The organism is Paraburkholderia ribeironis, assembly GCF_900019265.1.
Taxonomy (GTDB): domain Bacteria; phylum Pseudomonadota; class Gammaproteobacteria; order Burkholderiales; family Burkholderiaceae; genus Paraburkholderia; species Paraburkholderia ribeironis.
Genome location: NZ_CYGX02000005.1, coordinates 170,960 through 227,966 on the forward strand (window position 1 = coordinate 170,960; position 57,007 = coordinate 227,966).

The window sequence follows — 57,007 nt, forward strand, 5'->3', positions numbered from 1 at the left end:
ATTAACCAGGCACTGCCAAGCAGCGTGAACTGCATCAACCAGTAGGCCGGGACTGTCGAGAGTGCCCATGCGTACGGGCCCGGTGCGTGCCAGAGCCAGACGATCACGGCATGCGCGGTGACCACTGGGACGAGCGGCGGATAGCCGGCGCGAGACAGCGGAAAGGCGCACGCGAGCAGCGGCGCGACAGCGGCGATCAGAATGATGTGATGGGTCACGCGCGCTGAAAACAACGCCGACGACAGCGCGCACAATGGGGAGACAAAGACGACGATCATCAGCGCAAGCGCCACCCAGCCCGCTCGCGTGTCGGCTGAGCGACCGCTGGCGACGATGAACGCGAGGGCGGCAAGTACCGCAAGCAGCAGCGGGTCCGTGTTCCAGCGCAGCCACACATCGTCAGGCACGGCGGCAGGACCGCAGTAGGCGATTAGAAAAGTGGGCATGGCGCGAGATTTTCCGATGGTCCGGATTGGAATCCGTAACACATGGCCTGCGCTTTTCCTGCCAATCTGCACTCGACGGTCGTGAGGACAATCAGATCGTCGCGAGTCACTGTTACCGAAAGACTATCTTCATCTACCATTTCCATCACCTCACACGTCGTTGCGTGGAACGCGCTGGTAGAACCTGGGCAATTGTCAGACGGGTCACGATCCGATTGATCGTGAATCTACTGTAGGAAAATTAATTGCCGAGAGCCAGCTATCCGTGCATTGCTGGTGTCGGAGATTGATCTGCGCAAGTCACCGAGCATCTGCGCAAACGGTAACAAGCGGGGTGCGCGTCGCGGCAGACTGCGCGAATGGTGCACCGCAATGCCTTGACTCGGTGGTTTCACGGATGTGCACGCGGCCGATCAGGAATGGTGAATGCGATGGCGCGCCCATTACTGATAGCCGATCGTGAACGTGGCAATCCCGTTCGCGGTTCCTGGCGTGATGGAAGTGGCGGTCTGCACGTAGCGCGCCGTCAGCGGGATGGTGAAGCTGCCATTACCCGTCTGACCCGCGAGCCATTGATTCGTATTGCCAATGGTTTTGGAGTCAGGGCCGTAACTGATGACGTTCGGCCCATTCTGTATTTGGATGCCGACTCCCCTCGCGGTTGAAGCTGAAGTGAGCGACAGCGTGTTGGACACGTTGCCCGGGTTGCTCTGGTCGGTCAAGGTTGTGTATACGCTCGCGGTCACGCCTGACGCTCCTCCCGAACAGTTCAGCCCGATATTGAAGGAGGACTGCGGAGCCGAGGCCAACGAACTTGCCGCGACGCTGCCGAGCGGCACTGTGATCTGCGGATTGGTCACCGCACACGTCGGTATCGTCGGGTTGATGATGATTGGACCAGTGAAGTACACGTACATCATCGGGTACGTGCCGTTCTGCGCCAGGAACTTGACGATATTCCCGCTGATGCTGCCACCAGCCGTGACTGGCCCAGTCTTCACGATCTGAACGTAGAACGGCGCAACCGTACCGCCGGCGAGGTTGGTTAGCGACGCCCACGAGGATATGTTGACCGGAAGCGGAGTTTTGTTGATGTCCTGAAGCCTCACGCCGATGCCGGGAACGTTGGTGGAGAAGGTCTGGTAGGTACTGTTGTACGTGCCCACGCCGGTCTCCACCACCGTGCCGTAGCCGTCGGAGCACGTAACGGCGGTCGAGACCGAGCTGTTGAGCAGCCCGGAGCTCCACAGCACCGTGCCGTCCGCGGCGGCCGGGTCAAAGACGGGCACCTTGGGTTGGATATTGAGGGCATTCTGGGACGCAGTGCCGGTGCACCCGGCCCGTGCCATTGCAGGCAGCATCAGCGCCAGCACGAGGCAAAGCAAACCAGTCAATCTCGACATCATCATCATCTCCCGCTTTTCGGTCCGGACAGCGCGAACCACCCGAATCCAACATTGTCATTTCCACTGGCCGCGTTCACGGCCCTGTTAAGCCAGTCTGGCAAGCCGATTCGACGAACTGGCAAGATCCTCAGCGCCGGGGGCGCCTTCGCTCGACACACGCCTACCGGCATACGGCATCCACCACGCTGTACGACGCGCTCGTCCTCGTGTCGACTTTCGGCAGCGAGTAGTCGACCCAGCAACGCTCGCCGCCGGCTTCGTCCCAGTTGACCAGCAGCCGGCCGGTATCGATCTTCAGACCACGCGCAATCACACGGCCTCCCTGTGCCACCGTGCCGATGCTTTGCCCCTGTGGGTTCGATACGTCGGCGCCGAAGGGCGCCGGCGTGCCGTCGGCTTTCCTGATGTTCAGGATCGCGGCGCGGCCGGTGTTTTCAGTTTCAAACTTCAGCCGTACGACCGCGCCCGCGGTCGGTGCGACTGACTGCTGGGTGGACTTCAGCTCGACGTTGATCGGCAACCCCTTGGGGTCGATCTCAACCTGATTGCTGGCAAACGGACTCAGGTTCGACACCACCGCGTGACCCCACCGGTCGACCCGCAAGCCACTGCCATTGGCAACGCGCGCGCCAGCCGCATCGGAGGCCTCGACGATCGCCGTGGTATCGCCAATCATTGGCGTGAAGGCCACGCCGCCCCGATACGCGACGATGCCACCGCTCACGCCGACGCCCGCCTGCCCATAGTTATTGTTCTTGCTGACGCTGCCCGTCAGCGTGGCGACCGGCGACATGTAAGAAGCGTTGGCGCCTGCCGTGGTGTTGGCGTTCGCGCCGCCACCGCTGCTGTGGCCCACGTTCACGCCGTAGGCGAACGCATTGTCCACACCGAGCGTGCCCGTGACGGATTCCTGCACCGTCGTCGGCGTGCCTGTGCCGCCTTGCAGCGAAGTGCTCGAATAGGGCGCATGCGGACCCGTGCCAAGCGGAATGCCGACGGTCAGCATCGCGCGGTTGTCCCACTTGCCCGTGCTTGTGTCGCGCTGGCGCCCGAACGCAAGGCTGTAGTTCATCCGCCTGTAGGTGTTGGTGTAGCCCGCCTGGAATTGCGTATCGGTGCCATGGCGGTCCCAGTAGTTCTGGGTGGAGCCAGTCAGGTAAAACGAGCCGCGGCCTGGCGGCAGACTCTGGTTCACCGTGACCTGCAGGCGCCCGCGCTGGATACCATTGGCCGCGAAGCCCATGTTGCGCCGATCGAGGTCGCGCGTCGCCATCGCGTCGGCAAGATCGAGGTAGCCACGACTCGAATAGCGGTAAGCCGCCACGGACAGATTGGTGCCGGTCGGCTCGACCAGCTTGCTATAGCTCAGGCGCAGGCTCTGTCCGTTGCGGTTCGGCTGGCGCTCCAGATGCGTGGCAGCCTCGGTGATGTCGAGGCCGAACGCGCCATAGTTCGTATTCAGCGCGGCGCCGATTTGCGCGGCCATGTAGCCCGGGCTCGCCACGAAACCGCCATAGCCGGTGATGAGATTCGTGAAGCCGTGCTGAACCGTGCCCTGGAACAGCATCGGGTGGTTTTGCACGAGCGGACTGCGGTACTGGCCGAGCGTGAAGCCATAGCGCGTGACGCCGGGACGCAGCGCATTGACCGCCGCCGCATAGGGCACCGTGGAGGTACGCACCCTGCCGTCGGCCTCGGTCACGATCACGTCGAGGTTGCCGCCGTAGCCGGTGGGATAGAGATCGTTGATCTCGAACGCGCCTGGCGCCACGGTCGTTTCGTAAATGATGTTGCCGTTCTGGCGGATCTGCACACGCGCGTTGCTTTCGGCGAATCCGCGGACAATCGGCGCGTAACCGCGCTGCGACTCCGGATACATGCGGTCGTCGCTCGCGAGTTGGACGCCGCGAAAACCGACGCTGTCGAACACGGCGCCGTCGGTGAACGCGTCGCCAACCGTCAGCTGGCTTTTGAGCGGCGCAATCGAGCGTTGTATGTTGGTCTGCACACTCTGGTAGTGAGTGCCCGTCTGGTTGCTCGAAGTCAGGTTGCCGTTGTGACGGAATCGCCATGGCCCGAGGTTGATCCCCGCGTTCAACCCCACATAGCCCTGGGTTGAATTCACACCGGCTGAATCGGCATGGTAGAGGTTGGCGTTGTACTGCAGCAGCGCGGCGGGCACGCCGTCGTCCCAATAGCGCGGCTCGACATAGCCGCGTGCGGTCCGTGCGAGTGCGATCTGCGGCACGCTGACGTCGAGCCGCTGCTCGCCGTTGTCGAAGGTCGCGGTAGCGTCGTTGACCAGTGAGGGCAGCGGCATGCAGTCTTCGGCGCTGCTTTCCAGACGCGCGGCCACATCGGCGGGCGATTTCGTCAGGTCCACGCCAACGCGTTGCAGCAGCGCTCGATCGAAGCAGATCTGCGCCTGGCTGGAGTCGGCGCCGCGCTGGCGCAGCTTCACTTCCGTCCGCCCAAGCCATGCGCCGTTCACATACAGATCGGCATGGTAGTCGCCGGGCAGTGCCACGTTGCCCTTGTTGAAGCGGCTGATATCGATGCGCCCGCCGGCCGGCTGCTGAATGAACTGATCGTTGAACTGAACTTCGGCCAGTTGCGTGGACGCGCTCGGATCAGCGGTCGCGCCCCATGCCCCTGCGCTGGCGAATGCCATCAACACTACTGCGCCGATGGGCGACAGCTGTGAAGGGAAAGACTGATGTTGCCTGAATTGCATGAGGGCCAGCTAGAGTCTTCGGACGGACCTTCTCCCTGCCGCGTCGCGCAGCATCGGTTTCTGCAGAGAGAGTCCGGTGAGGGGAGCCGGAACAGGCCGGCTGCGGATTTACTTCTGTTGCGCGGCGTTCAGCGGCGCTTCACCTTCGACGGGGGCGCCATAGTCATTGATCGCGTGATAGCGGACCGTGGCGTTGGCCCCAGCCAACACTTCGCCCGAAAGCGGGAAGACCTGGGTGTCGCCCGGACCCACCATGCCGCCTTCTTCGAACTTCGCGGTCTTGCCGCCGCCCACCAATTCCAGCGTGGAGAACGACACGTGGTAAGGCGTCGGGTTGTGCGCTTCGAGCGCGGCGTGAGTGCCGGTCTGCGCGATGCGCCACGTGATCTGTGCGGGCGCGTCGTCCGCATGGCCCTTCAAACCCACAGGACGGAAGAACATCTTGACGCGCGTACGAAATGCCATTTGCAGCCGGTTGGTGCTGGCTTCGTCGGCGGCCGGTTTGGGTGGGACTTCGAGCACGTTGAGCCAGAATATCGATTCCTTATCCCGCGGTAACGGCTCGCCTGTGTACAGGATGCGCAAGGTCTGCCCTTTGCCCGGGTCGATGCGTGCAAACGGCGGCGTAACGGTGAACGGCACATCGATTGCGGCCGGCGCAGCTTTGGGATCGCCTTTGTCCAGCCAGACCTGCGTCAACGCTGGCGATTTGCCTTCGTTGGTCAGTTTGATGGTCTGTTCGTTATCCTTAGCGTCATAAATAATCCGCGTGCCGGCGATGACAACGGAGGCATGCGCCTGCAGGGCGTTCGCGAGTCCCAGCGCAAGCACGCTGGCGGCGATGAGAGTCTTGATCGTTCGTTTCATGATGGCACGTCGGCAACTAAGGGAAAGGGACAGCGGCCGCGGAGCGAGCGTGGACCCGCTCCGCGGTACTTCGCTACGACAAAGTGGGCGTTACTGGTACGAGATCGTGTACATCACGCTCGAATTGGCCGCGCCGGCAGTTGCGATGCCGGTTGCCTTGTACTCGGCGAAGTAGGGCAGTGTTGCCGCGCCGTTCGAAAGGGCGACCGGGTAGGAGTTCTGCAGCGAGTCGGCAAAGCCGGCCTTGATCTCCGAGCCGTCCAGGCCGTTCAGCAGGGCGATCTCGACGTTTTGCGCGCCACCCGCGTCCAGAATCAGATATCCCGTTGCCGGATCGGTCGTGCCGCCCGATTCGAAGAACGTGTGAACGTTACCTGTACCCGGCGTGCACCCCGTCAGCGCGATGTTGAACGGAGTGCGGCCGGCGGACTGGCCTGCGGTGGCCAGCGAAGACGCCGATACCGTCGGCAGCGCCACGGAGAAGTTGTTCGTGCCGGTGCTGCCGCCGTTGATGGTGCAGGTCTGGGCCGTGATGTTGCCGGTAAAGGTGATGGTGCCGTCCGCGGCGTGCGAGGCCAACGGCAGGGCCGCGATCATCGCAACGGCTGCGGAGATCATCGCGGAACGATTGAGTTTCATCGGTAGTCCTCTATTTCGTGCTTGGTAAATCAACAAAAAAGGGACGCCTGCAGTCGCCCCGAAACGATTTTCTTTTGGAAAATCAACAGCGGGACAATTATTGACTATTTCAGATCGATTTTTTATCAGATAATTCCTAAGTTCCCTGATAGGTTCTTAGGATCGATCGCCTAACTACGCGTGATTGCTCAGAATCCGGCGTGTTGGCGAGTGCGGAAATGCTCACCGTGCTCATCGCTTTTCAAGGGGCCAACAAAGCCTCGTTTGCCAACCCCAACAGCCGTACCGCATTCTCCTTGAGCACGAACGGCCGCACTTCAGGCTTGATGTCCAGCGTGGCGAAGTCCTCGAGCCAGCGATCCGGCCGGATCAGAGGAAAGTCGGAAGCGAACAGCACGCGCTGGCGTAACAGCGTGTTCGCATATTTGACGAGTTCGGCCGAGAAATATTTCGGCGACCAGCCGGACAGGTCGATATAGACGTTGGGCTTGTGCAACGCGATGGAAAGCGCCTGCTCCTGCCATGGCCACGACGGGTGCGCGATCACGATCTTCATGTCGGGGAAGTCAGCGGCCACGTCGTCGAGATGGATCGGCTCCGAATATTTGAGCCGCAGTCCGCCGCCGCCATGCATGCCCGAGCCCATGCCGGAATGGCCGCTGTGAAAGACCGTGGGCAGACCATATTCGGCAATGACTTCGTAGAGCGGATACGCAAGCCGGTCGTTCGCGAAGAACCCTTGCATGGTCGGATGAAACTTGAAGCCACGCACGCCGTGCTCTTCGATCAGACGTCGCGCTTCGCGAGCGCCCAGTTTGCCTTTGTGCGGATCGATGCTCGCAAAGGCGATCATGATGTCGGCGTTCTGCTGCGCGAAGTCGGCGATCTCTTCGTTAGCAATGCGGCGGCGCCCAATGTTCGCCTCGCAATCGACAGTGAACATCACGAAGCCGATGCGGCGTTCGCGATAGTGCTCGATCGTCTCGGGAATCGTCGGCCGGCGGCCTTGTTTGAGCACTGTGCCGAAGTACTTATCCGCCGCGTCGTTGAATTCCTTCGCGAAGAGGTCGGGCGGTTGGCAGCACGACACTTCTGCGTGCACGTGCGTGTCGATGGCCACGAGTTGGTCAAGGTTCAAGCGTGTCTCCGGTGTCGACCAGCGTTAGCGCTTTAGCGCTTACGCTGGTCCCATGCAAAGCTGTCGACCAGAGTTGGCGCTTTAGCGCTTACGCTGGTCCCATGCAACGCGGTCGACCAGAGTTGGCGCTTTAGCGCCTACTTTGGTCCCATGCTTCAGCACTTACGCATGGTCCCATGCAAGATGGTTGCGGTTTTTATCGCGGTTGCGCGGCGTGCGCCGCCCAAGTGGCCCCGAGTGGCCCCGAGTGGCCCCTACGCCGCGCGCAGATTGCGCACGCAGGCGTGCAGCAGCAAGCGCAAGGTGTGCGGCGTATCGGCTTGCTGATCGTCGAGCATCGCGCGTTCCACGTGATCGGCCGCATCGTCACATTCGTCGAGCAAGGTCTTGCCCGCTTCGGTAAGCGAGAGCAGCACGACACGCCGATTCATCGGATCGCTTTCGCGCATCACCCAGCCGTTCGCTTCCATCGTCTTCACGACCTCGTTGGCCGATTGCGGCGTGATGAAGGAGCGCTCGGCAATCTGTGCGTTCGACGAACGGCCGCGTGCGCGCAATACGGATAGCGCCGTGTACTGCGGCAGCGTCAGGCCGTGGCGCGCGAGCGCTTCCGAGAGCCGGCGCGACACGACGCGGTCGAGCTGGCCGATCAGATAGCTCAGGCTCATCGGCGCGACCGCATGCGGGCTGCCTTCGGCAAGCCGCGCACGCGTGGCGCGCGTCGTCGCGGCGCTGGCTGAAGTTTTGCTGGTCATCGCTGGAAAGCCGTTTACGGGTTTGTACCAAAGTGAACATATTCTACTTTACTTATCAGGCAGCCTGATAGTAAATTGAGTTCAAGCCGCGTGTGCGGCATTGTCCACGGAGAACACGAAATGAGTTATGAGGGTCGCTGGAAAACGGTCAAGGTCACGGTGGAAGGTGGCATCGCATGGGTTGCGTTCAATCGTCCCGAGAAGCGCAATGCGATGAGCCCGACGCTGAACAGGGAAATGATCGACGTGCTGGAGGTGATCGAGCTCGACGCCGAAGCGCAGGTCGTGGTATTGACCGGCGAGGGCTCGGCCTGGACGGCCGGCATGGATCTTAAGGAGTACTTCCGTGAAGTCGACGCCGGTCCCGACGTGCTGCAGGAGCGCATTCGCCGCGACGCGAGCCGCTGGCAATGGCAGCTGCTGCGCATGTACTCGAAGCCGACCATCGCGATGGTCAACGGCTGGTGCTTCGGCGGCGCATTCTCGCCGCTCGTCGCATGCGATCTGGCGATTGCCGCCGACGAAGCCGTGTTCGGCCTGTCGGAGATCAACTGGGGCATTCCGCCGGGCAACCTCGTGAGCAAGGCGATGGCAGATACCGTGGGCCACCGCGAGGCGCTTTACTACATCATGACGGGCGACACGTTTACCGGCCAGCAGGCTGCGAAGATGGGGCTCGTCAACCGGAGCGTGCCGCGTGCACAACTGCGTGAGGAGACGCTCGCGCTGGCCGCGAAGCTGCTCGACAAGAACCCGGTCGTGCTGCGCAACGCGAAGCACGGCTTCAAGCGTAGCCGCGAGCTGACGTGGGAACAGAACGAAGACTATCTATACGCGAAGCTCGACCAGGCGAACTATCGCGATCCAGAGGGTGGCCGCGAGCAGGGCCTCAAGCAGTTCCTCGACGACAAGAGCATCAAGCCGGGCCTGCAGACGTACAAGCGCTGAGCGGCGGCGCGATACAGAACGGACAGAGGAGACGAAAAACATGCATGAAACTCCGCTGCTGATCGACGGCGTGGCACGCCCGGCGTCGAACGGCAAGACCTTCGAGCGCATCAATCCGGCGACCGGCCAAGCCGCCACGCGCGCCGCTGCGGCGACCCCCGAGGACGCCGATGCGGCGGTTTCCGCCGCGGCGCGTGCGTTCCCCGCGTGGGCTGCGCTCACGCCCACCGAGCGGCGCAGGCGCCTGCTCGCCGCGGCCGACCGGATGGACGCGCGCACCCCGGAGTTCATTGTCGTGGGCGCCGCCGAAACGGGCGCGATGGCGAACTGGTATGGCTTTAACGTGATGCTCGCGGCCAACATGCTGCGCGAAGCGGCCGCGATGACCACGCAGATCGACGGCGCGGTGATTCCGTCGGATGTGCCCGGCAGTCTCGCGATGGCCGTGCGTCAGCCGTGCGGTGTGGTGCTCGGTATGGCGCCCTGGAATGCGCCCGTGATTCTCGCGACGCGTGCGCTCGCGATGCCGCTTGCGTGTGGCAATACGGTGGTGCTGAAGGCTTCCGAGGGCTGCCCTGGCGTTCACGCGCTGATTGGGGAAGTACTGAACGAGGCGGGGCTCGGTGAGGGCGTCATCAATGTGCTCACGCATGCGCCCGAGGACGCGCCCGCGATCGTCGAGCGTCTGATCGCGAATCCCGCCGTCAAGCGGGTGAACTTCACCGGCTCGACGCGCGTGGGCCGCATCGTCGCGCAACTGTCGGCACAGCATCTGAAACCGGCGCTGCTCGAACTGGGCGGCAAGGCACCCGTGCTCGTACTCGACGATGCCGATCTCGACGCGGCCGTCGAAAGTATCGCCTTCGGCGCGTTCTTCAATCAAGGGCAGATCTGCATGTCGACGGAGCGCGTGATCGTCGAGCGCAAGGTCGCCGACGCGTTCGTCGACAAGCTGGTGGCCAAGGCGCGCACGCTGAAGGCCGGCGACCCGACACAGCCGGGCTCGATCCTCGGCACGCTGGAGAGCGAGGCGTCCGCGCGGCGCATCCGGGCGCTGGTGGACGACGCACGCGAGAAAGGCGCGCGCCTGCCGCTCGGCTGTGAGGTGAGCGGCGCGATCATGCAGCCGACCATCGTCGAGAACGTCACGCGCGACATGAAGCTGTATGCCGACGAATCGTTCGGGCCGGTCGTGACGGTGCAGCGCGTGGATGGCGACGAAGAGGCTCTGCGCGTGGCGAACGACAGCGAGTACGGATTGTCGGCGGCGGTGTTCAGCCGCGATATCGGACGCGCGATGAACGTGGCGAAGCGCATCGAATCGGGCATCTGCCATATCAACGGGCCGACCGTGCACGACGAAGCGCAGATGCCGTTCGGCGGCGTGAAGGCGAGCGGGTATGGGCGCTTCGGCAGCAAGGCGTCGATTGCCGAGTTCACTGATCTGCGATGGATCACGGTGCAGACCGGGCCGCGGCACTATCCGATCTGAGATCGGCGAGCCGAATTCGGTGATTCGAATTCGGTGAGCCGAACCGGCGGTCTGCGTGAGCCGCAGAACACGGCCGCGCCCAGCATACAAGAGACAATGCCGCTCGTCCGTGCATGGTGGACGACGCGGGGACCAGAGTAAGCGCTTTGCATGGGACCAGAGTAAGCGCTGAAGCGCCAACTCCGATCGACCGCTGAGGGCCTGGAGTAAGTGCTTTGCATGGGACCAGAGTAAGCGCTAAAGCGCCAACTCTGGCCGACAGCTGAAGCGCTAACTCCAGTCAAACCTCAGCATGGGACCAGAGTAAGCGCTGAAGCGCTAACTCTGGTCGACACAGGAGACAGGTTTTGGAATCGGACCAATGCCACGCAAACGGTGGCGCGCCAAGGTACCGGCGCGTCGCCCTCGGTTCTGTATCGCCACGCATCGAGCGGCGCGGCGAGTGCTGGTACATGCAATCGCACGAGCCACTCGGCGCCTATCCCGAGCGCTTTACCGACCGCCTCTCGAGCGGCGCACGCGCCCATCCCGAGCGGTTGCTCGTCGCGCGGCGCGATGCGAGCGGCGCGTGGCAAGGTATCACTTACGCACAAATGGTCGAGCACGCACGCGCGATCGCCCAGGCGTTGCTCGACCGCGGCCTGAACGCCGAGCGGCCGGTGGCGATTCTCTCGGGCAACAGCCTCGAGCATATGCAGATGGCGCTCGGCGCGATGTGGGCGGGCATCCCTTACGCGCCGATATCGCCTACCTATTCGCTGATGTCGGGCGACTACGGAAAATTGCGTCACGTGCTGGGCTTGCTCACGCCGGGCCTCGTGTTCGCCGATAACATCGACGCCTACGCCGCTGCACTCGACGCGGTGCTGCCCGAGGGCATCGAGCGTGTGAGCGCCGCGCCGTCCGCACGCAACGTCACCGTCACCGTCACGCGCTTTGCCGCGCTGCTCGATACGCCGCTGCGCGACGAGCAAGCCGCGCATGCTGCCACGAGCGGAGACACCATCGCCAAGTTTCTCTTCACGTCCGGCTCGACGCGCATGCCGAAGGCCGTGCCCACGACGCACCGCATGCTGTGCGCGAACCAGCAGATGCTGCTCGAAACGTTCCCGCAGTTCGGTATCGAGCCGCCGGTGCTGGTCGACTGGCTGCCGTGGAATCACACGTTCGGCGGCAGTCATAACGTCGGCATCGCGCTCTACAACGGTGGCACACTCTACATCGACGACGGCAGGCCAGTCACAGGCCAGTTCGATGAAACCTTGCGCAACCTGCACGAGATCGCGCCGACGATCTACTTCAACGTGCCCAGAGGCTGGGAAGAGTTGACCGTCGCATTGGAGACCGATGCGGCGTTGCGCGAGCGCTTCTTTTCGCGCGTGAAAATGTATTTCTTCGCGGGTGCGGGTTTGTCGCAAGCAGCCTGGGAGCGACTGGAACGCGTGACGCTCGCGCATTGCGGCGAGCGCATCCGCATCATGTCGGGACTTGGCATGACGGAGACGGCGCCATCGTGCCTGTTCACGACTGGCCCCGTCTCCGGCGCGGGTTATCTGGGTCTGCCCGCACCGGGTTGCGAGACCAAGGTGGCGCCCGTCGACGGCAAGCTGGAGGTGCGCTTTCGCGGTCCAAACGTGATGCATGGCTACTGGCGCAGCGCGCCGGACGCCGCGCACGAAGTGTTCGACGACGAAGGCTACTACCGCACCGGCGACGCGGTACGCTTCGTCGATCCGTCTCGCCCCGAACTCGGTCTCGCCTTCGACGGACGGATCGCCGAGGACTTCAAGCTCAGCTCGGGCACCTTCGTGAGCGTCGGGCCGATGCGTGCGCGCATCGTTACAGAGGGCGCGCCATACGTGCAGGATGCCGTCATCACCGGGATGAACCGCAACGAAGTGGGCGCGATGATCTTTGCGCGGCTCGACCCGTGCCGCCAGCTCGCGGGCCTCGGTAGCGGCGCGAGCGCTCAGGACGTGCTGGGCGCGCCGTCCGTGCGTGCGTTCTTTGCCGAACTTGTCGCGCGCCTGAACGGCGGTGCAACGGGCAGTGCGACGTTTATCGCGCGGGTGCGATTGCTGGCGACGCCACCGTCGCTCGATCTGGGCGAGATCACCGACAAGGGCTCCATCAATCAGCGTGCGGTATTGCAGAATCGCGCAGAGCTGGTCGACGCGATGCATGCGGCCGGTACGGACGACCCGGATGTGATCTACGCACGCGAGCCTGTCCGTTCCAACGGCAAGTAGTCATGACGTGGGGTGCTGCCAGGCAAACGCGAAGCAAGGCACCACCTCACTACTTTTACCTCGTGCCCGACTGCACCGCAGCCGGGCATCACCGAACTGGGACTTCGAGTGCAATGACATAGTCATGCACCGTTCGGCGCCAGCCTTTCTCGAAGCTCCCTTCTTGCCCCGTCGTGCCGCACGTATCGACACCTGCACTGAGTCCCGGCGCTGAGTCTTTTATCTCCGCTGTCTGCCTGCCCACTTTTCGCGCCTATTCCTTTCATTGAATTAACCTGATAATTTAGTTCACTCGGGCGTACCGCCGTTTGAACCCACCAACTGTCAAATGCGCAGGTCATGGCTTTCAGCGAACCAAGGTCTCCATTTTTCAAGTGGGTCGTGTCGTCCGCTCAAGACCTGAGTCCGGACAACCGGCAGATCCTGCTCGCCAATTTGTTCACACGAACGGCATCGATCGCATTCGCGTCGATTTGCGAAATCAGCGTTTGCGCAACCGCTTTCTACCTCTATCCGATTCCCCTTTACGCAGCATGGGGTATCGCTGTCGTCGCACTGCTGATGGTCCGCCTGGGGTTAATCTGGCTATGCAGCCGACTTGGCGCGCAGAACCGGCCAACGCCCACTTCAGCGTTCCTGTTCGCGAGCCTGCTGTGGAGCGTGCTGTTCGGATTCGGCACATTACTGTGCAATATCAGCGGAAATCCGACCCTTTTCCTGCTCGGCAACGTTTGTGCGGTCGGTGTGATCGGCGGCTTGGCCGGACGCAATGCGGGCACTCCGCGGCTTGCGATGTTGCAGACTTCCTTCATTCTGGGTTTGCTGGGAGTTGGCGCGGCGCTCTCGCCAGGCAATGGCAAACTCGTGTTGCTGTTTCAGGCGCCGTTCTGTGCCGCCGGCTTCTTCACCGTTGCGCTGCGCAGCAATCGCGATACCGTCGCGTTGCTGCTGGCGCGCGAAAACAGTCATCGTCTCGCCCGTCAGGACAGTCTCACCGGCTTGCCCAATCGTGCGCGCATTAGCGAGTTGCTGCTGGAGCGCACAGGCACGAACGGGGTGTACCACGATCGGAAGTTTGCAGTTCTGCTGATCGATCTGGACGGTTTCAAGGCGATCAATGACAGCCTGGGCCACGCCGCCGGCGATCAGATCCTGCAGGAAGCGGCGAACCGGTTGCGCGAAATACTGCCGGGCGGCGATCTGGTGGGACGCCTCGCCGGCGATGAATTCGTCGCCATCGCCGACGGCATGGAGCAGGCTCGCGACCTGCGCATCCTGGCCGACCGCATCGTCAAGACGCTCGCTCGCCCGTTCGCATTGAGCGAAGCGCTGGTGCATATCGGCGCGAGCGTCGGTGTTTCGCTGTATCCCCAGCATGCGAAAGCGGGACCGCAATTGCTGATCTGCGCCGACCGGGCGTTGTATGCGGTCAAACGCAGCGGCAAAAGCGCATTCGCCATTTTCGATGCCGACAGGCACGTCTCGGACGAAAGCCTGAGCCTTCTGCGTAGCGACCTGGAAGGGGCGCTGAAGTCATTCAGCGGTTTGCGCATGGAGTATCAGCCGATCATCGATCTCGGCGATGGCACCGTGTCCGGTCGCGAGGCGCTGATGCGCTGGACCCATCCGACCCGCGGCGAGCTTTCGCCTTCCGCGTTCATTCCGACCGCCGAGCGGACTGGCCTCATTCTGGCGTTGGGCGAATGGGCGCTGCTGCAGTCGTGCTCGGACGCGGCGACGTGGCGAGACGAGGTGGCCGTCGCGGTCAATGTATCGCCGGTGCAATTGCGCGAAGAATCGTTTGCCTCGACGGTCGCGGCAATACTTCGGAAAACGAAACTTCCGCCGGGGCGCCTGAATATCGAGGTCACGGAAACGGTGCTATTGAAGGACGATGCAGTCACCCAGCGCAACGTCGCGAGATTGCGCGCATTGGGCATTGGCCTTGCACTCGACGATTTCGGCACCGGCTTTTCGACCATGTCGACCCTGGTGCGCTTTTCGTTCGACAAGCTGAAGATCGACAGCTCGTTCGTCAAGGAAGCTGTGCATGGACGGGAATCCGCCGCGGTGGTGCGCGGCATCGTCGCGCTGGCCCGGGAAATCGGCATGCCAACCACGGCGGAAGGCATCGAAACGCAGGAACAGCTCGATTTTGTGCGCCTCTGCGGATGCACGCATGCACAGGGCTTTCTGCTGGGCAGGCCGGTGCGCAACGACGAGATCGTCCAGATCGGCACGAGTTTTACCGTGAATCCGGTGAATAAGGCCGCGAATGCGGGTCGTTGAAGTTCAATAGCGGGGCAGACATGGAACCCACACTGCAATTCCAGCTCAGGATCACCGTCGCGCCCGGACTGGCCGATGCTCTGCGCGCCGACCCCTCGTGTAGCGCGCATGCCGCGCTGCGCGAGATTCTGCTTAGGCATGACGCCACGCTGAAGTGTCAGTTCGATGCGTTCGCGGACTATGTGAGCGAGGCCGAAAGACTGGGGACGGAAAACTATCCGCTCTATCAATGGACCCGGGATACGATCGGCAATCCGGAGAAGAAAGCCAAATATCTGCAATCGTTCACGATCTACGTCAGTGGCAACGAGGTCTACGGCAAAGATATCGCAGATGTTATGGAAACCGAACTATTACAGCTGGTCGACGAGAATGGAATAAGCCGCGTATTCCGGTTCGATACCAATCCCGCGAATAGTCCACAGCCGCCCAGTGGTTAGTGGTTACTCGAGAGTGACACGAGCGTGACACGAAACACGCGACGTCGCAGCCTTTCAGTTCCCTGGCGACGACAGTAAATCGTTATTCCCATTTGACATTTGGCGACACGGCGTCGAGTTCGTGAGACGATGCCATTTCACTTTTTTTGTGGAGCGCGAGATGGGACTCTTGGACGAAGCAGGAAAGATTGCGGGGGCGTTCGCCGCCGTTGAAGCGGCGGAGAAAGTGGATCCGGAAGCCGGTCTGCTGACGAAAGGCGTCGCCGCGATCGCCGGTTTTGAAGGTGCCGGCAAGCTCGAGTCGATGATCGAAAAGAAAGACGACGAAAAGCAGGAGGACGCCGGCAACGCTCAAGCCACTGATGACACGAATCCGCAGGCATGAGTGAATGCAGCGTTGTCGGTCGTGCGCACTCGGGTTCAGAAGTGCGATGCGCCGACAACGCTGCGCCGCTTATTCGCTTTACTGCCACAACTTACTGCCGCAACTATTCCAGAAGTCTGCAGCCGCCTTTAAAGGCTCTTTGCCGTTCGCGATGGTGATCCACGCCTGATCGACGCCGCCGCGTCGAGCCGCTTCTTTTTTTCCCGCGCTGTTGTTCTGTCCTTCCCGACTCCCCACTCCCGCCGACAGCGATCGCGCGTATCCGGCTGTTTCATCCCCTTGTCATGGCCTTAAAGCTAGCATCACGAGTCGCATCCATCGCGCACTCGCCAGTTTGACAGGCAGCTTGGTCAGTCGCTTCGGCCGACGTGCGGTCCGACGCTCAGAGCCGCCACGCGTCGCCGTCGGGAAAGTGATGCTTGTCGAGCGACGCCGCATGCATCTCGATGCTGTACCCCGGCCGTTGCGGCGGCATATAGCGGCCATGGCGGATCACCACGGGATCGACGAAATGCTCGTGCAGGTGATCGACGTATTCGAGCACGCGGTTCTCCAGCGACGCCGACACGCAGATATAGTCGAACAGCGAAATATGCTGCACGTACTCGCACAATCCGACGCCGCCCGCGTGCGGACACACCGGCACGCCGAACTTCGCCGCCATCAGCAGCACGACGATCACCTCGTTCAGTCCACCGAGGCGGCAACTGTCGACCTGGCAGAAGTCGATTGCGTGCGCCTGCAGCAGTTGCTTGAACATCACGCGGTTGTGGCAGTGCTCGCCCGTCGCGACGCCGATCGAACCGAGCCGCTGTCGAATCGCCGCGTGCCCGAGAATGTCGTCCGGACTGGTGGGCTCTTCGATCCACCACGGGTCGAACTCTGCCAGACGCCGCATATTCGCGACCGCCTCATCGACGTCCCAGACCTGGTTCGCGTCCATCATCAGCTTGCGGTCCGCGCCGATCTCATCGCGCAGGATGCGGGCGCGCCGTACATCTTCATCGAGATCGCCGCCCACCTTCTGCTTGAAATGCGTCCATCCCTGCGCGACACCCTCGCGCGCAAGACGGCGAATCTTCTCGTCGTCGTAGCCGAGCCAGCCGGCCGAGGTCGTATAGGCGGGATAGCCTTGCGCAACCATTTCTTCTTCGCGCACGTGTTTGGTTTTGGCGTGGCGGCGCAGCATCGCGAGCGCTTCGTAAGGCGTGATCGCGTCCGTCACGTAGCGAAAGTCCAGACAACGCACCAGTTCTTCCGGGCTCATATCGACAAGCAGCTTCCAGACCGGCTTGCCGACCGCTTTTGCCCACAGATCCCACACGGCATTGACGACGGCCGCCGTAGCCAGATGAATCGCGCCTTTCTCGGGGCCAATCCAGCGCAGCTGGCTGTCGGACGTGAAGGCGCGCCAGAATGCGCCCATATTCGCGGCGATATCTTCGAGCCGTTTGCCGACGATGAGCGGCGTCAACGCATTGACCGCCGCCACGCAGATTTCATTGCCGCGCCCGATCGTAAACGTCAGGCCGTGGCCCGTGAGCTTGTGCGGTGAATCGGTGTCGAGCGTGACGTAAGTGGCCGAGTAATCCGGCGCGGCGTTCATCGCGTCGGAGCCGTCTAGCGAGCGCGAGGTGGGAAACCGAATGTCCCGAACGGACAGCCTTGTAATCGTTGTCATCTGAGCACCCTCCGGGAGCTATGACTATCGGCTTGCATCCGCGAGCGAGGACCCGCGGGCGGAGACGGACCAGCTAGATACGAACAGGCGTGCGTGGATTCGCGTACGGGTGCGATGAACGGTAAGCGGGTGCAGTAGGCATTTGCACGCGTTGACAACGCGGATTCCACTTCCTAGCATGCTAGCATGTCTTCTCGAAATCAAGCGCGCCGTGAGTTCTTCATCCGATCAAGCGAGTGTCGCCGGCAACCCGTATGTCGCACTGCAAAAGATCAAGGGCGGCGAACGCGGTAGCTTGACCGACGCGGTGGAACAGGCGCTGAGAGAAGCGATCGTGACCTCGGCGTTGGAACCCGGAATGATGATCGACAGGATGGCGGTCTGTGAACGGATGGGCGTATCGCGCTTTCCGGTGTCCGCAGCATTGGCGAGGCTTGCGCATGCGGGTCTCGTCGAGGTGTTGCCGCAGCGCGGCACGCGCGTCAAACCGATCGCGCTCGACGACATCCGCCAGCATCTGTTTATCCGCAGCGCACTCGAAGTCGAGACAGTGCGCCGCGTTGCACTCATGCACGATCAGGCAACGCTCGATGCATTGGCAGTCAATCTCGACGAGCAGCGCACCATGGCTGGGAGCGGTCAACGTCTTGCATTTCATGGACTCGATCTGGTTTTTCACGAAATCCTGCTCGACGCGGTGAAGCTGCCGCGAGTGAAGGAAATTGTCGCGGTGTCGCGCAACGCGCTGGATCGCGCGAGGCAATTGCTGGCCAGTCCTGAACGGCTCGTGCATACGCTCGAGGAGCATGAGCGCATATTCGAAGCCATTTGCACCGGCAACGCCGACGCGGCTGCGAAAGCGATGCACGACCATCTCGATCAGGTGGTTGCTGAATTGCACCGGTCCGCGAAAACCAGACCGGACCTGTTCGAGCCATAGTGACGCGCGCCGCACACGATCGGAATGCGTTGAACTTCAACCACTTGTGCGCAGCATCGTAGAAACGCTGAACATTGCAATAGAGGGGCTTCAGCATGTGTCTGGCTTCACGTTGCGTTTGCATTCCTGAAGAGCGCCGGCGTCCAGCGCGATTGCGCCCGGCGTCACGCGCCGAAACCAGTGGCCAGCACACAGCTGTCGGCGGTTGCGCACCATGAACGCACTCATCTCCGTCAACAAGCTCAGCAAAAGCTTTCCCGGCGTCAGAGCGCTTCACGAAGTCCAGTTCGAGCTCACGGCCGGCGAAGTCCACGCGCTGATGGGCGAGAACGGTGCCGGCAAGTCGACACTGATGAAGATTCTCGCGGGCGTCTATACGCGGGATTCGGGTGAGATTCTCTATGACGGCCAGCCAGTCGAGTTTCTGAGTCCGCGCGAGGCGCAGGCTGTTGGCATCGGCATCATTCATCAGGAACTTCAACTGATGAATCATCTGAGCGTTGCGCAGAACATTTTCATCGGACGTGAGCCGCGCGGACGTCTGGGTCTGCTGCTCGACGAAGACAAGCTCAATGCGCAAGCGCGCGAGATTCTCGCCCGCATGCACGTGAACCTCGACCCCCGTACCCTGGTTGGCACGCTCACGGTCGCCAGTCAGCAGATGGTCGAGATCGCCAAGGCCTTGTCCTTCGACTCGCGCGTGCTGATCATGGACGAGCCCACCTCCGCGCTCAACGACGCCGAGATCGCCGAACTGTTCCGCATCATCCGCCAGCTCAAGGACCGCGGCGTCGGCGTCATCTACATCTCGCACAAGATGGATGAGCTCAAGCAGATCACCGATCGCGTCACCGTGTTGCGCGACGGCGAATATGTGGCCACCGTTCCCACTCAACAAACGAGCGTCGCAACCATCATCGGCATGATGGTCGGGAGAACCCTGGCCGACGTCGAACCCGTTCAGGGCGCCGCGGTCAGCGGCGACATCGCGCTCGAAGTGCGCAATCTCACCGCCGGCCCGCTTGTGCGGGACGTCAGTTTCGAACTGCGCAAAGGCGAGATATTGGGCTTTGCCGGCCTGATGGGCGCGGGCCGTACCGAGGTCGCACGCGCGGTGTTCGGCGCCGACCCGGTCGAATCCGGCGAGATTCTGGTGAAGGGCGCGAAAGCGTCGATCAAGCGGCCGAGCGATGCCGTCAAGCGCGGTATCGGCTACCTCTCCGAAGACCGCAAGCGCTTCGGTCTTGCGACGGGCATGGATGTCGAATCGAACATCGTGATGTCCGATCTCGGCAAGTTCCTGTCGTTCAACCTGTTCCTGCGCCGCGCGCAGATACGCAAGCGGGCTGCGCATTTCATCAAGCTGCTCGCCATTCGCACGCCGTCGGCGACGCAGCCGGTGCGGCTTCTGTCGGGCGGCAATCAGCAGAAGATCGTGATTGCGAAATGGCTCGAGCGCGACTGCGACGTGCTGTTCTTCGACGAGCCCACGCGCGGCATCGATGTCGGCGCGAAGAGCGAAATCTACAAGCTGCTGCGCGCGCTCGCGGCGCAAGGCAAGGCGATCGTGATGATCTCGTCGGAGCTTCCTGAAATCCTGCGCATGAGCGACCGCATCGTCGTCATGTGCGAAGGCCGTATTACCGGCGAACTGCTGGCGAACGAAGCGACGCAGGAGCGCATCATGCACCTCGCGACGCAGCGCGAATCATTGAAGGCGGCACGTGCCTGAAAGGGTCCATGACATGACAACGCAATCGGATATGGCAACACTTGATAGCGAAAGACGGTCCTCCGGCTGGAGAGCTCGCGTCTTCGCGCCCACTACCCTGCAAAAGCTGCTCGCGTTCACGAGCCTGATTCTGCTGCTGGTCTTTTTCAGCTTTGCCTCGTCTGCTTTCATGCAGATGGACAACATCCTCGGCATTCTGCAGGCGACCGCGGTGAACGGTGTGCTGGCGATCGCCTGCACGTTCGTGATCATCACGGGTGGCATCGACCTGTCAGTCGGCACGTTGATGACCTTCACCGCCGTCATCTGCGGGGTATTCCTCACCTACTGGCATTTGCCGATGTGGATGGGCATCATCGCGGCGATCGGGACGGGTGCGGCCTGCGGAACCATCTCGGGGACGCTGACCGCGAAAATGAAAATCCCGCCGTTCATCGCCACGCTCGGCATGATGATGCTGCTCAAAGGGCTGTCGCTCGTGGTCTCGGCGGACAAGCCGATTTACTTCACCGACACCGAAAACTTCTACATGATTTCGCAGGACTCGCTGATCGGCTACTTCCTGCCCAGCGTGCCGATTCCGAACGCGGTTCTGATCCTGTTCTTCCTCGCCGTGGTGAGTTCGATCATGCTCAATCGCACGGCGCTGGGCCGCTATACGTTCGCACTGGGCAGCAACGAAGAAGCCGTGCGGCTTTCCGGCGTCAACGTCGATCGATGGAAGATCGCGATTTACGGCGTGGGTGGTGCGATTTGTGGCGTGGCCGGCCTGCTGATCGCGTCGCGTCTGAATTCGGCGCAACCGGCGCTCGGCCAGGGTTACGAGCTGGAAGCCATCGCCGCCGTCGTGATCGGCGGCACCTCGCTCAGCGGCGGCTCGGGCACCATTCTGGGCACGATCATCGGCGCTTTCATCATGAGCGTGCTGACCAACGGGCTGCGCATCATGTCAGTCGCCCAGGAATGGCAGATCGTGGTGACAGGTCTCATCATCATTCTCGCGGTCTATGCGGACATCTTACGACGCAGGAGGAGCTGACGCACAGCGGAAGAAGAGCAGAAGAAGCGCAGGAGAGGGCAGCACTCAGAGGCTCCCTCAACGGCAGCAGGTTGATGCCCACCTTAGGAGGAGATCCCATGTTGAAGAGAAGACTAATCAGTGTCGTGGTCGGTGTTGGCGCGCTCGTCGGCGGAACCAGTCTGGCGTATGCGGATGAAGCCTACATCCCGCTTATTTCGAAGGGCTTCCAGCACCAGTTCTGGCAGGCCGTCAAATCGGGCGCCGAACAGTCCGCGAAGGCGAATAACGTCAAGATCACCTTCGAGGGTCCGGAGACGGAGGCGATGGTCGACAAGCAGATCGACATGCTGTCGGCCGCACTGGCGAAGAAACCTCAGGCGCTCGGTATCGCGGCGCTCGACAGCAAGGCGGCCATTCCGCTCCTGAAGCGGGCGCAGAGCAGCAAGATACCCGTGATCGCATTCGACTCCGGCGTCGACAGTGACATTCCGCTGACCACCTGCGCGACGGACAATATCGCCGCCGCCGCGCTCGCCGCCGACAAGATGGCCTCGATGATCGGCGACAGCGGAGAGGTCGGCGTGATCGTGCACGATCAGACGAGCCGCACCGGCATCGATCGCCGCGACGGTTTCGTGAACCAGATCAAGTCGAAGCACCCGAACGTCAAGATCGTCTCCGTGCAATATGGCGGCGGCGACCATCTGAAGTCGGCGGAAATCGCCAAGGCGATGATGCAGGCCAATCCGAATCTCAAGGGCATTTTCGGCGCCAATGAAGGTTCGGCGGAAGGTGCGGCGATCGGCGTCAGGGAGTCGGGCAAGAAACTCGTGCTGATCGGCTTCGACTCCGGCAAGGAACAGAAAGAGAACATCATGTCAGGCCTGATGGCGGGTGCCATTACGCAGAACCCGGTCGGCATCGGCAAATGCACTGTCGATTCCGCGGTGAAAGCGTTGAAGGGCGAGAAGTTGCCGAAGAAAATCGACACGGGCTTTTACTGGTACGACAAGACCAATATGAATGATCCAAAGATTGCGGCCGTGCTTTACGACTGAACGACATTGGCAACGCGTGATGAAAGAGGAAGAGTCGGTGCTCTTCCTCTTTTGTTTTTCAGCAGCGCATGCCGGACAGCGATGCAATGCACGACGATGCAAATTCGGCTCGGCATCCTGATGGCGCAACGCACGCAGATCGCATATTCAGCAGACGATTCATGCAATATCGCGCTGATCGAAGTAGAGCGGCAGACTCATTGTCCCTTTTTCCAGCGTGTCCTAGACTCAGACTGGCGAGCGCGTCTCAGCGATACGGTTGACGCAGTGGCAAACATCGCGGAGCGGCACTCTCGACTGTCGGACCTTACCGGGGCCAACGCCGACCACGCCTGGTCGTTTGCAAGCCTGGGTTGCCGTCGGGATACCCTCGCGGCGATCTGCGAGGAGGCACGCGATGCTGCACACGCCGATTACCCAACGAGCGCTGTCCAGAGAACTGCTCGATGTCCTGATCCGCGCCGGACTCATTGTGGTTCTGGCGATATTCTGCTTTCGGATCTTTGTACCCTTCCTCGATCTGATGGTCTGGGCGTTGATCCTGGCGATCACGCTTTATCCGCTGCACGCGAGGCTGCGAGCGAGGTTCGCGAGCAAAGATGGGCTGATCGCCACGCTGATCATCGTCGTTGCGTTCGCCGTGATTCTCGTGCCGACGTATATGTTGGGCGCCGCGGTGGCCGACTCGCTCGAGCATGTGATGACGATGTTCAGGAGCGGGAGCTTCCGCATTCCGCCGCCCGCTGACTCGGTGGCCAGCTGGCCGCTGGTGGGCCAGCGCGTGTACGACTTCTGGCAGCAAGCCTCTACCGATCTCACCGGTATCGCGCACAGGTTCGCACCTCAGCTCAAGGAGGCGGGCCTTGCGCTGCTCGGCATGGTCACCGGCCTGGGCGCGGGGATGCTGATTTTTTTCGTCGCGCTGATCGTCGCGGGCATTCTGATGGCTCACGGCGAGACGGGGCATAGAAGCGCGCTGCAGATCGCTTCGCGCATCTCCGGTCCTGAGAATGGCCCGCAGATCACGGATCTTTGCACGGCGACCATCCGCGCAGTCGCTCAAGGCGTGGTCGGCATTGCGTTCATCCAGATGCTACTGATTGGCGTCGCCTTCGTGGTGATGGGCATTCCGGGCGCGGGCCTGCTGGCGCTCGCCGTGCTGCTGATCGGCATCATGCAGTTGCCCGCCACGTTGATCACAGTCCCTGTGATCGTATTCGTGATCGTGACGGAGGGCGTCAGCGTGGCGACGATCATTTTCTCGGTCTATGTGTTCGTTGCCGGACTCGCCGACAATGTCCTCAAGCCATTGCTGCTCGGTCGTGGCGTCGCGGTGCCGATGCCCGTCGTACTGATCGGCGCGCTCGGCGGCATGGTGTCGGGTGGCGTCATCGGGTTGTTCATCGGTCCCGTGATGCTGGCGGTTGGGTATCAACTCTTCTGGCGATGGGTACGGGATCAGCCGCAGACGGTGAAGTCAAAAGAAGAACAGCACACCTGAAGCCGCCGGGACCGCGCCGTGTCGCCAAACTTGCGTCGATACTGGATACTCCTCGTCGGGACGGTTTGCCTGAGCGCATGTATGCGTGTGGGACCGGATTTTCATACCCAGCGTGAGAGCTGGAGTGAACACTGGACCAGCGCATCGGTCGAGCAGGTCACGCAGCAGGAAGTGCAGCCCGATTTTCGCCAGTGGTGGCAGATTTTCGGCGACGAAAATCTCGACCAACTGATGGCGGAGGCCGACGCGCACAACGGCGACCTGAAGATTGCCGGTCTGCGCGTCATCGAGGCCCGCGCCCAACTGGGCATTGCGCTCGCAGGACGCTACCCGCAGGTGCAGCAGGCCAATGCCGATGTGCTTTACTCGGCGCGCAAGCGCTCAGATGGATTCAATCCCCGCTCGGGCGCTTACTGGCAGTACGCCGCGAGCTTCAGCATCGGCTGGGAGCTGGATTTCTGGGGGCGTTTCGCCCGCGCGATCGAGTCGGCCGACGCCTCGTTCTTTGCATCACAGGCCAATCGCGAAGACGTATTGGTCCTGCTGCACGCGCAAGTCGCGGATACGTATTTCACGCTGCGCACGGCCCAGGCCCGGTTGCGCATCGCACGTGAGAACGCGCAGCTGCAAAAGCGCAGCTATGCGATCACGCAGCGGCTCTTCAAGAGCGGCGAAAGCGACGAACTGGATCTCCAGCAGGCGAAGACGCAGTATCTCGGCACGCTGAGCAGCATCCCCGACCTGGAGAGTCAGATCGTGCTCGCGCGCCATGCGCTGTCCGTGCTGCTGGGCCGCCCGCCTGGTCCATTGCCGGAGCTGGATGTGCAGCCGGGCAAGGACGGCGTGATCCCGCTAGTGAATCGCGCGGTGCTTCAGGACGTGCCCGCCAATCTGCTTCTGCGCCGCCCCGACGTTCGCGCCGCCGAGTTGCAGATGGCCGCTCAGTCCGCGCTCATCGGCGTGGCGAAAGCCGATCTGTATCCGTCAGTATCGTTGCTGGGTTCGCTGGTCTGGAGCGCCAGTTCGCTCACGGGCGAGCCGAGCACGCTCTCTGTGGTGGGCGGGCCGAGCGTCACGTGGAACCTGTTCGATCACGGCAAGATCACGAACAACGTGCGCGTGCAGGACGCCCGTCTGCAGCAGTTGACGGTCACCTATCAGAATAGCGTGCGTGAGGCGGCACGCGAGGCCGACGATGCCGCCACCGCGCTGATCGCCGCGTTGCAACGGGACACGATCCTGGACGACGCGCAGGGGGCCGCGCGGCGCTCACTCACACTCGCCAATACGATCTATCGGGAAGGGTACTCGGACTTCGAGCGGGTCCTCGATGCGCAACGCGCGTTGTTCGCCCAGCAGGACGCGTACATCGTCAACCGCAGCAACGCGGTGGGCAGTCTGATTGCGCTATACAAGGCGCTCGGCGGAGGCTGGTATACGGCGCAGCCGCTCGTCGATCCGGCCACCCGCGAGCAGATGCAGCAACGCACCGACTGGGGCGACCTGCTAAACGAGTCGACCCTGCCGTCCGCCACCGCCAGTCCGTCCACAGGTTCGCCTCGATGAGCGACACGCCCGAGCCTTCCACCGCCGCGCCGCCCCCCTCGGCGCCTGCCGCCGATCCATCGGGCAAGGCGGTGAAGTGGGTCGTCGGGCTGATCGTCGTGAGCCTGATCTGGTATCTGCTCGCCGACCGGTTTACCCCTTATACGCAACAGGCGCGCGTCCAGGCCTACGTCGTACCCGTGGCCGCGGAAGTATCGGGGCGAGTAATTCGCGTGCTCGTGCACAACAACCAGGAAGTCAACGCGGGCGACGTGCTGTTCGATGTCGATAGCGAGCAATACCGGATCGCCGCCGATCGTGCGCGGGCCGATCTCGAGTCGACGCGCCGGCAGATCGGCGCGAGCACGGCCGGGATCGATTCGGCGCTCGCGTCGTTGCGCGCGGCCATCGCGAACGAGGTCAAGGCGCGCCAGGACAGCGAGCGCCTCGAAAAGCTATATCGCGAAGACGAGGGCACGGTCTCGCTGCGGCGCCTGGAAGTGGCGCGTGCGACGTACGAGCAGGCCCAGAGCCAGGTTGTCGCTGCCCGCGCCGAAGTGGAACGTGCGCGTGAACAGCAAGGTGGCCGCGATACGGAAAACGCGCAGTTGCGCAGCTCCGCCGCCGCGTTGGAGAAGGCCGAACTCGATCTTGCCAACGCCCGGGTCAGGGCGCGCTCGGCGGGCGTCGTGACGGATCTGCGCACCGAAGTCGGCCAGTTCGCGGCGGCGGGCAACCCGGTCATGACGCTGATCGCGATCCGCGATGTGTGGGTCAGCGCGGACATGACCGAGAACAACCTTGCACACCTCCAACCGGGCACGCCAGTAACCATCGCGCTGGATGCGCTGCCGGGCGAACTGTTCGCCGGGCGGGTGCGCAGTATCGGCTATGGCGTGAGCGTGGGCCAGAGCACGCCGCCCGGCACTCTGCCGACCGTCCAGAACAGTCGTGACTGGCTGCGACCCGCGCAACGCTTTCCGGTGATCGTCGAGTTCGAACCGGGTGAACGTGCGCAGCTTCGCAACGTTAGAGTAGGCGGCCAGGCCGAGGTGATGGCGTTCCCCACGCAGGGCAATCCGCTCAATCCGCTCGGCAGAGGGTTCGCACGGGTGATGAGCTGGCTCTCGTATCTCTACTGAGGATGCTGAGGATACCTATGCAAAACAGGCTCCAGTGTCTCGGGAAGCGCGCGCTGCGCGTCGCCACAGGGACGGCGCTGTGTCTTGCCATCAGCTTCGCGCTGGATCTGCCGATTCCGGTGATCGCGCCGGTGTTCGCCTTCTTTCTGCTGGCTACGCAGAACCGGCCGCTATCGCTCAAGGCGGGACTGGGCCTCGCGCTGGTCGTCGCGCTGACGATGGGCACCGGCCTGCTGCTCGTTCCGTTGCTTCGCTATTACCGGTTCACGGGCGTGCTGCTGGTTGGCCTCAGTCTGTTCTTCGCTTTCCGCTACGGTCTGCGCGGCGGCAACAATCTGGTCGCGACGTTCCTGGCGGCTGGCCTGACGATGATCTCGGCCGCGGGCGTCGCCGATCTGCAACTCGCCGTGACAGTCGTCGGTGCTCTGGTGAAGGGGCTTCTGCTTGCGGTGCTGGTGGCGGCGATAAGCCACTCGCTGTTTCCGGAGCCGTTGAGCGAACGCGCGCAGCCGGTCGCGCAGAGCATGCCGGACGATCAGACTATCCGGCTCGCGCTGCGGGCCACGCTGGTGGTGATGCCTGCCTGGCTGCTGGCGATGAGCGACCCGGCCGGCTACATGCCGATCATCATGAAGTCCGTCAGCCTTGGCCGCCAAAGCTGCACGACCTCCGCCCGCGGTGCGGCGCGCGAGCTGCTCGGGTCCACGTTGCTCGGTGGGCTGCTCGCGATCGCGTTCTGGTTCGCGCTCAGGCTGTTCGTGAATCTGTGGATGTTCTATCTGTGGATGCTGCTGTTCGGCTTGCTCGTGGCGCGCAAGCTCTATGGCCTGAGCCGCACGCGTTACTCGCCCGGCTTCTGGCTGAACAGCTTCGTGACGATGATCATTCTGCTGGGGCAATCGGTGCAGGACAGTGTGGCCGGCAAGGATGTCTATCGCGCGTTCGCGGTGCGCATGGGGCTCTTTCTACTGGTTACCGCGTACGCCTGTCTGGTGCTGCAGCTTTTCGAGCGACGCGCTCGCCGGCGATCCTTCACGTATTCCTGAGAGGTGTACTCATGGCGCGAGGCAGAAGTGAACGTCCCGTGCCCTTGCGGGCACGCGTGATCATGCAGGAATTCGGCAGGACGCTCTGGTACCTGCGCGCGATCCTTGCCGGTCTGCTGATCCTGTTCATATTGCTGACGATCGGCATGTACCACTTCGGGGGCCCTGTCGAGACGGTGAACCGGACGCCGTCGCCGTGGTGGGAATCCGTGTACTTCTGCACGATCACGGCGCTGACCATCGGTTATGGCGATGTGGTGCCGACCACGGCGTTCGGCAGGATCGATGCGCTATTGCTCGGCATGATCGGCGTGCTGATGACAGGGCTGATCACAGCGGCAGCCGTCCGGGGTGTGCACGAAGCCGCGCGCCGCGCGGGTGTCGAAGAATAGCCGCGACGTGGATCGGATGATGGCTCAGGGTTGCTGCGAGGCGGTGCCGGATGCGCCGAGGTAGTCTTCGACCGCACTGCCCACGGTCGGATGAAATCGTTCGTCGCCGATCAGTTCCGTCAGCTCGAAGCGCTTGAGCTTGTCGCGCACGGGATCCTTCAACTCGGCGAAATGCAAGGCGATGTCGCGCTCGCGCAGCATCCGGATCAGCTCACGCAGCATGTCGGCGGAGGTCACGTCCACACTGGTCACGGGTTCGGCGGCGACCACGATTCGACGCACGGGCGTCGGCGACTGATCGACCGCTTCGAGCAGGCACTCCTGAAAGAACTCGGCGTTGGCAAAGAAGAGCGGTGCATCCCAGCGGAACAGCAGCAGCCCGGGAATGCGCGTGGCCTGCGGATAGCGCTCGATGTCATGATATCCGCGTACGTCTTCCACGCGGCCGAGAATCGCGAAATGAGGCCGCCAGCCGTCCCACAGAAATTCGATGACCGCGATCACCACCGCGATGCCGATGCCGGGAATCGCACCAAAGATCGCGACGCCGGCAAAGCAGACGATGGACAGCCAGCACTCCCAACGCTGGATGCGATAGATACGTTTGAGGTCGTCGATTTCGAACAGGCCGATAGCCGAGGCGATGACCACTGCGGCCAACGCACTGTTGGGCAGGAACCGCATCAGATTCGGTGCCGCCAGCAGAAGCGCGGCCACAGCCAGTGCGCCCACGACGCCGGTCAATTGCGTCTTTGCGCCCGCTGCTTCGGCGACGGGCGTACGCGACGAACTGCTGCTGATCGGGAAACCCTGGAAGAAGCCCGCTGCCAGGTTGGCTGCGCCCAGACCCACCATCTCCTGGCTAGGATCGACGCGATGATGCAGACGTGCTGCGTACGTTCGCGATAGCACGCTGGTGTCCGCGAAAGCGATCAGCGCGACCGTACCGCCGCCGAGCACGATCTTGATCAGGTCGGCGCCGCTTGCCCACGGCATCACGAAGGAGGGCAGCCCTTGCGGAATTTTGCCGAGTACCTTCACGCCGACGTTATCGAGGTGGAGCAGGCTGACGCACAGGGTCGCGAGAACAACGGCGATCAGAATGCCTGGCACCTTCTCGAAGCGTTTGAGCAAGAGAATCAGAACCAGCGTGGCCGCGCCGACGGCGAAGCTGTACCAGTTGGCTTTGCCTTCGGTGATCTGCCCGGCGAGGCCCCACAGGTCTCGCAGGGGGCCTGCTTCATCGATGCGGATGGCGAAGAGCTTGGGCAATTGACTGATCACCACGACAGTCGCGATGCCGTTCATGTAGCCATATCGAATAGGCTTGGACAGCAGTTCGGTAACGAAGCCCAAACGGAATATCCCCATCACGATGCAGAGCAGGCCGGAGACGACGGCCATCATGCTGGCCACCGCAACGGCGCGCGATGGATCGCCGGCGGCCATGGTCGCGACGATGGCGAGTATCGGTGCCGCAAGGGCGGAGTCGGGACCGAGGACGAGGATCCGGCTGGGACCAAAAACGGCATACGCTAGCAGCGGAATGATCGTCGCGTAGAGGCCGTACACACCGGGGACGCCAGAAGCCGCGGCATAGGCAATGCCGACAGGCACCAGCATGGTGGTCAAGACCAGGCCGGCGGCCACATCCTTTGGCAGCCAACTGATCTGATATTCCTTCAGCATGACGAGGCCGGGCAGCCAGCGCAACCATCCATGCGCCTGGTTATCGGAATGCCCGCCGTGGGACACTGACCTGTCGGTTTGCATGTTTTGAATAGGAGTAGTTAGTCGAACCGTGTCGCGCGGATCATTGGATAAGTACCGTCTCCCACAGCTAGAATAGTTCAGGCATGCAAAAGACGACAGGAACGAGTGAGTCATCGGCACGGCCGATGTGGCGTCGCGGTTGCGGCGACTGAAGCACTGGCAGCCGATGTTTTCCCTCGAATGTTCAGTTCAATGTGGCAAGCGTTTGTGCGTTGCAGGGCGTCGTTTTCAATTGAGGAGAACAACGATGACTCAATCGACCAGGCGGCAATCTCACGCGGGCGAGCGGGGCACCTTCAAGGGCTTTCTTTTGGTCGGCGTCTGCGCTTGCCTGCTGACCCTGACGGGATGTCCGTACTATGGTCCGTACTATGCGGCGCCGCCAGGTACCGTCGTCACGGCACCGGCCAGCTTCAATCGATCCTTTTCCGCTGCGGCGGGCGCAATGCGCGATGAGGGCCTGGCGCTTAACGTCCAGGACCCAGGCAGCGGCAACATCGTGGGCGAACTCAACGGTAGCGTCGTGACAGCGACCGTGCGCCAACAAGCCGATGGCAGCGTAGTCGTCCAGTTCAACTCGAGCAACACGCGCGACCCCACGCTGCTCGATCGCATCTCGCGCAGCTACGATCGGCGTATGGGACGCTGAGCATCTCCGCCACGAAGGGCGATACGGGTGATACCGCTCGCTCCAAATTCCCTTCCCATCGCGCCGCGATTATTTTGTTACAGGTCTTACCGAGGCGAGCCCGGGCGGTTACAAAGCCCTTTCGGAAGACGGGCTATACTCGGCGCCGTCTCAAGAAAACCAAACACCTCCTATGTCGAAGAAAATCATTCAGATGGTTGCCGTTGCCGCGTTGACTGCTGCGGCATCGTTGTCGGCGATGGCCGGCGATATGAACAACATGCTTGGCGGCGCGCTCGGCGGTGTGGCCGGCGCTGCGGTGGGTGGCGCGGTAGGCGGCAGCACGGGTGCCGTGATCGGCGGCGCGGTGGGCGGCGGTGCCGGTGGCGCGGTCACATCGAACCGCAGGGAGCGCACTGGTGCGATCATCGGCGGCGCGCTCGGCGGCGGCGCGGGCACGGCGGCCGGCAATGCGATGGGCGGCCGCGCGGGCGGTCTCGTCGGCGCGGCGGTGGGCGGCGGCGCGGGTTCGGCGCTCGGCGGCAACATCTCGCGTTCCAACTCGTACGCGAACGACGACTACTCCCGCAGCTATGGTTCGAACCACCGCCATCACAAGCATCGTCACTACGATTAAGCGGTCAGTTTGCAGGCGCGTTGCGGCGTAGCGCTTCGCGTCACTTCAGTTCATTTCACTTCACTTCACTTCACTTCACCTGGCGCGTGCGGCGATGCTCCGGCCGCACTCGCTCTCTCACTGCGCTTCAGCGATGGGCAACGCGTCGTCGTGGCCCGCATCGTCGGGCAGCGCGACGCGCCCATTTCGCTGCATCGCGCACGCACTCGACATAGCGCGTCATCGCCCGATCATCGCGCGTGGATTGCTGCGACATCAGCCTGCTTTGCTACCATGTAAGCCCGCGAGTGCTTTTGAACCGTAGAACAAAGGAGAGTCAGATGAGCAAAGGATATTGGGTGACCAGCTATCGCAAGACGAACGACGCGCAGAAGCTCGCCGCGTATGCACAGCTCGCTGCGCCCGCCGTGGCGGCAGCGGGTGGCAAGTTCATCGTGCGCGGTGTAGCCGACGAGGCGCGCGAGCAGGGCTTGAAGGAGCGCACGGTCGTGATCGAGTTCGCGACGTACGAGCAGGCGGTCGCCGCATACGAAAGCGATGCCTACAAGAAAGCGCTCGAAGCGTTGGGTGATGGCGTCGAGCGCGATCTGCGCATTGTGCGCGGCACCGAATAATGCGAGGAATGCGCGACGCGCAATGAGACCGCATCCCATGCGGTGACTGTGCGGCGCCGTCTGATTCGAGTTGAAAGGACGAGCCGCCACACAGTCAGCACAGTCGGCACAGTCGGACTTGATGCAGTTCAGCCGCGTCGCGTGAAACTCACTTCACCGCTCCCAGCGCCAGGCCCTTCACCAGATACCGCTGCAGCCAGGCGAACACGATCGACACCGGCAAGGTTGCGCCCAGCGTCGCGGCCATCACCAGATGCCATTCGACGACGTATTTCCCCGCAACCATATCCGTGACCTGCACGGTGAGCGTCTTGTTCTCCGGCGAACGGATCAACGTGTACACCACGGCGAACTCGTTCCACGCGTTGATGAACGTGAAGATCGCAGTCACGACGATCGCAGGCACCGCGAGCGGCAGGAACACCTTGAATACGGCTCTCGTTCGTCCGCACCCTTCCAGCCAGGCCGACTCTTCCAGATCTCGCGGCACCGTCTGAAAGTACGACGACAGCATCCATACCGCAAACGCGATATTGAAGGCCGCATAAGACACGATCACGCTGATCTTCGTGTCGACCAGATTCCCATCGCCGAAAGGAATCATCGCGGCCAGCCGGAACAGACCCACGACCAGCAGGATCGGCGACAACATCTGCGTGACGAGCAGAAACTGCCGGTACAGGCCGCGTCCGCGAAACGGGAAGCGCGCCAGCGCATAAGCGGCCGGCAAGCTCACCGCGAGCGCCAGCAGCGTCGACAGCAAGCTGATGATCGTGCTATTGCGCAACGCCACGCCGAAATTGGCGGCCTCCCACATATCGACGAAATTGCGCCACTGCCATTGCATAGGCAGCCAGCGCGCCGGATAGACAAAAATCTCGGCAGCGGGCTTTAACGCGGTAAACAGCATGACCGCGAACGGAAACAGCACCACGACCACCATTGGCGACAGCGCGAGCCAGCACCACAACGAGCGCTTCGTCTTGGCGCTGAGGTTCATGATGGCTCTCCTTCTTTTGCAGGCTGCAGACGCAGATAGGCGATCGAGAACACGAACAGCATGACGAGCATGATCAGCGAAACCGCGGCGGCCTCGCCAGGGCGCCCGAGCCGGAAACCAAGCTCGTACAGATACGTGACGAGAATATGCGTACTATTGTCCGGGCCGCCTTGCGTCATCACCCAGATGATCGGGAAAGAGTTGAACACGTAGATCACGTTCAACAGAATCGCCATGTTAATGAACGGACGCAAGAGCGGCATGGTCAGCTGACGAAACTGCTGCCACGCGCTCGCGCCATCGATGCGCGCCGCTTCGTAAATATCGCCCGGCACCGACGACAATCCGCCCAGCAGGATCGTCACCGTAAACGGAATCGACACCAGGATGCCGACCGCGATCTCCACTGGAAACGCGAACTCCGGCGTCGCGAGCCAATGGATCGGACCACTGATCAATCCCATCCGCTGCAACGTGACATTGACCATCCCGTAGTCGTCGTTGAAGGCCCAGCGCCAGACCACGGCGGTCATCGTCAGCGAAACGGACCATGGCAGCATGACGATCGTGCGCGCCACGCCGCGTCCGTGGAAATCCTGATTCAGCACCAGTGCCACGGGCACCGAGATCAGCACCGTGCCGCCGACCACGCACACGGTCCAGATGAGCGTGCGACGGGTGGAGGCGAGAAACACCGGGTCTTCGAAGACGGTCAGGAAATTCTGCAGACCGGTGAAATCGCGAATTGCGCCGAAGCGCGACACATCATGCAGCGACTGCCAGATGATGTTGAAAATCGGATAGCTGATGATGAACAGCGCCAGTACCAGACTCGGCGCAATCAGCAGCCATGGCGCTTGCAGCCGCGAAAAAGCGGAACGGCTCATGCGTGCTCGATCGTAAGACGTGTCCATGCTTATCGGCGTGCGCGACGGGAGGGATCGGATAGTGCATCGGATGCATGAGACCGAACGCGCACCACCTTTGGCAGCGGCGGCGCGCGTTCCGTGTGCAGCGGTTCACTACAGAGTTACTGCGCAAGCACGGCGGATCAGTGACCGAGCGACTTGTTGGCTTGCGTGGCCGCCGTGTTCAATGCTTCAGCGGGCTGGGCCTTGCCGAGATAGATCGACTGCATTGAATCGGTCACAGCCTTCGCGGTGTCTTCCCAGCCCGTTACGGTCGGTGCGAAGTGGGCGGTCGGCAGCAAGGCGACGAACGCCTTGGTGTCCGGATCGTTGAACGCCGGATCGGTCGCCTCGGCCTTGGTGGTCGGCAGGAAGCCCTCGGTCTTGGTGAACTCGACGCGCGGTTCCTTCGTGAACAGATAGTCGAGGAACTTCCATGCGGTCTTCTTCACCTTCGAGTTCTTGAACATCACGATCGAGTCCGTGACCGCGTAGGTGGCGTGCGTCGTGCCCATCGGGACCGGATCGATGCCGTACTTGAGGTTCGGCGCTTCCTTCTTGATCTGCTTGGCGAGGAACGGCGCCGAAATCACCATCGCGACGCGGCCCTGCTTGAACAGGTTCTGCACGTCTTCGCGGCTGTAGCCGGTCACGCCCGGCTGCGTCAGCCCCTGGTCGATCATCGACTTGTAAAGCGTGGCCGCCTTGACGCCGGCCGGCGAATTGAACGCCGCCTTGCCATCCTTGCCGACTACGTCGCCGCCTGCGGTCCACAGCGCGTAGTAATAGTAGACGTCGGTTTCGATTTCCTTGCCCTGCAGGCCGAAGCCGGCAATGCCTTGCGCCTTCAGCTTCTTCGACGCATCGATCACGTCGTTCCAGGTTTTCGGGCCGTCCGGGTAGCCGACCTTCGCGAGCAGGTCCTTGTTGTAGTAGAGCGCACGTGCGGATGCGGCGATCGGCAGACCGTACACCTTGCCGTTGATTTCACCCGGCGCGAGGAACGGACCTATGAAGCGGCCCTTGAAGCTCGAGTCCATATAACCGTCGAGCGGCTCGGCCACGTCGTCCTTCACGAAGTCGAGCAGCCAGCGCGTGCCGACGATCGCGAGGTCGGCGTTGGCGTTGCCGGAAATGTCCGTCTGTAGCTTCTGTTGCAGCGTGTCCCAGTTCACATCTTCGATCTTGATGGTCGTGCCGGGATTGGCTTTCTCGAAGTTGCGGGCCATTTTTTCGAAGTACGGCGCGGTCGCATCGCTGTAGTGCGCGACGGTGACGCGGACCGTCTCGGCGTGAGCCGCGACGGCGATACCTGCGAAGGCGAGCGCCACGGCAACTTTGCCGAGCGCGTGGGAAGCACGGGCATGCAACGACATTCTCTCTCTCCTGTGTCGATCGGAGTTAGCGCTTTAGCGTGCCGATCCGGAGTTGGCGCTTTAGCGCCTATTCCAGTCCCATGCTTTAGTACTTACTCCGGTCCCATCCAACGATGGTGGGGGGTGGTCTGCTGCCGTCGCCGGCCGCGTGGGTTGACTTGTTTGAAAAAATCCTACATGACACAAAATAGCTTGTCACGTAGGGTCTGCGATATTTTTTCTAATCCGGTTTTGTGCATAAGATGCTGTACAGCACGGCATATTTTGCAAACTGCGATGTCGCGCGTGCCCAGTCTTCGGGATGACCCGAGGTCGGGTCGCTGTCGCATTTGTAGGAAATTTACAGGGCCGGCGCGGTGGCGGCGTGGTCGACGAGTGAGGCGGACATGAATCGTGTGGTGTTGGTTACGGGCGCGTGCGGCGGCATCGGCAGCGTGTTGTGCAAGCGCTTCGTGGACGAGGGCGACACGGTGCTGGCGCTCGACATCGACGCGGCCGCGTTGCATGCGTTGACCGCACAACTCGGCGCGGCGCACGTCACGCCGATCGCCGTCGATCTGGGCGACGCCGCCGCAGTGCAGCAGGCGGTGGCCGACGCGGTCAAGATCCGTGGGCCGGTCGACGTGCTGGTCGCCAATGCGGGCGCGGCGGCGGGGGCGACGCTCGCCACCACCGATGTCGCGAGCTGGCAACGCGATATCCATCTGAATCTGAACGGCACGTATCACACGGTGGAAGCGGTGCGTGCATCGATGATCGAGCGGCAGCGCGGCGCGCTGGTGCTGATCGGCTCGGTGAATGGGCTCGCGGCGCTCGGCCATCCGGCGTACAGCGCGGCGAAGGCTGGACTGATCAGCTATACGAAGGCGCTGGCGATCGAACTGGGCCGCTATGGGATTCGCGCCAACATCGTGTGTCCGGGCACCGTGAAGACCCAGGCGTGGCAGGCACGCGTCGATAAAAATCCGCAGGTCTTCGAGGATCTGAAGAAGTGGTACCCGTTGCGCGACTTCGCGACGCCCGACGACATCGCCGATGCGGTGCTGTTTCTCGCGTCGCCGATGGCGCGCGTGATTACCGGCGTCGCCTTGCCGGTCGATGGCGGTCTGATGGCCGGCAACCGGCCGATGGCGGAAGAACTGACGCTCGAATCGCTGTGAACCGCCCCCGCCCCTGAACAACGCAGCATGACAACGAGGACAGCATGGCAGCAGTGCAACTGAGTGGCATCTTCAAACGCTACGGCGACACCCAGGTGGTGCACGGCATCGACCTGCACATCGACGACGGCGAGTTCGTCGTGCTGGTCGGGCCGTCGGGCTGCGGCAAGAGCACGCTGATGCGGATGGTGGCGGGGCTCGAGGAGATCAGCGGCGGCGATCTGATGATCGGCGGCACCCGGGCGAATAGCCTCGCGCCGCAGCAACGCAATATCTCGATGGTGTTTCAGAGCTACGCGCTCTATCCGCATTTGTCGGTCTACGAGAACATTGCGTTCGGGCCGCGAATTCGTAAGGAATCCTCGACGAGTTTCAAGCCGCGGATCGAAGCCGCCGCGAAGATGCTGAACCTTAACGGTTACCTTGACCGGTTGCCTCGCGCGCTGTCGGGCGGTCAGCGGCAACGCGTGGCGATGGGCCGCGCAGTGGTACGCGAGCCGTCACTGTTCCTGTTCGACGAACCGCTCTCGAATCTCGACGCCAAGCTGCGCGTGCAGATGCGCACGGAAATCAAGGCGCTGCATCAGCGGCTGAAGAATACGGTGATCTACGTCACGCACGATCAGATCGAAGCGATGACGATGGCCGACCGGATCGTCGTGATGAACGCGGGGCGCATCGAGCAGATCGGTCGTCCGCTGGAGCTATACGATCATCCGGCCAATCTGTTCGTCGCCAGCTTCCTCGGCTCGCCGTCGATGAATTTCGCCGAGGGGGTGATCGTGAATCGCCCGCAAGGCGCGGGCGTCGCATTGAAACTCGCCGATGGCAGCGAGATCGTGTTGGAGCGTGCGCCGGCAAGCGCCAGGGCCGGCGCGAAGGTCACGCTCGGCGTGCGGCCCGAACACATCGAAACCATCACGCAGGCGCCGGACACCATGATGGAAGTCGAAGTGATCGAGCCGACTGGCGCGGAGACGCATTTGTACGGGAAAATAGGCGGCAACACGTGGTGCGTGACGACTCGCCAGCGCTCGCAGGTCGAGCCCGGTCAGCGCGTCGCGCTGCGTTTGCCGGCCGAACATATTCATCTGTTCGACACGGAGAGTGGACGCAGACTGGTCTGAACCGCGTGTTGCCGCTTGAAGCCATTCAAGCTGACTGAAGCTGCGAGCGACGCGGATTCGTTTAACCCTTAAGGAACACCGGGTGTCCGCACCGAACTTGATTCCCCACATCCGCAGTGCACTGGCCAGTTTGCGGCCCGCCGAACGCAAGGTCGCCGACATGGTGTTGGATGACGTCGACTTCGCGATGCGCGCGAGCATCACCGAACTGGCGCAGCGCGCGGACGTGTCCGAGCCTTCGGTCACGCGCTTTTGCCGCGCGATCGGCGCGCATGGTCTGCGCGACTTCAAGATGCAACTCGCGCAGAGCGTGGCGGGCGGCATGCCATACGCGTCGACGGCGGTGGTGCGTAACGACGACGTGCAGACGTTGATGGAGAAGGTCGGCGAGGCGGCGATCGACGGTATTACTCATGCGTGCGCTGCGCTCGACCCGGCGGTGGTCGAGAGCGCGATCGCCGCGTTGGCGAGCGCCGGGCGGGTGTTCTTTTTCGGCGTGGGTTCCGGTTCGGGGCTGGTTGCGCAAGATGCGGCGCTACGGTTCCTGCGTATCGATATCGCGTCGACCGCTTTTACGGATGGTCATCTGCAGCGGCTCTACGCGGGTCTGATGGAGCCGGGCGATGTGGCTTTCGCGATTTCGCACTCGGGGCGCAGCGTCGAAGTGAATGAAGCCATTCAGATCGCCAAGGAGCGCGGCGCGACGACGATTGCGTTGACCAACGTCGGCTCGCGGCTCGCGTGGCTCGTCGATATTGCGCTGCTGTTGCGCGTGCCGAGTCCGGTCGATCCGAATACGCCGGGCGTGTCGCGGCTCGTGCATCTGTGCATCATGGATGCGCTTGCGATCGGTGTCGCGCTCAAGGCCGGTCCGAAGACGCTCGAAAAGATGCGCCATGCGAAGGCGAGGTTGGCATCGCATGAGCCGGAGAGGGCGGGTGATTGATCGGCTGCGTCGTGCCAGCGCGCGTGTCGCTGCCCGAGGGCGGCAGGCCTGCAGAAACTGACCCACCTAGCCTGGTTTCGCTGATTGATCTAGCGCGCTTGCCGGCGCTTTCTCACTCACGCTTCGCCGATCGCCGCAATCCAACCAAATCTACGCGACAACCTCGCCGTCGCTGCGCGCAGTGTCTGCGCCGGCTGGCCTGCGGGCTTGCTATCGAAGCTGCCGCTCGGCCCCATCAACGCGAGCACGAGGCAGATGCTGCCGGTGTGATCGAACACCGGCGCAGCCAACGTGTCGATACCGGGCACGGGCCGGCTCAGCGCCGTGTCGATGTCGTCCGTACGGATTTGCGCAAGACGTTGCGCGTACGCTTTGGCGAGCGGCGCCGATCCAGGCGCTGCATGCGCCCGGCGTGCAACGTCGGTCGCGCTGTGTTCCGCCGCTGCCGCTGCCGCCGGCGCGGCCGTCGCCGTGAAAACCTCCGCCACATCCGCACCCGCCAGCCGCAAATGATCCTGCGCCAGCAGTCCCGCGCGTACATCGTCGGCGACGTACGCCGCGAACACACGGCCGATCGCCGTGTTCACCAGCGACATCACCGTGCCGACCCGCAAGCTCACATGCAGCGGCCGCGCCGATTCCTCGAGACGCACGACGGTCGGCCCGAGCGGCCCGAGCACCGCCATTGCGACGCTCATCCCGGTCGATGCCGCCAGTTCGATCACTTCGGGCTCCGCCTCGCGCGTCGGCGACAGGCGCTGCAAGCCGATCAGGCCCAACTCCAGCGCGAGCGGCCCGGCGGCGAAACAACCCGACGCGTCGCGATCGAGCAGACCGATTTTCAGCAGACTCACCAGATGCGGAAACGCCTTGGCCGGCGGCATGCCGGCTGCGGCCGCGAGATCGCGCAAGCTCAACGGACGTGCCGCCGCGACCAGTGCCGTCAGCAATTCGCCGGTGCTGTCGAGCGACTGGATGCCGCGCTGCGGTTTCACATCGGCGGAATGAGTGGGAGAGCGGTCGGGAGAATCGGTCACGATAGGGAAGAGGCGATCACGGAAGGGGCGGACGCCAGTGCAGCGCCGATGTCGTGCGCTGTGGCCCGCAGTGCGCGAGCGATCGGGCCGTCGGCGGTGACGTCGATCGCGCCGGTCGAGCCGATCACCGTCAACGCGAGCGACAGGTGGCCGTCAATATCCTGCACCGGCGCGCTGATGCTGCTGATGCCCGGGCTCGGCGCATCCACGCTCGATTCCAGGCCGCGTGCGCGAATCCTGCGCAATGCCGCGTCGAACGCGGCGCGCTCGCCGGGCGGCGTCATCGCGCTGTTGGCGACGCCCGACTGATTCGCCCACATCGCGTCGAGCACGTCGCGCGGCAAAAACGCGCAAAACACGCGTCCCGTCGATGTGGCCGGCAGCGACATCACCGTGCCCACATGCAAATTGACGTGCAGCGGAAAGCCCGCGTGCTCATAGCGGACGATGGTCGGCCCCTGCGGTCCGGCAATACAGATCGCGACGCTGAACCCGATTGCCTCGGCCAGCGCCGCAACGCGCGGCACGGCGGCGCGAAACGCCGGCTGGCTTTCGAGGTGCAGCAAACCGAGCCGCAATGACAGCGGCCCCGGTTCATAACGGCCCGATAGTTCGTCGCGCTTGATGAGCCCGAGACGAGTCAGGCTCACCAGATACGCGTGCGCCTGTCCGGGCGCGATCTGCGCGGCGCTGGCGAGATCGGACAAGGCCAGCGGAGCGCGCGCCTGGGCGAGCGCCAGCAACACGCGGCCGCCCACCTCGACGCTCTGGATGCCGCGCTGCGTCTTGCCGCCGTCCGCCGTCTCGCCGCCACCCGCGCCTTTGCCGGTGGCCGATTTCGCTGCTTTGCTCACACCCGCGCTCGTCCGTAAAAAGGGTCCATGTTAACCGAATGCCCGCGTCAGCCTGCTCCCATCATAGGTGACCATGAATTTGCGTATAGCGATACATTTCGCTATTGACAAATAAACTGGCGCGGCCATAAGATGCATTCACCCCGACACAACGGCGCAGTTACAGAGTCCGCAGTACAGAATCGAAACGGGGCGAGACAATCCTCCAATACCGTTGGCTTGCGCGGCACTGCGCAGCCGGCCGTCTCGCCTCACGTCCAACTTTTGAGGGAGACGAGCATGGCAAAGGCATTCGCATCGCAGGCCGATCTGGAAGTCAAGAAAATCACGTGGACCCAGCTGTCCGAGAACGCCTACGCGTACACCGCCGAGGGCGACCCGAACTCGGGCGTGATCATCGGCGACGACGGCGTGCTGATCGTCGACACCACTGCCACGCCGGCCATGGCGCAAGACCTGATCGCCAGGATTCGCAGTGTCACCGACAAGCCGATCAAATACGTCGTGCTGTCGCACTATCACGCGGTGCGCGTGCTCGGCGCGTCGGCGTATTTCGCCGAAGGCGCGCAGCAGGTGATCGCGAGCCGCGGCACGTACGAAATGATCGTCGAGCGCGGCGAGGCGGACATGAAGTCGGAAATCGAACGCTTCCCGCGTCTGTTTGCCGGCGTCGAAACAGTGCCGGGCCTGACGTGGCCGACGCTCGTGTTCGACAAGGAAATCACGCTGTTCCTCGGCAAGCTCGAAGTGCGCATCGCGCATCTGGGCGCGGGTCATACGAAGGGCGACACGGTGGTGTGGCTGCCGTCGCAGAAGGTGCTGTTCTCCGGCGATCTCGTCGAGTACGACGCCGCCTGTTATTGCGGCGACGCGCAACTCGAGCAATGGCCGGCCACGCTCGAAGCGTTGCGCGCGCTCAACGCCGAGAAGCTGGTGCCGGGCCGCGGTCCTGCGCTGACCACACCGGACGAGGTCAACAAAGGTCTCGATTACACGAAGGATTTTGTCACCACGCTGCTGCAACAGGGCCGTGAAGCCGTCGCGCAGAAGCTCGATCTAAAGGCCGCGATGGCGCTCGCGCGCAAGGCGATGGACCCGAAGTTCGGCCATGTGTTCATCTACGAGCATTGCCTGCCGTTCGACGTGTCACGCGCTTTCGACGAAGCGAGCGGCATCACGCATCCGCGCATCTGGACCGCGCAGCGTGACAAGGACATGTGGGACGCGCTGCAAGCCTGACAGGAACGCAAACATCGCGACGCAGAGCAGAGATGGATGGAGACACAAGATGAGCATCAACTACCAGACGCTGTCGTTCGAATACCAGCCGTGCCGTGAACAGGGCGCGCAAGGCGATGCGCAGCAGGCGGTCTATCCGGTGATCGTGGTCGGCGCGGGGCCGGTGGGCCTTGCCACCGCGATCGATGTTGCGCAGCAGGGCGTGCCGGTCGTGCTGGTCGATGACGATTGTTCGTTGTCCACAGGATCGCGGGCGATCTGCTTTTCGAAGCGCACGCTCGATATCTTCGATCGCCTCGGATGCGGCCAGCGGATGGTGGACAAGGGCATCAGCTGGAATGTCGGCAAGGTGTTTCTGAAAGACGAACTGGTGTACACGTTCAATCTGCAACCGGAAGCAGGCCACCACCGGCCCGCGTTCATCAACCTGCAGCAGTACTACGTTGAGGGCTTTCTGCTCGAACGTGCGCAGGCGATGCCGAATCTCGAGATCCGCTGGAAGAGCAAAGTGGTCGGCGTGCAGCAGAACGGCACGCCGGGCACCTGTGATGCAAGCGTGACGCTGACGGTCGACACACCGAACGGGCAGTATCCGTTGCACGGCCGTTACGTGGTCGCCGCCGACGGCTCGCGCAGTCCGATGCGCAATCTGATGGGACTCGACAGCAAGGGCGTGACGTTCAAGGATCGCTTCCTGATTGCTGACGTCAAGATGGAAGCGGACTTTCCGACCGAGCGCTGGTTCTGGTTCGATCCGCCGTTTCACCCGAATCAATCGGTGTTGCTGCATCGTCAGCCCGACAACGTGTGGCGGATCGATTTCCAGTTGGGATGGGACGCCGACCCCGCGCTGGAAAAGACCCCGGAGCGCGTGATTCCGCGCGTGCGCGCACTGCTCGGCGCGGACGCGAAGTTTGAACTGGAATGGGTCAGCGTCTACACGTTTTCATGCTTGCGGATGGAGCGCTTCCGGCACGGCAACGTGCTGTTTGCGGGCGACTCCGCGCATGGCGTTTCGCCGTTCGGCGCACGCGGCGCGAATAGCGGCGTGCAGGATGCGGAGAACCTCGCGTGGAAGCTGGCGATGGTAGTCGACGGCAAAGCGTCCGATGCGCTGCTCGACACGTATGCGAGCGAACGCGAATTCGCCGCCGATGAAAACATCCGCAATTCCACGCGCTCCACTGATTTTATTACGCCGAAGAGCCCCGTGAGCCGCGTGTTCCGCGACGCCGTGCTGAAGCTGGCGCGGCATCATCCGTTCGCACGGCAATTGACCAATAGTGGGCGGTTGTCGGTGCCGGCGGTGTTGCGCGATTCCCCGCTGAATACAGCGGATCGCGATCACTTCGACGGCGCGATGGTGCCGGGTGCATCGTGCGTCGATGCACCGGTGCAGGTGGATGGGCAACCCGCTTGGCTGCTGCGGCAACTTGGCCAGCAATTCACCGGCGTGCTGTTCTGTGGTGAGCAAGGTATCGATCGGAGCATGCGGGCCGCAGTGGATGCGCTGCGTGCAGGGTCGATTCCGTTGAGGCTCGTCGTCGTGACGCGTGGCGACGCGCAAGTCGCTGCACTCGATGGCGTGCGAGTGGTCCACGACACCGAAGGCCTCGCAAGCGCGCGCTACGACGCAACTCACGGCGCGTTCTACCTGATTCGTCCGGACCAGCATGTGTGCGCGCGTTGGCGCGAACTCGATGCGGGCGCCGTGGCGCATGCACTCAAACGCGCATTGTGCGTCGAAGGTACGGCCTGAAGGCGAGCGCCGGTGCGATCCATAGCACGTGCGGAGCAATCACAGAAGACAGCTGGAGACAGACATGGCACTGAACACGCAACCGAACCTCGCCCGCCCCGACGATTTCTACGAGGCGTTGATCGACATGCATCGCGATCTGGACGATGCGCAGAGCCAGTCGGCCAATGCGCAGCTGATCCTGCTGCTCGCCAACCACATCGGCGATCACGCGACGCTGATCGAAGCGATGCAACATGCGCGTGAAGGCGTAGTCAACGCGTCGGTTGCACGCGTAGGCGCGCATCCGCTCGCGGCCTGATCCCGCGCGAAGAAGCAAGCAGGCGAGCGCGTGGCCGTTCGTGCCGCGCGCCATCCAATCCGGCAACGCGGCCACGCGGCGCATCAACGCGGGCGCGTACCGATCCAGCAGAAGACAATCAAGCGGCGCATCAAGACGCCGGACCTAGCGGGTCCGTTGGACCCTCACGTTTGGAGATAACTGATGAGCCAATCTTTCGCCCCCGCGCTCGAGCCGGGCGTATCCGCTGACGCGCACGACGATCTGCTGTATCGCAAGGTCTCGCTACGGATCATTCCGTTTCTGTTTCTGTGCTACGTGGTGTCGTTTCTCGATCGCATCAATATCGGCTTCGCGCAGTTGCAGATGAAGCACGACCTGGGCTTCAGCGATGCGATGTATGGTCTCGGCGCGGCGGTGTTCTATGTCGGCTACGTGCTGTGCGAAGTGCCGAGCAACCTTTTGCTCGAGCGCTTCGGCGCGCGCCGCACGTTCACGCGGATCATGCTGCTGTGGGGCATGGCGTCAGTCGGCATGATGTTCGTGTCGACGCCGATGCATTTCTATGTGCTGCGCTTCATGCTCGGCGTGTTCGAAGCGGGGTTCTTTCCTGGCATCGTGCTGTATCTGACGTACTGGTATCCGGCGCGGCGGCGCGCGGCCGTGCTGTCGATCTTCTTCGCAGGCGTCGCGGTGGCGGGTGTGCTGGGCGGCCTCGTGTCCGGCTGGATCATGCGCGACATGGGCGGCGTGCTGGGGCTGTTCGGCTGGCAGTGGATGTTCGTGATCGAAGGCGCTCCCGCGATCGTGCTCGGTCTGATCGCCGCGTTCTATCTGGTGGATGGCCCGCAGCACGCGAGCTGGCTTACCGCTGCCGAACAGGCGCAGCTGATTGCCCGACGCGATGAAGACCGCGGAGCCGGATCGTCCGCGCACGCGCATTCGTCGCGCTCGTTCGTGCAGGCATTGGGCAATCCGCGCGTCTATCTGTTCGCGTTCATCTACTTCTCGCTGACCTGCGCGTCTTTGACCTTGAACTTCTGGATGCCGCTGATGATTCGCGACTTCGGCGTGCACGATGTTCTGGCGATCAGCCTGTACACCGTGATTCCGAACGCGATCGGCGCAGTGGGGCTGATTCTGATCGCGCGTCATTCGGATCGGCGCGGCGAACGCCGCCGGCATTTTGCCGTTTGCACGATCGGCGGCGGCGTGGCGCTGTCGCTGCTGACGCTGCATCTGAGCAGCTTCCCCGCGATGCTCGCGATTCTCTCGCTCGCGGCGGTGCTGATCTTCGCGGCGCTGCCGATCTTCTGGACCGTGCCGTCGGGCTATCTGTCCGGCACGGGGGCGGCCGCCGGCATCGCGTTGATCAGCAGCATCGGCATTACTAGCGGGATCGTCAGTCCCTGGGTGATCGGGCAGATCAAGACGCACACCGGCAGCATGGATAACGCGCTGTATCTGCTGACCGCGTTGTTGTTCGTCAGTGGCATCGCGTTGTTGCTCGGCGTGCCGAAGGACATGAAGCGTATCTGATACCGGGGCGGTAGATGCGCGGCGGTGAGGTGGTTATCCAATGAGGCCGCTAACTTTCCAACCGGTTAAATACTGAGCCCTTTGGCCAGCCAATCGTGTGACGTGACCGGTCGCGCGAGCGCGACCGCCGCGTGGACCTTGCCGTCCATCGGCAGGTCGGGCGCATGCCAGCGGGCATTGCGCTTCGCGAGATTCAATCCCCAGGTCGTGGTATCGGCTGACAGCGTCGCGCGCACAGGCTTGCGCGGCGCGGTAACGCGTGATGTTCATGGAACGCGACTGAGCATCGTTCGCTGCCGCCTAATGCAACTAACGGCCTGCCGCGCCCGGCACCTCCGGCTCCCGAAACGAAGCGGCAGATCATCGCGCATGATCAGGCCTATCTCGAAAACGGTCTCGCCCTGTCGCGTTGACAGGGTGCAATCCAGAACGAAAGGTTTGCCCCGCCTGCCTTTCACCCTTGTGAACGGCAGGGGAGCAATTCGGAAAGTCCCTCAAACTCGCGCCCAAATAATTAGGAATACCTAAGTTATTGGTGGTAACCGAGAGAGGCGGTCCAATCCCGCATGTATATGCAGCGGCTCTCAGAAACGGCGTCTATCCTTTTAAAGCATAAATGTTATTCGCATCTCAATAGGACAATTCTGATTTTCATGTGGTCGTTGTTATTCGGTATCGAATTAACATTGTTTGACCAACCATAGCCGTTGTTAGCGTTATTTTTCCCCGAAGTCAGAAGTTACACACAAAGAAAATGAACAGGAATACGTTCCGGCTGGTCTATAGCCGGTTCCGGGGCATGCTCGTTGCTGTCGCAGAAACCGCAGTTGGACACGGCAATGTGGATGATCGACAAACCGGTCCATCGGTCACACTCCAGTCCTTTACTCTCTTTGCAGTGCGTCACGTGGTCTTTGCCGCGCTTGCACTGTTCGGGCTTGCACCTGTCATGTCGGACGCGCAGATCGTCCCCTTTGGCGTGCATGCGCCAGGTGTCATCAGTACTGCGAGTGGCCTGCCGCAGTCAATATCAACAGAGCCTCGGGAGCGGGCGTTTCTCTGAATACGTATTCGCAATTCGATGTGCAAAAAACGGCGCAATACTCAACAATTCGCCCGTTATCACCAGTTCGCAATTAGCTGGGCAGATCAATGGTAATCCGGATTTCGGCCCGAATGCACGGACTCACTAACGCTATAAACAATGCTACGTCAACAGGTCGAATTTCATGGTTGCTGGCTGACGTTTTCCAATCCTGTTGTTCTCAAAGTGAGGTGAAGTCTTGAAGTTATCGAAAACACCCAGGCTGCTGATTACGACGCTGATCGCTGCCGCTCTTGCGGGCTGTGCGACCGAGGCGTCGCGTCCCTTGCCTGTTCCGGCGATCAGTAGTGCCCAGACACCCTATACCGGCAGGCGTGTCGAAATCGCCGCGGGCAAGTTCGACAACCGGTCAAGTTACATGCGGGGCATTTTCACCGACGGCATCGACCGCCTCGGTGGCCAGGCCAAAACGATCCTGCTGACATCGCTGCAGGAAAGCGGTCGCTTCAATGTGCTGGAGCGGGACAACCTGGATGAGATCCGGCAGGAAGCTGCCTTCATGAAAAAAGCACAGACGCTGAAGGGCGCCAACTATGTTGTGACGGGCGATGTAACCGAATTCGGTCGCAAGGAAGTCGGCGATGTCGAGCTGTTCGGCATCCTTGGTCACGGCAAGAGCCAGGTCGCGTATGCGAAAGTCAGCCTGAACATCATCGACACCACAACCTCGGAAGTTGTCCTGTCGAGTCAGGGCGCGGGCGAATACAGTCTGTCCAGTCGCGAAGTCATCGGCTTCGGCGGTACGGCGAGTTACGACTCGACGCTCAATGGCAAGGTGCTGACCCTCGCCATCCAGGAGGCAGTGAACCGGCTTGCCGCCCAGGTTGATGCAGGTGCACTGAGGCTCGGGAAATAACTCATGCACAGACACGTTATCAGACGGGAGATCGGTCGGACGATGAAGCGAAACGGCAAGCTCAAAGGGAGCCTGCTGGTGCAGGTTCTCACGGCCAGTGCATTGCTGGCCGGATGCGCGGCAACGCAGCCGCCGACCCTCTATCAGTGGGACGCCTACCAGCCCCAGGTGTACGAATACTTCAAGGGGAAAAAGGCGCCCGAAGAGCAGATCGACGCACTGGAGAAGGCGCTCCAACAGATTCGCGCAAAGGGCAACATGCCGCCGCCCGGCTTCCATGCGCAGCTTGGGATGCTGTATGTGAGCGTTGACAGGATCGGGCAGGCGATGCAGGAATTTGAGGCCGAGAAGGAGCTGTTCCCGGAGTCGTCCACCTACATGGACTTCCTCATGAAGAAAAACTCAAAACGACTGTGAGCGTGCAACCATGTTCAAGATCTTTTCCCTGAAACTGACGACGTCACTAACGACTGTCGCGCTGCTCGCCGCCTGCGCGGCACACCCGCAGCATGTCGACTACACCGCCTTCAGGAGCAGCCGGCCGCGTTCGATTGTCGTCCTGCCGCCCGTCAACGAAACGGCCGACGTGCACGCGACGTACGGACTACTGTCGCAACTGACGATGCCGCTTGCAGAAGCAGGCTACTACGTGGTGCCCGTTGCGGTGATGGACGAAACCTTCAGGCAAAACGGCCTGACTGCACCGGCCGACATCCAGTCGGCACCACCGGCAAAGCTGCGCGAAATATTTGGGGCTGATGCCGCGCTATACGCGAAGGTCACCCAGTATGGTTCTGTCTATCAGATTGTCGACAGTACGACGGTCGTTGCTGCGTCGGCGAAGCTGATCGACCTGAAGACGGGCGATGTGCTGTGGCAGGGTACCGGCCGAGCGACAGGCAAGGAACTCGGCGGGAACGTCAACGTTGGCGGCGGACTCATTGGTGCACTGGTACAGGCCGCGGTCAAACAGATCGCGCATACGTTGTCCGACGAAAGCCACGACGTGGCGGCACTGACGGGCAACCGGCTGCTGCATGCAGGGGCGCCAGCCGGGCTGCTGTATGGTCCGCGTTCGCCGAAATACGGAACGGACTGACCGCTTCCTGACAGGCATGCCGTTGCGCTTCGGTAAGGGCGTGACGGCGACCCTTGCAGCCCTGGACAGTTCTGAATCCACCCATGCACCAGAGGCCTCGTTGGAAAACACTTCACTACTGTCTAATGCAACTAACGGTCAGCCGCGCCCGGCGCCTCCGGCTATGATGGCGACTTGCCGCATTCATCTGCCTCACCACGGCAGGCTCGCAGCATTCTTGCCCACTCACGCCAGCCCATGTCGCCCATCTCGCTTGACACCGCATCGAATTCCACGCCTGCCGAAGCGGCACAGCGCATGCCCACCCTGACGCTTGCCGCGGCGCTCTCGCTAGGCAGCGCCATCGCGCTGGGACTTGCCCGCTTCGCGTATGCGCTGCTGTTGCCGTCGATGAAACTCGACCTCGGCTGGAGCTTCGCTCAAGCCGGCGCGATGAATACCGCCAACGCACTCGGCTATCTGCTCGGCGCGCTGGCTTTCCCGCGACTCGCGCGCCGCTGGTCGGTCGGCGCGTTGTTCGGCGGCGGTTGCGCAGCCACCGCACTGCTGATGGCCGGCAGCGGACTGCTTGCCGACACGCATTCATTGCTCGCGTTGCGCGTGATCACTGGCGCGAGCAGCGCGGCGATTTTCATTAGCGGCGGTGTACTGGCCGCGCGTCTCGCGTCGGCGCGGCCACACGACGCGGGGCTCGTCCTTGGACTGTATTACGGCGGCACGGGGTGGGGCATCGTGGCGTCGTCGGTGCTGGTGCCGCTGACGATCGTCAACGCCGCGCATGGCTGGCAATTCGCGTGGTTCGCGCTGGCTGCCGCTTGCGCAGTGTTCGCCGCGGTTGCGATCGGCGCGGCACGCAGGATCGAGAGCATGCATGCGAGCGCGGCATCGTCGGCGCGAAGTCATGGCGCAGCCGGCGCGCTGCATTGGCCGCGTTTCAGTGCCGCGCTAATGGGCTACGGGTTGTTCGGCGTCGGCTATATCGGCTACATGACGTTCATCGTTGCGTTGCTGCGCAATGCGGGGATGAGCGCCGCGGTCGTCACGGGCTTCTATCTGTTGCTCGGCGTGGCGACGGTGGTCTCGGCGCGCGTTTGGTCCGGGCTGCTCGATCGCATGCGCGGCGGCCAGGCGCTCGCGGTGCTCAACGCATTGCTCGCGGTGGCGACGCTGCTGCCCGCGCTGTTCACGCAAGCTTGGGTGGCGTTCGCTTCCGGAATGCTATTCGGCGCGACGTTTCTGTCGGCGGTTGCTTCGACCACGGCGTTCGTGCGTCACAATTTGCCTCTGAGTCACTGGCCCAAAGGGATCAGCGCGTTCACGATCGTATTTGCGTTCGGGCAGATCGTCGGACCGATGGCGATTGGGTGGGTGTCGGATGGCGCAGGGCTCGCGCGGGGGTTGGTTTATTCCGCGTTGTTGCTGGCGGCCGGCGCGCTGTTGGCGGCCTCGCAGAAATCGTTGCGCAATGAATGAGTAGAGCCAGCGAGAACAATGGCGATGACCGACGAATCAACGGTAGCAATTCATTCGCCGCTTGAACGGCCGACGCATTCGTATGACGCATGTGCAGGTCAACGACCTTTTCATGTCGAACTACTCCCCAACCTTCGCAGCCACTTGCGAAATGCGGTCCCTCACAACGCCGATCGCCTGCTTGAGGGAGTAAACATCCTCGAAGTAGCGATGTGGAATCCGTATCTGGCTGACATGCGCATCGATGCTCTCGATCTCATTGCGCCAATTCGCGATCTGATCCGCGCTCGGTTGCGGACTTCTCCAGACTTCATCTTCCAGCGATTTGATTTCCCGGTACCAAACCACCAGGCGTTTTTTTATGCGCGCCTCCACCATGCGCGGCAATGCCTGCAGTAATCCGATGAGCAGTGCCATGAAGGGAAGCAGAATGAGAAATCGCCTTTCGATCAGACTGGCCAGCCAGAATGGCAGATAGCGCTGCAGAAAGGGGCGACCGGATTTGAAATAGCGCTCGCTCTCATCGGCAATAGGAAATTCTTCGGTGTTCAGGTTGGGGAATGTGCCAAGTGGCGTGAAGTAGTCTTCACCGCCGTGGACCGTTTTGGCCGCATCCAGCAGCAGATAGGTCAGCGCCGGATGCAGGCTGTCTTTGGACACGAGCAGTGCCGTGGCGGCCAGCAGGGTGACGTCGGTGCGCGGCAGATCGTCGACGATGCTGCTCGAACCGCGCGGGAAAATGATCTTCGACAGAGACGGAAATTTTTGCACCAGCGCATCGGCCTGCGCAAAACTCATCAGCTTCAGATCGCTTTTCAGTAGCGCTTTCTGTGTGTCGGCGTCGGGTCTGCCAATAAAGAAAGCCGCATCCAGTTGCCCGTTTTCAAGACCTTGATATGCTTTGAGGGCGTCCACTTCCAGCAGCGTGGTGTTGTCGCGTGTAATGCCGCTGTAGCCCAGCAGGACAAGCGACACATGAAGCAGCCCGCTACCCGGAACGCCTATGCCAATCTTCTTGCCGCGCAGTTGCGCCAGTTGGTCGATGACGGTATCGCCACGATAGAACACCCAGATCGGTTCGTATGAAACGGCGGCGATGGTCTGCAGTTGATCGGTGTCTTTCGGATTCGTGGTGCCCGACTGGATAAAGCCGACTTCGTATTCGCTGTCCGGATTGGCCAGGCGTTGATAATTTTCGACCGAACCGGAAGAACTGCGGATATCGAGCGTGATGCCTGCACGCTTCAGGACAGGAGCGTAGTGATTCGCAAAGCCTCGATAGATGCCATTGTCCGCACCTGTCGTGATGACGATCGTCCGCTGGAACGCGGGCTTGAGTGCGTCCGCCAGCCCCCAGCCGAAAGCCGCCATCAGCAAGATCAAGCAGACGATGAGAAGGCGCCGGCGCCTGCGTGTCATCGGGGCTTTCCGGATGCGATGAAGCGCTGGATCGTGTCTGGCCACAGTCAGGTCTCTTTCGTCAGGACTGCCCTGCGGTAATGAGGACTCGGAGCAATCTTACGATACCAGATCGTCTTGTTGCCCCGTCCGTCAACTGACAGCTCTCGTAGAACGCTGCAAGCTTTGGCATGACGATACGCGTGCCGATACCAGGCACTAGCCCGCGCCGCTGATCATCTTCAGCGACTGCACGCCGCGCAGGTTGTTGCGGCTATGCCAGGCCAACTGATCGAGATTGATCGGCCGCATATCCGGGAAGCGCGTAACGAGGCTGGTAATTGCCGCTTCCATTTCGAGCAGCGCAAGCCGCGCGCCGAGGCAATAGTGAATGCCGCCGCCAAACGACAAGGTCGGCGTGCCGCTGCCGCGATTGAAGTCGAGCTGATCGGGATTCGGGAACACCGCCGGATCGCGATTCGCCGCACCGATCAACATGAACACGATGGTCCCGGCGGGCAAGGCGGCATCGCCGATCACCACGTCTTCGAGCGCCGTGCGTACCACCATCTGCACCGAGCTGTCATAGCGCATGCACTCCGCGACCGCCTGGGGGATCAAGGCCGGATCGCGTTTCAGCTGGTCCAGACGCGCGGGTTGACGGAACAGGGCCACCATCGCATTGCCGATCATGTTCGAGGTTGTCTCATGGCCGGCGATAAACAGCAATATCGCGTTCGAGACAATTTCCTCGTCGCTCAGTGTCGCGCCTTCATCTTCGACGCACACCAGCGCGGAGATGAGGTCGTCGCCTGGCATGCCCCGCCGTTGCTTGACGACCTTCTGGAAATACCGCTCGAGTGTCAGGGCTGCGTCGTTCGCCTCGCCGAGCGCGTGCTCGTCCAGCGGCGCGAGATCCAGCGCGGACACGAGACGGCTCGCCGCAACGCCGAGTTCAGTGCCGTGCGCGGATGGAATATCCAGCAGACGGCAAATGATTTCAATCGGCAGCGGCAACGCGTATTCACTGACCAGGTCGAATTCAGCCTTTGTGCCGATACGTTCGACAAGCTCATGCGCCGTCGCCACCACGATGTCCCGCAACTTGCCGATTTGCCTTGCATTGAAAGCCTTCATCAGCAGCGCTCTTAGCCGCGTATGAGTTGGCGGATTCATCATCAGAAACGTGCGACGCAATGCCTGAAAAACGGGTTGTCCGGTTGCTTCGTCGCCATAACGCGCACTCACGCTTTGCAGATATGTCTTGCCCATGCGCCGGTCGCGCAGCAATGCATCGATGATCTCAAAGCGGCCCGTGACGCGCGCATTGGCGCCGACGGGAAGCAACGGACCGGCGTCGCGCACCTGCTGATAAAGCGGATAGGGATCGGCGAAGAAAGCGGGCGAGGAGAAGTCTGTGAAGTTCATCGTGTAATGGTATTCCGGCAGGTCGATGGACGGCGATGCGAGGCTGAATCAGGGACAGCATCCGGCAAGTCCGCTTATCGCACTGTACTCGCAACTTGCGTGCGGAGAAACAGTGCTGCGCGAGTCAGTGAAGCATGGAGCGACTTCATCGGTGTGGAGCCCAAGTATTGCAGCGGCGTGACTTGATCGTGTGCTCGTGTGCTCGTATGCGCGAGGCGCTCGATCGCGCTCGATCGCGCTCGGGAGCACACGTCCTGGCCCGAGCACCCGGCAACCGACGCAGCCTCGCCGTTTTGTATCGCAGTGTATCTGCGCGATCGGCTGATACATAACATTGCATAGCCAGCGTTCGCGGACACAAGCCAGATACGTCAGCGCGGTCTAATTCTTTCAAGCCAGATGAGCTGGCTCGCAGACTGAAACGCAAACAGGATTTGCGGAAATCACATTCTCTTTTGAGGTGGCAATCATGAAACTCGTTCAATCGCTCGTCGTCGCTGCTGTTCTCGCTATCCCGGCTTTGTCGTTCGCACAGTCGAACCAGCCGCTGACTCGCGCCGAGGTCCGCGCGCAACTGGTCGAACTGCAAAACGCTGGCTACAACCCCGCCAGCGATCAGGCGCAATACCCAAAGAATATCGAAGCGGCGCAAGCACGCCTGAATGCGCGAAAGAGCCTGTCGGCGTCGTCATATGGCGCTTCGACTGCCGACACCTCGGCATGGGGATCGCACGACGCGCAAGCGGACGTGAGCGGCCTCGGTCCGATCTACGCGAAGCCGTGAGTCAGTGGTTGCGCCGTTCACGGTGCCGTGCGACTCTACCGATGCGCACCGCGGCAGTGGCCGCGGTGCGCAATGCAGGATGCGTATGAAAAGCCCTCTTTTTCTCTTATGCGAATGCCGTATAAATATCCATAGACAAGGAGAATAGCCATGTCGGATCAGATCAATACGCGTCGTCGTCGTTTGCTGGGGACAGCCGTTGCGGGAATCAGTTTGCTGGATTTGGGATTGAGCGGACTCGCGCACGCGCAGTCCGGCGAAACGGCAGGCAATACGAAGACGGCAACGCGCGTTGCATCGTTCGAGAACATTCGCCAGGTCAATGCGGGAACACTTAGTATCAGTTATGCGGAAGCGGGCCCGCGCAATGGGCCGGTGGTGATTTTGCTGCACGGCTGGCCGTACGACATTTACAGCTTCGCTGAGGTTACGCCGTTGCTGGTCGCGGCCGGTTACCGGGTGATCGTACCGTACCTGCGCGGCTATGGTCCGACGCGCTTCCTGTCCGCGGATACGCCTCGCAATGGTCAGCAGGCGGTCGTCGCGGTGGACATCATCGCGCTGATGGACGCGCTGAAAATTGACAAGGCGGTGCTTGGCGGGTTCGACTGGGGCGCACGCACGGTGAATATCATTGCAGCGCTATGGCCCGAGCGATGCAAGGCGATGGTGTCGGTGAGCGGCTATCTGATCGGCAGTCAGGAAGCGAACCGCGCGCCGCTGCCGCCGAAAGCGGAACTGACGTGGTGGTATCAGTTCTATTTCGCTACCGAGCGCGGCTATGCGGGCTACGATGCGAACCGCCACGACTTCAACAAGCTGATCTGGCACACCGCCTCGCCGAAATGGAATTTCGACGACGCGACTTACGAGCGCACAGCGGAGTCGTTCAGGAATCCGGATCACGTCGCGGTGGTGATTCACAACTATCGGTGGCGTTTGGGTCTGGCCAACGGCGAGCCCCAATATGACGAGATCGAAAAGCGTCTCGCGATGGCGCCGACGATTTCGGTGCCGACCATCACAATGGAAGGCGATGCAAACGGCGCGGCGCATCCCGATCCGGCAGCGTATGCGAAGAAGTTTACGGGCAGGTATCAGCACCGGGACATCGGCGGCGGCATCGGGCACAACCTGCCGCAGGAAGCGCCGAAGGCATTTGCCGAAGCGGTGATCGATGTCGTACGCCTGTAATCTGTCGTCTTGACGAAAATCCCTGCACACTCACTTCTCGAGGAGACTATTCGCTAGAAACCGGCGCATCGTAACCGAGGGAACCGTTATGCTAGCCTTACCGACGCAAGCCGGCGTTCGTTGATTCAATGCCAGGGAGGCTGGTTCAAATGGACAGGGTTGCTCTTGCATGCGTGGTAGTTCTAGGGCTGCTACTTTTCGGCCTCGGATTGTCCGTCTCGGCAATGCGTTTTCGCGAGGGTGCCGTCTCAGGCTGCGAGCCGGACCCCGCGAACCGGTTACACAAGTTCATCCGGGCTCATGCCAACACGGCCGAATACGCGCCGTTCCTTGCGTTGCTGTTTCTCTATCTTGGTGCACGATCGCCTTCGGCAGCAACAGTCTCGCTGATCGTCGCCGCAACCGTGTGCCGCTGTTTGCTCGTCATCGGGCTGATCGCATGGCCAACGATGGCCAAACCGAACCCTTTCCGGTTTGTCGGTGGACTCGGGACTTACGTGACCGGCTTGGCGCTATGCGCGACGCTGCTGCGTTGAGATGCGACGCACAGACGGGATCTCGTGGGCTGCGCGATGCCGGCCATATCAATACCGAGCATCTGCGCGAACGCACCGGGCAATTTGTCTGCGAGCGTTCGTAGTCTAGGCAGGCGCGGCATACCTATGCGCACCGCAATTCATTCACCCGACGTGGACGGAATGAGCGCCGCCTGACCCCGATGCACGCCGGCGTCATCGTGCAATTGCCAGACCACCACGTTGTCGATCCAGAAGCGCCTGCCCGATCGGGTTACCCGCATGCCGCGGTATGCAGCGACATACCCGTCACGCTCCACCTGTTCCAGGAAGGTTTGACGCTCATTGCGATCGGGCGCTTCGGCGGACAATCTCGACGGCAGCGCTGTCAGTTCGTCCCAGTCGTATTCGAACAATTTCTGCGCCATCAGGTTGCCGTACACAAAGACCGGGTCCGCCGCCGTGTTGTGCGCGAGCAGACCGAATGGCGCGCTTTCGTAAAGCCAGCGTGGCGCGTCTTCAATCGGCACGTGCTCGGGTACGAGCGGCTTGCCGAGCAGACGTGAATAGCTGTTCGACAGTAGCCTGAAAAAATCCGGATCGGTGCGCAAGGTCGTTTCGGTCTTTCGATATGTTGCATCCACCTGCGTTTTCTCCTCAAGCGTTGGGAATACCGAGTGTCGCTTATGCACACGACAATGTCACGGTGTCGATGGTCTGCATCTTTCAGATGCTCAACCAGATCCATGTGAAGCGCGCGGGTGAGGCCATACAGCAAGACGGGCCGTGACGATGTCGTGCATCGCCACGGCCCGTTCGGACGTTCCGCAGTAAGCCAGCATCAATCCTTTTGCGCGAGCAGGGCTTGAATCTTCGCTTCCGTCTGCGCGTAGTCGCCTTCGCCGAAGTGCGTATAGACAATCTGTCCTTTCTTGTCGATCAGATAGAACGCCGGCCAGTACTGGTTGTTATAGGCACTCCACGTCGCGTATTGATTGTCCTGCGCCACCGGATAACTGATACCGAAGCGCTTGATCGCGGTCTTGACGTTGTCGGTATTGCGCTCGAACGGATACTCCGGTGTGTGCACGCCAATCACCGTGAGTCCTTGATCCTTGTATTTCTGGTTCCAGGCTTTCACGTACGGCAGCGTGTTCACGCAATTGATACAGGTATAAGTCCAGAAATCGACCAGTACCACTTTGCCGCGCAATTGTTGTAGCGTGATCGGCTCGCTATTGAGCCACTTCGTAATACCGGTGAATTCCGGCGCGGGCGGCCCGTTTTTCAGCGGCGCCGCAATTGCGGTGGCGGCGGTCGCCGTCGTGGCGGCGAATGTGGCGACAATAGCGAGAGTCTTGAGTTGGGAGAGCATGTCAGAGTCCTTTCAGAGCGGGAAAAAGGGCGGCGATCCTGGCGTAGACCAGAACGTCGTATTGCAGATAGATGGCGAGTGCGGTCAGCATCACCAGTACGCCAAACACCTGTTGCAGAAGATGGGCATGACGTGCCACGACGCGCACGCGTTGCGTCACGTAATGCCCGCCGTAGATGATCGCGAGCATCGGAATAGCGGCGCCGATCGCGTACAAGGTAAGCAGCAGCGCCGACCATCCGAGGTCTTGCGCCTTGACCACCAGCACGAGGATCGAAGCCAGCACGGGCCCGGCACACGGTGTCCAGACGGCGCCCAGCGACATGCCGAGCACGAAGCCGCCGGCATTGCCGCTGCCCGGCTGCACGCCCCGCTGTACGCCCGGTGTAATGGCCGCGCCGATGCGCGCCAGCGGTTCCTGTAGTTGCGCGACCAGCCAGTCATACGGGCGTGGCCACAAACGCAACAGGCCGGATAGCGCGAGCAGCGCGATGCCTGTATTGCGCAGTACCTGTTGTGCGACGTGCACTGTGCTGGATACCGCGCCCAACAGCATCGCGAAAGTCGCGAAAGTCAGAATGAAGCCGGCGACAATGAACAACGGTCGCGAGCGGCCAGGCCGTTCGACCGACGTGCCGAGCAGAATCGGCATGACCGGCAGAATGCACGGCGACGCAATGGTGAGAAGCCCGGCCAGCAAGGCGAGTGGTGTTTCAAAGGTGCTGTGCATGATGGACGTTCCGTTGACTGGTATGGCTGTATTGGAACGTCCGCACGTATCTGGCTTATGTCGGCAGTGGCGTGCGGATGCAATGTTTTGTGTACACGCAGCGTCCAGATACATTGCGACACAATCGGCCGCGCAAGGCACGCTGTGAAAGCTGGCACTCATTGCGCGTCGCCCGCCAAACAGCCGCTGCGAATTTGTTCGGAGCGGCTTTTTTTGTATCGCAATGTATCGACGTCGTACCCAGACAAACAAGCTTGCAATAACGGGCCTCACGAAAACATTCCAGATACGTCGGCGAGTTCAAATAGCTTCACGCAAGGTTGATTC

The 57,007-nt window shown here is 62.0% G+C and carries 53 protein-coding genes (1 of these 53 only partly in view); 33 read left to right on the forward strand and 20 right to left on the reverse strand.

Going from position 1 to position 57,007, the window contains the following annotated elements:
• From BN2475_RS02175 to BN2475_RS02205, 7 genes are all read right to left on the reverse strand, one after another.
• Positions 1–446 carry the 5' portion of a cytochrome c oxidase assembly protein gene (locus BN2475_RS02175; RefSeq protein ID WP_174641847.1) on the reverse strand. Its footprint begins 280 nt before the window's first position, so 446 of the gene's 726 nt are visible here — the first part of the coding sequence; its start codon is at positions 444–446; the stop codon falls past the left edge of the window.
• Positions 447–889: 443 nt separating this feature from the next.
• Entirely contained in the window at positions 890–1,858 is a 969-nt protein-coding gene (locus BN2475_RS02180; RefSeq protein WP_094777929.1) for a fimbrial protein, read from the reverse strand.
• A 154-nt stretch (positions 1,859–2,012) separates the two neighbouring features.
• Entirely contained in the window at positions 2,013–4,523 is a 2,511-nt protein-coding gene (locus tag BN2475_RS02185; RefSeq protein WP_483874385.1) for a fimbria/pilus outer membrane usher protein, read from the reverse strand.
• A gap of 171 nt (positions 4,524–4,694) precedes the next feature.
• A complete protein-coding gene (locus BN2475_RS02190) occupies positions 4,695–5,453 on the reverse strand; it encodes a fimbria/pilus periplasmic chaperone (protein WP_094777931.1) in 759 nt (252 codons plus the stop codon).
• Between the two features lie 90 nt (positions 5,454–5,543).
• Positions 5,544–6,092 carry a fimbrial protein gene (locus tag BN2475_RS02195; RefSeq protein ID WP_094777932.1) on the reverse strand — a complete coding sequence of 183 codons (549 nt, stop codon included), beginning with the start codon at positions 6,090–6,092 and terminating at the stop codon, positions 5,544–5,546.
• A gap of 241 nt (positions 6,093–6,333) precedes the next feature.
• Positions 6,334–7,230 carry an amidohydrolase family protein gene (locus BN2475_RS02200; RefSeq protein ID WP_094777933.1) on the reverse strand — a complete coding sequence of 299 codons (897 nt, stop codon included), beginning with the start codon at positions 7,228–7,230 and terminating at the stop codon, positions 6,334–6,336.
• Positions 7,231–7,484: 254 nt separating this feature from the next.
• A complete protein-coding gene (locus BN2475_RS02205) occupies positions 7,485–7,985 on the reverse strand; it encodes a MarR family winged helix-turn-helix transcriptional regulator (RefSeq protein ID WP_094777934.1) in 501 nt (166 codons plus the stop codon).
• Between the two features lie 120 nt (positions 7,986–8,105).
• On the opposite strand from BN2475_RS02205, the gene BN2475_RS02210 reads away from it, so the two are divergent.
• From BN2475_RS02210 to BN2475_RS02235, 6 genes are all read left to right on the forward strand, one after another.
• Entirely contained in the window at positions 8,106–8,933 is an 828-nt protein-coding gene (locus BN2475_RS02210; RefSeq protein WP_094777935.1) for a p-hydroxycinnamoyl CoA hydratase/lyase, read from the forward strand.
• Between the two features lie 40 nt (positions 8,934–8,973).
• Complete coding sequence (locus BN2475_RS02215; protein ID WP_094777936.1) at positions 8,974–10,425, forward strand: aldehyde dehydrogenase; 1,452 nt, start codon at positions 8,974–8,976, stop codon at positions 10,423–10,425.
• Between the two features lie 347 nt (positions 10,426–10,772).
• The gene (locus BN2475_RS02220; RefSeq protein WP_094777937.1) at positions 10,773–12,674 is read left to right on the forward strand and encodes a feruloyl-CoA synthase; all 1,902 of its coding nucleotides are present in this window, start codon (positions 10,773–10,775) and stop codon (positions 12,672–12,674) included.
• A gap of 339 nt (positions 12,675–13,013) precedes the next feature.
• Positions 13,014–14,963 (forward strand): putative bifunctional diguanylate cyclase/phosphodiesterase, encoded by a 1,950-nt coding sequence (locus BN2475_RS02225; protein WP_094777938.1) that lies wholly within the window; start codon positions 13,014–13,016, stop codon positions 14,961–14,963.
• Between the two features lie 20 nt (positions 14,964–14,983).
• On the forward strand, positions 14,984–15,403 hold the full coding sequence (locus BN2475_RS02230) for a hypothetical protein (RefSeq protein WP_094777939.1): 420 nt from the start codon (positions 14,984–14,986) through the stop codon (positions 15,401–15,403).
• 160 nt (positions 15,404–15,563) lie between these two features.
• Positions 15,564–15,788, forward strand: a complete 225-nt coding sequence (locus BN2475_RS02235; protein WP_094777940.1) for a hypothetical protein — start codon at positions 15,564–15,566, stop codon at positions 15,786–15,788.
• Between the two features lie 382 nt (positions 15,789–16,170).
• Here the strand turns inward: BN2475_RS02235 and BN2475_RS02240 are convergent, their stop codons facing one another.
• Complete coding sequence (locus tag BN2475_RS02240; protein WP_094777941.1) at positions 16,171–17,469, reverse strand: L-fuconate dehydratase; 1,299 nt, start codon at positions 17,467–17,469, stop codon at positions 16,171–16,173.
• 178 nt (positions 17,470–17,647) lie between these two features.
• Here BN2475_RS02240 and BN2475_RS02245 point away from each other — a divergent pair, with 178 nt between their 5' ends.
• The 9 genes from BN2475_RS02245 (at position 17,648) to BN2475_RS02285 (ending at position 27,846) form a co-directional block, all read left to right on the forward strand.
• A complete protein-coding gene (locus BN2475_RS02245) occupies positions 17,648–18,409 on the forward strand; it encodes a GntR family transcriptional regulator (RefSeq protein WP_094777942.1) in 762 nt (253 codons plus the stop codon).
• Between the two features lie 214 nt (positions 18,410–18,623).
• Positions 18,624–20,141 (forward strand): sugar ABC transporter ATP-binding protein, encoded by a 1,518-nt coding sequence (locus tag BN2475_RS02250; RefSeq protein WP_094777943.1) that lies wholly within the window; start codon positions 18,624–18,626, stop codon positions 20,139–20,141.
• Between the two features lie 13 nt (positions 20,142–20,154).
• Entirely contained in the window at positions 20,155–21,180 is a 1,026-nt protein-coding gene (locus BN2475_RS02255) for an ABC transporter permease (RefSeq protein ID WP_094777944.1), read from the forward strand.
• A gap of 98 nt (positions 21,181–21,278) precedes the next feature.
• Positions 21,279–22,220, forward strand: a complete 942-nt coding sequence (locus BN2475_RS02260; RefSeq protein ID WP_094777945.1) for an ABC transporter substrate-binding protein — start codon at positions 21,279–21,281, stop codon at positions 22,218–22,220.
• A 397-nt stretch (positions 22,221–22,617) separates the two neighbouring features.
• Positions 22,618–23,721 (forward strand): AI-2E family transporter, encoded by a 1,104-nt coding sequence (locus tag BN2475_RS02265; RefSeq protein WP_094777946.1) that lies wholly within the window; start codon positions 22,618–22,620, stop codon positions 23,719–23,721.
• 18 nt (positions 23,722–23,739) lie between these two features.
• Positions 23,740–25,287, forward strand: coding sequence for a TolC family protein (locus tag BN2475_RS02270; RefSeq protein WP_094777947.1), 1,548 nt, complete (start codon positions 23,740–23,742; stop codon positions 25,285–25,287).
• Positions 25,284–26,408: an HlyD family secretion protein gene (locus tag BN2475_RS02275; RefSeq protein WP_094777948.1), complete on the forward strand. Its 1,125-nt coding sequence runs from the start codon at positions 25,284–25,286 to the stop codon at positions 26,406–26,408. The genes BN2475_RS02270 and BN2475_RS02275 overlap by 4 nt, the downstream gene beginning before the upstream one ends.
• Positions 26,409–26,425: 17 nt before the next feature.
• Entirely contained in the window at positions 26,426–27,454 is a 1,029-nt protein-coding gene (locus BN2475_RS02280) for a DUF2955 domain-containing protein (protein WP_094777949.1), read from the forward strand.
• Positions 27,455–27,465: 11 nt separating this feature from the next.
• On the forward strand, positions 27,466–27,846 hold the full coding sequence (locus BN2475_RS02285; RefSeq protein WP_094777950.1) for a potassium channel family protein: 381 nt from the start codon (positions 27,466–27,468) through the stop codon (positions 27,844–27,846).
• A gap of 24 nt (positions 27,847–27,870) precedes the next feature.
• Here the strand turns inward: BN2475_RS02285 and BN2475_RS02290 are convergent, their stop codons facing one another.
• Complete coding sequence (locus BN2475_RS02290) at positions 27,871–29,619, reverse strand: SulP family inorganic anion transporter (protein ID WP_094777951.1); 1,749 nt, start codon at positions 29,617–29,619, stop codon at positions 27,871–27,873.
• A gap of 247 nt (positions 29,620–29,866) precedes the next feature.
• Here BN2475_RS02290 and BN2475_RS02295 point away from each other — a divergent pair, with 247 nt between their 5' ends.
• The 3 genes from BN2475_RS02295 to BN2475_RS02305 all read left to right on the forward strand — a co-directional run bounded on the left by BN2475_RS02295 (position 29,867) and on the right by BN2475_RS02305 (position 31,498).
• Positions 29,867–30,268: a hypothetical protein gene (locus tag BN2475_RS02295; RefSeq protein WP_094777952.1), complete on the forward strand. Its 402-nt coding sequence runs from the start codon at positions 29,867–29,869 to the stop codon at positions 30,266–30,268.
• 172 nt (positions 30,269–30,440) lie between these two features.
• A complete protein-coding gene (locus BN2475_RS02300) occupies positions 30,441–30,884 on the forward strand; it encodes a hypothetical protein (protein WP_094777953.1) in 444 nt (147 codons plus the stop codon).
• Positions 30,885–31,204: 320 nt separating this feature from the next.
• A complete protein-coding gene (locus tag BN2475_RS02305) occupies positions 31,205–31,498 on the forward strand; it encodes a DUF1330 domain-containing protein (RefSeq protein ID WP_094777954.1) in 294 nt (97 codons plus the stop codon).
• 148 nt (positions 31,499–31,646) lie between these two features.
• Here the strand turns inward: BN2475_RS02305 and BN2475_RS02310 are convergent, their stop codons facing one another.
• The 3 genes from BN2475_RS02310 to BN2475_RS02320 all read right to left on the reverse strand — a co-directional run bounded on the left by BN2475_RS02310 (position 31,647) and on the right by BN2475_RS02320 (position 34,782).
• On the reverse strand, positions 31,647–32,498 hold the full coding sequence (locus BN2475_RS02310; RefSeq protein ID WP_094777955.1) for a carbohydrate ABC transporter permease: 852 nt from the start codon (positions 32,496–32,498) through the stop codon (positions 31,647–31,649).
• A complete protein-coding gene (locus BN2475_RS02315) occupies positions 32,495–33,385 on the reverse strand; it encodes a carbohydrate ABC transporter permease (protein ID WP_094777956.1) in 891 nt (296 codons plus the stop codon). Before BN2475_RS02315 ends, BN2475_RS02310 begins: the two co-directional genes overlap by 4 nt.
• 164 nt (positions 33,386–33,549) lie before the next feature.
• Positions 33,550–34,782 (reverse strand): ABC transporter substrate-binding protein, encoded by a 1,233-nt coding sequence (locus BN2475_RS02320; RefSeq protein WP_094777957.1) that lies wholly within the window; start codon positions 34,780–34,782, stop codon positions 33,550–33,552.
• Between the two features lie 386 nt (positions 34,783–35,168).
• Between BN2475_RS02320 and BN2475_RS02325 the strand changes: the two genes are divergently transcribed.
• From BN2475_RS02325 to BN2475_RS02335, 3 genes are all read left to right on the forward strand, one after another.
• Positions 35,169–35,942 carry an SDR family oxidoreductase gene (locus BN2475_RS02325; protein ID WP_094778023.1) on the forward strand — a complete coding sequence of 258 codons (774 nt, stop codon included), beginning with the start codon at positions 35,169–35,171 and terminating at the stop codon, positions 35,940–35,942.
• Between the two features lie 44 nt (positions 35,943–35,986).
• Positions 35,987–37,069: an ABC transporter ATP-binding protein gene (locus BN2475_RS02330; RefSeq protein ID WP_094777958.1), complete on the forward strand. Its 1,083-nt coding sequence runs from the start codon at positions 35,987–35,989 to the stop codon at positions 37,067–37,069.
• Positions 37,070–37,151: 82 nt separating this feature from the next.
• On the forward strand, positions 37,152–38,015 hold the full coding sequence (locus BN2475_RS02335) for a MurR/RpiR family transcriptional regulator (RefSeq protein ID WP_094777959.1): 864 nt from the start codon (positions 37,152–37,154) through the stop codon (positions 38,013–38,015).
• Positions 38,016–38,131: 116 nt separating this feature from the next.
• On the opposite strand, the gene BN2475_RS02340 is transcribed toward BN2475_RS02335, so the two are convergent.
• Both BN2475_RS02340 and BN2475_RS02345 read right to left on the reverse strand, forming a co-directional pair.
• Positions 38,132–39,052: an IclR family transcriptional regulator gene (locus BN2475_RS02340; protein WP_094777960.1), complete on the reverse strand. Its 921-nt coding sequence runs from the start codon at positions 39,050–39,052 to the stop codon at positions 38,132–38,134.
• On the reverse strand, positions 39,049–39,906 hold the full coding sequence (locus BN2475_RS02345) for an IclR family transcriptional regulator (RefSeq protein ID WP_094777961.1): 858 nt from the start codon (positions 39,904–39,906) through the stop codon (positions 39,049–39,051). The genes BN2475_RS02340 and BN2475_RS02345 overlap by 4 nt, the downstream gene beginning before the upstream one ends.
• A gap of 279 nt (positions 39,907–40,185) precedes the next feature.
• Between BN2475_RS02345 and BN2475_RS02350 the strand changes: the two genes are divergently transcribed.
• The 4 genes from BN2475_RS02350 to BN2475_RS02365 all read left to right on the forward strand — a co-directional run bounded on the left by BN2475_RS02350 (position 40,186) and on the right by BN2475_RS02365 (position 44,723).
• A complete protein-coding gene (locus BN2475_RS02350; RefSeq protein WP_094777962.1) occupies positions 40,186–41,145 on the forward strand; it encodes an MBL fold metallo-hydrolase in 960 nt (319 codons plus the stop codon).
• 49 nt (positions 41,146–41,194) lie between these two features.
• Positions 41,195–42,904: an FAD-dependent oxidoreductase gene (locus tag BN2475_RS02355; RefSeq protein ID WP_094777963.1), complete on the forward strand. Its 1,710-nt coding sequence runs from the start codon at positions 41,195–41,197 to the stop codon at positions 42,902–42,904.
• 64 nt (positions 42,905–42,968) lie between these two features.
• Positions 42,969–43,205 (forward strand): DUF2783 domain-containing protein, encoded by a 237-nt coding sequence (locus BN2475_RS02360; RefSeq protein ID WP_094777964.1) that lies wholly within the window; start codon positions 42,969–42,971, stop codon positions 43,203–43,205.
• A gap of 183 nt (positions 43,206–43,388) precedes the next feature.
• Positions 43,389–44,723, forward strand: coding sequence for an MFS transporter (locus BN2475_RS02365; RefSeq protein ID WP_094777965.1), 1,335 nt, complete (start codon positions 43,389–43,391; stop codon positions 44,721–44,723).
• 65 nt (positions 44,724–44,788) lie between these two features.
• Here the strand turns inward: BN2475_RS02365 and BN2475_RS36160 are convergent, their stop codons facing one another.
• Positions 44,789–44,920 carry a hypothetical protein gene (locus tag BN2475_RS36160; RefSeq protein ID WP_281254172.1) on the reverse strand — a complete coding sequence of 44 codons (132 nt, stop codon included), beginning with the start codon at positions 44,918–44,920 and terminating at the stop codon, positions 44,789–44,791.
• Positions 44,921–45,477: 557 nt separating this feature from the next.
• On the opposite strand from BN2475_RS36160, the gene BN2475_RS02370 reads away from it, so the two are divergent.
• The 5 genes from BN2475_RS02370 to BN2475_RS02390 all read left to right on the forward strand — a co-directional run bounded on the left by BN2475_RS02370 (position 45,478) and on the right by BN2475_RS02390 (position 49,256).
• A complete protein-coding gene (locus BN2475_RS02370) occupies positions 45,478–45,786 on the forward strand; it encodes an ESPR-type extended signal peptide-containing protein (RefSeq protein ID WP_094777966.1) in 309 nt (102 codons plus the stop codon).
• A gap of 220 nt (positions 45,787–46,006) precedes the next feature.
• Positions 46,007–46,684 (forward strand): CsgG/HfaB family protein, encoded by a 678-nt coding sequence (locus tag BN2475_RS02375; RefSeq protein ID WP_094777967.1) that lies wholly within the window; start codon positions 46,007–46,009, stop codon positions 46,682–46,684.
• Positions 46,685–46,726: 42 nt separating this feature from the next.
• Positions 46,727–47,101 (forward strand): DUF4810 domain-containing protein, encoded by a 375-nt coding sequence (locus BN2475_RS02380; RefSeq protein ID WP_094778024.1) that lies wholly within the window; start codon positions 46,727–46,729, stop codon positions 47,099–47,101.
• A gap of 10 nt (positions 47,102–47,111) precedes the next feature.
• Positions 47,112–47,783: a DUF799 domain-containing protein gene (locus BN2475_RS02385; RefSeq protein WP_094777968.1), complete on the forward strand. Its 672-nt coding sequence runs from the start codon at positions 47,112–47,114 to the stop codon at positions 47,781–47,783.
• 237 nt (positions 47,784–48,020) lie between these two features.
• Entirely contained in the window at positions 48,021–49,256 is a 1,236-nt protein-coding gene (locus BN2475_RS02390; RefSeq protein WP_094777969.1) for a YbfB/YjiJ family MFS transporter, read from the forward strand.
• A gap of 120 nt (positions 49,257–49,376) precedes the next feature.
• On the opposite strand, the gene BN2475_RS02395 is transcribed toward BN2475_RS02390, so the two are convergent.
• Both BN2475_RS02395 and BN2475_RS02400 read right to left on the reverse strand, forming a co-directional pair.
• Entirely contained in the window at positions 49,377–50,675 is a 1,299-nt protein-coding gene (locus BN2475_RS02395) for a TAXI family TRAP transporter solute-binding subunit (RefSeq protein WP_094777970.1), read from the reverse strand.
• A gap of 198 nt (positions 50,676–50,873) precedes the next feature.
• Positions 50,874–52,082, reverse strand: coding sequence for a cytochrome P450 (locus BN2475_RS02400; protein WP_094777971.1), 1,209 nt, complete (start codon positions 52,080–52,082; stop codon positions 50,874–50,876).
• A gap of 469 nt (positions 52,083–52,551) precedes the next feature.
• Here BN2475_RS02400 and BN2475_RS02405 point away from each other — a divergent pair, with 469 nt between their 5' ends.
• From BN2475_RS02405 to BN2475_RS02415, 3 genes are all read left to right on the forward strand, one after another.
• Positions 52,552–52,866, forward strand: coding sequence for a DUF4148 domain-containing protein (locus tag BN2475_RS02405; protein ID WP_094777972.1), 315 nt, complete (start codon positions 52,552–52,554; stop codon positions 52,864–52,866).
• A 150-nt stretch (positions 52,867–53,016) separates the two neighbouring features.
• Entirely contained in the window at positions 53,017–54,060 is a 1,044-nt protein-coding gene (locus BN2475_RS02410; protein ID WP_094777973.1) for an alpha/beta fold hydrolase, read from the forward strand.
• A 149-nt stretch (positions 54,061–54,209) separates the two neighbouring features.
• Positions 54,210–54,596: an MAPEG family protein gene (locus tag BN2475_RS02415; RefSeq protein ID WP_094777974.1), complete on the forward strand. Its 387-nt coding sequence runs from the start codon at positions 54,210–54,212 to the stop codon at positions 54,594–54,596.
• A 140-nt stretch (positions 54,597–54,736) separates the two neighbouring features.
• On the opposite strand, the gene BN2475_RS02420 is transcribed toward BN2475_RS02415, so the two are convergent.
• The 3 genes from BN2475_RS02420 to BN2475_RS02430 all read right to left on the reverse strand — a co-directional run bounded on the left by BN2475_RS02420 (position 54,737) and on the right by BN2475_RS02430 (position 56,680).
• Positions 54,737–55,219 (reverse strand): MEKHLA domain-containing protein, encoded by a 483-nt coding sequence (locus tag BN2475_RS02420; RefSeq protein WP_094777975.1) that lies wholly within the window; start codon positions 55,217–55,219, stop codon positions 54,737–54,739.
• A 197-nt stretch (positions 55,220–55,416) separates the two neighbouring features.
• Entirely contained in the window at positions 55,417–55,950 is a 534-nt protein-coding gene (locus BN2475_RS02425; protein ID WP_094777976.1) for a thioredoxin family protein, read from the reverse strand.
• 1 nt (position 55,951) lies between these two features.
• On the reverse strand, positions 55,952–56,680 hold the full coding sequence (locus tag BN2475_RS02430; protein ID WP_094777977.1) for a cytochrome c biogenesis CcdA family protein: 729 nt from the start codon (positions 56,678–56,680) through the stop codon (positions 55,952–55,954).
• Positions 56,681–57,007: the final 327 nt, after the last annotated feature.

Excerpts from the sequence above, each read along its gene's own strand:
- BN2475_RS02310 (WP_094777955.1), bottom strand. The coding sequence starts at position 32,498 with ATGAACCTCAGCGCCAAGACGAAGCGCTCGTTGTGGTGCTGGCTCGCG.
- BN2475_RS02255 (WP_094777944.1), top strand. The coding sequence starts at position 20,155 with ATGACAACGCAATCGGATATGGCAACACTTGATAGCGAAAGACGGTCC.
- BN2475_RS02280 (WP_094777949.1), top strand. The coding sequence starts at position 26,426 with ATGCAAAACAGGCTCCAGTGTCTCGGGAAGCGCGCGCTGCGCGTCGCC.
- BN2475_RS02225 (WP_094777938.1), top strand. The coding sequence starts at position 13,014 with ATGGCTTTCAGCGAACCAAGGTCTCCATTTTTCAAGTGGGTCGTGTCG.
- BN2475_RS02425 (WP_094777976.1), bottom strand. The coding sequence starts at position 55,950 with ATGCTCTCCCAACTCAAGACTCTCGCTATTGTCGCCACATTCGCCGCC.
- BN2475_RS02295 (WP_094777952.1), top strand. The coding sequence starts at position 29,867 with ATGACTCAATCGACCAGGCGGCAATCTCACGCGGGCGAGCGGGGCACC.
- BN2475_RS02385 (WP_094777968.1), top strand. The coding sequence starts at position 47,112 with ATGTTCAAGATCTTTTCCCTGAAACTGACGACGTCACTAACGACTGTC.
- BN2475_RS02400 (WP_094777971.1), bottom strand. The coding sequence starts at position 52,082 with ATGAACTTCACAGACTTCTCCTCGCCCGCTTTCTTCGCCGATCCCTAT.
- BN2475_RS02185 (WP_483874385.1), bottom strand. The coding sequence starts at position 4,523 with ATGGCATTCGCCAGCGCAGGGGCATGGGGCGCGACCGCTGATCCGAGC.
- BN2475_RS02320 (WP_094777957.1), bottom strand. The coding sequence starts at position 34,782 with ATGTCGTTGCATGCCCGTGCTTCCCACGCGCTCGGCAAAGTTGCCGTG.
- BN2475_RS02235 (WP_094777940.1), top strand. The coding sequence starts at position 15,564 with ATGGGACTCTTGGACGAAGCAGGAAAGATTGCGGGGGCGTTCGCCGCC.
- BN2475_RS02290 (WP_094777951.1), bottom strand. The coding sequence starts at position 29,619 with ATGCAAACCGACAGGTCAGTGTCCCACGGCGGGCATTCCGATAACCAG.
- BN2475_RS02265 (WP_094777946.1), top strand. The coding sequence starts at position 22,618 with ATGCTGCACACGCCGATTACCCAACGAGCGCTGTCCAGAGAACTGCTC.
- BN2475_RS02365 (WP_094777965.1), top strand. The coding sequence starts at position 43,389 with ATGAGCCAATCTTTCGCCCCCGCGCTCGAGCCGGGCGTATCCGCTGAC.
- BN2475_RS02240 (WP_094777941.1), bottom strand. The coding sequence starts at position 17,469 with ATGACAACGATTACAAGGCTGTCCGTTCGGGACATTCGGTTTCCCACC.
- BN2475_RS02180 (WP_094777929.1), bottom strand. The coding sequence starts at position 1,858 with ATGATGATGATGTCGAGATTGACTGGTTTGCTTTGCCTCGTGCTGGCG.
- BN2475_RS02380 (WP_094778024.1), top strand. The coding sequence starts at position 46,727 with ATGAAGCGAAACGGCAAGCTCAAAGGGAGCCTGCTGGTGCAGGTTCTC.
- BN2475_RS02245 (WP_094777942.1), top strand. The coding sequence starts at position 17,648 with ATGCTAGCATGTCTTCTCGAAATCAAGCGCGCCGTGAGTTCTTCATCC.
- BN2475_RS02210 (WP_094777935.1), top strand. The coding sequence starts at position 8,106 with ATGAGTTATGAGGGTCGCTGGAAAACGGTCAAGGTCACGGTGGAAGGT.
- BN2475_RS02195 (WP_094777932.1), bottom strand. The coding sequence starts at position 6,092 with ATGAAACTCAATCGTTCCGCGATGATCTCCGCAGCCGTTGCGATGATC.
- BN2475_RS02275 (WP_094777948.1), top strand. The coding sequence starts at position 25,284 with ATGAGCGACACGCCCGAGCCTTCCACCGCCGCGCCGCCCCCCTCGGCG.
- BN2475_RS02190 (WP_094777931.1), bottom strand. The coding sequence starts at position 5,453 with ATGAAACGAACGATCAAGACTCTCATCGCCGCCAGCGTGCTTGCGCTG.
- BN2475_RS02330 (WP_094777958.1), top strand. The coding sequence starts at position 35,987 with ATGGCAGCAGTGCAACTGAGTGGCATCTTCAAACGCTACGGCGACACC.
- BN2475_RS02325 (WP_094778023.1), top strand. The coding sequence starts at position 35,169 with ATGAATCGTGTGGTGTTGGTTACGGGCGCGTGCGGCGGCATCGGCAGC.
- BN2475_RS02390 (WP_094777969.1), top strand. The coding sequence starts at position 48,021 with ATGTCGCCCATCTCGCTTGACACCGCATCGAATTCCACGCCTGCCGAA.
- BN2475_RS02415 (WP_094777974.1), top strand. The coding sequence starts at position 54,210 with ATGGACAGGGTTGCTCTTGCATGCGTGGTAGTTCTAGGGCTGCTACTT.
- BN2475_RS02260 (WP_094777945.1), top strand. The coding sequence starts at position 21,279 with ATGTTGAAGAGAAGACTAATCAGTGTCGTGGTCGGTGTTGGCGCGCTC.
- BN2475_RS02360 (WP_094777964.1), top strand. The coding sequence starts at position 42,969 with ATGGCACTGAACACGCAACCGAACCTCGCCCGCCCCGACGATTTCTAC.
- BN2475_RS02350 (WP_094777962.1), top strand. The coding sequence starts at position 40,186 with ATGGCAAAGGCATTCGCATCGCAGGCCGATCTGGAAGTCAAGAAAATC.
- BN2475_RS02430 (WP_094777977.1), bottom strand. The coding sequence starts at position 56,680 with ATGCACAGCACCTTTGAAACACCACTCGCCTTGCTGGCCGGGCTTCTC.
- BN2475_RS02215 (WP_094777936.1), top strand. The coding sequence starts at position 8,974 with ATGCATGAAACTCCGCTGCTGATCGACGGCGTGGCACGCCCGGCGTCG.
- BN2475_RS02205 (WP_094777934.1), bottom strand. The coding sequence starts at position 7,985 with ATGACCAGCAAAACTTCAGCCAGCGCCGCGACGACGCGCGCCACGCGT.
- BN2475_RS02410 (WP_094777973.1), top strand. The coding sequence starts at position 53,017 with ATGTCGGATCAGATCAATACGCGTCGTCGTCGTTTGCTGGGGACAGCC.
- BN2475_RS02355 (WP_094777963.1), top strand. The coding sequence starts at position 41,195 with ATGAGCATCAACTACCAGACGCTGTCGTTCGAATACCAGCCGTGCCGT.
- BN2475_RS02305 (WP_094777954.1), top strand. The coding sequence starts at position 31,205 with ATGAGCAAAGGATATTGGGTGACCAGCTATCGCAAGACGAACGACGCG.
- BN2475_RS02405 (WP_094777972.1), top strand. The coding sequence starts at position 52,552 with ATGAAACTCGTTCAATCGCTCGTCGTCGCTGCTGTTCTCGCTATCCCG.
- BN2475_RS02370 (WP_094777966.1), top strand. The coding sequence starts at position 45,478 with ATGAACAGGAATACGTTCCGGCTGGTCTATAGCCGGTTCCGGGGCATG.
- BN2475_RS02315 (WP_094777956.1), bottom strand. The coding sequence starts at position 33,385 with ATGAGCCGTTCCGCTTTTTCGCGGCTGCAAGCGCCATGGCTGCTGATT.
- BN2475_RS02250 (WP_094777943.1), top strand. The coding sequence starts at position 18,624 with ATGAACGCACTCATCTCCGTCAACAAGCTCAGCAAAAGCTTTCCCGGC.
- BN2475_RS02395 (WP_094777970.1), bottom strand. The coding sequence starts at position 50,675 with ATGACACGCAGGCGCCGGCGCCTTCTCATCGTCTGCTTGATCTTGCTG.
- BN2475_RS02285 (WP_094777950.1), top strand. The coding sequence starts at position 27,466 with ATGGCGCGAGGCAGAAGTGAACGTCCCGTGCCCTTGCGGGCACGCGTG.
- BN2475_RS02230 (WP_094777939.1), top strand. The coding sequence starts at position 14,984 with ATGGAACCCACACTGCAATTCCAGCTCAGGATCACCGTCGCGCCCGGA.
- BN2475_RS02300 (WP_094777953.1), top strand. The coding sequence starts at position 30,441 with ATGTCGAAGAAAATCATTCAGATGGTTGCCGTTGCCGCGTTGACTGCT.